Annotated in this window: 55 protein-coding genes and 2 tRNA genes (2 of these 57 running past the window's edge); 49 read left to right on the top strand and 8 right to left on the bottom strand. The window is 42.7% G+C overall.

Annotated elements, in window-relative coordinates; all coding sequences use genetic code 11:
- The 3 genes from pfkA to QY309_09295 all read right to left on the bottom strand — a co-directional run.
- Positions 1-68, bottom strand: partial view of a 6-phosphofructokinase gene (gene pfkA, locus QY309_09305; protein WKZ58065.1) — the 5' end (the start) only. 916 nt of this gene lie to the left of the window's left edge; 68 of the gene's 984 nt are visible here — the first part of the coding sequence; it begins with the start codon at positions 66-68; its stop codon lies beyond the left edge, outside the window.
- Between the two features lie 58 nt (positions 69-126).
- Positions 127-1,779, bottom strand: coding sequence for a glucose-6-phosphate isomerase (gene pgi, locus QY309_09300; protein WKZ58064.1), 1,653 nt, complete (start codon positions 1,777-1,779; stop codon positions 127-129).
- A gap of 62 nt (positions 1,780-1,841) precedes the next feature.
- A tRNA-Met gene (locus QY309_09295) sits at positions 1,842-1,915 on the bottom strand.
- 109 nt (positions 1,916-2,024) lie between these two features.
- On the opposite strand from QY309_09295, the gene QY309_09290 reads away from it, so the two are divergent.
- From QY309_09290 to bshB1, 7 genes are all read left to right on the top strand, one after another.
- A complete protein-coding gene (locus QY309_09290) occupies positions 2,025-2,426 on the top strand; it encodes an START-like domain-containing protein (GenBank protein ID WKZ58063.1) in 402 nt (133 codons plus the stop codon).
- Between the two features lie 172 nt (positions 2,427-2,598).
- Positions 2,599-4,443, top strand: coding sequence for an LptF/LptG family permease (locus QY309_09285; GenBank protein ID WKZ58062.1), 1,845 nt, complete (start codon positions 2,599-2,601; stop codon positions 4,441-4,443).
- A 70-nt stretch (positions 4,444-4,513) separates the two neighbouring features.
- Positions 4,514-4,789, top strand: a complete 276-nt coding sequence (gene rpsO, locus QY309_09280) for a 30S ribosomal protein S15 (GenBank protein WKZ58061.1) — start codon at positions 4,514-4,516, stop codon at positions 4,787-4,789.
- Positions 4,790-4,892: 103 nt separating this feature from the next.
- Positions 4,893-7,040 (top strand): polyribonucleotide nucleotidyltransferase, encoded by a 2,148-nt coding sequence (pnp, locus tag QY309_09275; GenBank protein ID WKZ58060.1) that lies wholly within the window; start codon positions 4,893-4,895, stop codon positions 7,038-7,040.
- 68 nt (positions 7,041-7,108) lie between these two features.
- On the top strand, positions 7,109-7,972 hold the full coding sequence (locus QY309_09270) for an RNA polymerase sigma factor RpoD/SigA (protein ID WKZ58059.1): 864 nt from the start codon (positions 7,109-7,111) through the stop codon (positions 7,970-7,972).
- 72 nt (positions 7,973-8,044) lie between these two features.
- On the top strand, positions 8,045-8,995 hold the full coding sequence (trxB, locus tag QY309_09265) for a thioredoxin-disulfide reductase (GenBank protein ID WKZ58058.1): 951 nt from the start codon (positions 8,045-8,047) through the stop codon (positions 8,993-8,995).
- Positions 8,996-9,017: 22 nt separating this feature from the next.
- Positions 9,018-9,734 (top strand): bacillithiol biosynthesis deacetylase BshB1, encoded by a 717-nt coding sequence (gene bshB1, locus QY309_09260; protein ID WKZ58057.1) that lies wholly within the window; start codon positions 9,018-9,020, stop codon positions 9,732-9,734.
- A 126-nt stretch (positions 9,735-9,860) separates the two neighbouring features.
- Here the strand turns inward: bshB1 and pdxH are convergent, their stop codons facing one another.
- Positions 9,861-10,502 carry a pyridoxamine 5'-phosphate oxidase gene (gene pdxH / locus QY309_09255; GenBank protein WKZ58056.1) on the bottom strand — a complete coding sequence of 214 codons (642 nt, stop codon included), beginning with the start codon at positions 10,500-10,502 and terminating at the stop codon, positions 9,861-9,863.
- Positions 10,503-10,596: 94 nt separating this feature from the next.
- Here pdxH and QY309_09250 point away from each other — a divergent pair, with 94 nt between their 5' ends.
- From QY309_09250 to QY309_09165, 18 genes are all read left to right on the top strand, one after another.
- Complete coding sequence (locus QY309_09250; GenBank protein WKZ58055.1) at positions 10,597-11,172, top strand: YqgE/AlgH family protein; 576 nt, start codon at positions 10,597-10,599, stop codon at positions 11,170-11,172.
- A 50-nt stretch (positions 11,173-11,222) separates the two neighbouring features.
- Positions 11,223-13,082 carry a DUF349 domain-containing protein gene (locus tag QY309_09245; GenBank protein ID WKZ58054.1) on the top strand — a complete coding sequence of 620 codons (1,860 nt, stop codon included), beginning with the start codon at positions 11,223-11,225 and terminating at the stop codon, positions 13,080-13,082.
- 155 nt (positions 13,083-13,237) lie between these two features.
- Positions 13,238-13,310 (top strand) — tRNA-Thr (locus tag QY309_09240).
- Between the two features lie 76 nt (positions 13,311-13,386).
- Positions 13,387-13,818 carry a hypothetical protein gene (locus QY309_09235; GenBank protein ID WKZ61664.1) on the top strand — a complete coding sequence of 144 codons (432 nt, stop codon included), beginning with the start codon at positions 13,387-13,389 and terminating at the stop codon, positions 13,816-13,818.
- Positions 13,819-13,866: 48 nt separating this feature from the next.
- Positions 13,867-14,148 (top strand): hypothetical protein, encoded by a 282-nt coding sequence (locus QY309_09230; GenBank protein ID WKZ61663.1) that lies wholly within the window; start codon positions 13,867-13,869, stop codon positions 14,146-14,148.
- 109 nt (positions 14,149-14,257) lie between these two features.
- Positions 14,258-15,250 (top strand): SDR family oxidoreductase, encoded by a 993-nt coding sequence (locus QY309_09225; protein ID WKZ61662.1) that lies wholly within the window; start codon positions 14,258-14,260, stop codon positions 15,248-15,250.
- A gap of 21 nt (positions 15,251-15,271) precedes the next feature.
- On the top strand, positions 15,272-15,772 hold the full coding sequence (locus QY309_09220) for a UpxY family transcription antiterminator (GenBank protein ID WKZ61661.1): 501 nt from the start codon (positions 15,272-15,274) through the stop codon (positions 15,770-15,772).
- A 57-nt stretch (positions 15,773-15,829) separates the two neighbouring features.
- The gene (locus tag QY309_09215; protein WKZ61660.1) at positions 15,830-16,375 is read left to right on the top strand and encodes a winged helix-turn-helix domain-containing protein; all 546 of its coding nucleotides are present in this window, start codon (positions 15,830-15,832) and stop codon (positions 16,373-16,375) included.
- Between the two features lie 108 nt (positions 16,376-16,483).
- Positions 16,484-17,305: a polysaccharide biosynthesis/export family protein gene (locus tag QY309_09210; protein WKZ61659.1), complete on the top strand. Its 822-nt coding sequence runs from the start codon at positions 16,484-16,486 to the stop codon at positions 17,303-17,305.
- Complete coding sequence (locus QY309_09205; protein ID WKZ61658.1) at positions 17,305-19,713, top strand: polysaccharide biosynthesis tyrosine autokinase; 2,409 nt, start codon at positions 17,305-17,307, stop codon at positions 19,711-19,713. Before QY309_09210 ends, QY309_09205 begins: the two co-directional genes overlap by 1 nt.
- Complete coding sequence (locus QY309_09200; protein WKZ61657.1) at positions 19,713-20,537, top strand: ABC transporter permease; 825 nt, start codon at positions 19,713-19,715, stop codon at positions 20,535-20,537. The genes QY309_09205 and QY309_09200 overlap by 1 nt, the downstream gene beginning before the upstream one ends.
- A gap of 5 nt (positions 20,538-20,542) precedes the next feature.
- Positions 20,543-21,808, top strand: a complete 1,266-nt coding sequence (locus tag QY309_09195) for an ABC transporter ATP-binding protein (protein WKZ61656.1) — start codon at positions 20,543-20,545, stop codon at positions 21,806-21,808.
- The gene (locus tag QY309_09190) at positions 21,805-23,181 is read left to right on the top strand and encodes an asparagine synthase-related protein (GenBank protein ID WKZ61655.1); all 1,377 of its coding nucleotides are present in this window, start codon (positions 21,805-21,807) and stop codon (positions 23,179-23,181) included. Before QY309_09195 ends, QY309_09190 begins: the two co-directional genes overlap by 4 nt.
- A 44-nt stretch (positions 23,182-23,225) precedes the next feature.
- Positions 23,226-23,951 (top strand): FkbM family methyltransferase, encoded by a 726-nt coding sequence (locus QY309_09185; GenBank protein ID WKZ61654.1) that lies wholly within the window; start codon positions 23,226-23,228, stop codon positions 23,949-23,951.
- Positions 23,938-24,783 (top strand): hypothetical protein, encoded by an 846-nt coding sequence (locus tag QY309_09180; protein WKZ61653.1) that lies wholly within the window; start codon positions 23,938-23,940, stop codon positions 24,781-24,783. Before QY309_09185 ends, QY309_09180 begins: the two co-directional genes overlap by 14 nt.
- Positions 24,784-24,811: 28 nt before the next feature.
- Complete coding sequence (locus tag QY309_09175) at positions 24,812-25,624, top strand: class I SAM-dependent methyltransferase (protein WKZ61652.1); 813 nt, start codon at positions 24,812-24,814, stop codon at positions 25,622-25,624.
- Positions 25,625-25,722: 98 nt separating this feature from the next.
- Positions 25,723-26,805, top strand: coding sequence for a glycosyltransferase family 4 protein (locus QY309_09170; protein WKZ61651.1), 1,083 nt, complete (start codon positions 25,723-25,725; stop codon positions 26,803-26,805).
- On the top strand, positions 26,781-27,968 hold the full coding sequence (locus QY309_09165) for a glycosyltransferase family 4 protein (protein ID WKZ61650.1): 1,188 nt from the start codon (positions 26,781-26,783) through the stop codon (positions 27,966-27,968). Before QY309_09170 ends, QY309_09165 begins: the two co-directional genes overlap by 25 nt.
- Here QY309_09165 and QY309_09160 read toward each other — a convergent pair.
- Complete coding sequence (locus tag QY309_09160; GenBank protein WKZ61649.1) at positions 27,952-28,779, bottom strand: FkbM family methyltransferase; 828 nt, start codon at positions 28,777-28,779, stop codon at positions 27,952-27,954. The genes QY309_09165 and QY309_09160 overlap by 17 nt on opposite strands.
- A 251-nt stretch (positions 28,780-29,030) precedes the next feature.
- Between QY309_09160 and QY309_09155 the strand changes: the two genes are divergently transcribed.
- From QY309_09155 to QY309_09050, 22 genes are all read left to right on the top strand, one after another.
- Positions 29,031-29,912, top strand: coding sequence for a class I SAM-dependent methyltransferase (locus tag QY309_09155; GenBank protein ID WKZ61648.1), 882 nt, complete (start codon positions 29,031-29,033; stop codon positions 29,910-29,912).
- Positions 29,909-31,048: a glycosyltransferase gene (locus tag QY309_09150; GenBank protein WKZ61647.1), complete on the top strand. Its 1,140-nt coding sequence runs from the start codon at positions 29,909-29,911 to the stop codon at positions 31,046-31,048. Before QY309_09155 ends, QY309_09150 begins: the two co-directional genes overlap by 4 nt.
- Complete coding sequence (locus tag QY309_09145) at positions 31,038-32,348, top strand: O-antigen ligase family protein (GenBank protein WKZ61646.1); 1,311 nt, start codon at positions 31,038-31,040, stop codon at positions 32,346-32,348. The genes QY309_09150 and QY309_09145 overlap by 11 nt, the downstream gene beginning before the upstream one ends.
- Positions 32,326-33,774 (top strand): glycosyltransferase family A protein, encoded by a 1,449-nt coding sequence (locus QY309_09140; protein ID WKZ61645.1) that lies wholly within the window; start codon positions 32,326-32,328, stop codon positions 33,772-33,774. The genes QY309_09145 and QY309_09140 overlap by 23 nt, the downstream gene beginning before the upstream one ends.
- A 4-nt stretch (positions 33,775-33,778) precedes the next feature.
- Entirely contained in the window at positions 33,779-34,885 is a 1,107-nt protein-coding gene (locus QY309_09135; protein ID WKZ61644.1) for a glycosyltransferase family 4 protein, read from the top strand.
- Positions 34,882-36,030, top strand: coding sequence for a glycosyltransferase (locus QY309_09130; GenBank protein WKZ61643.1), 1,149 nt, complete (start codon positions 34,882-34,884; stop codon positions 36,028-36,030). The genes QY309_09135 and QY309_09130 overlap by 4 nt, the downstream gene beginning before the upstream one ends.
- The gene (locus tag QY309_09125) at positions 36,005-37,018 is read left to right on the top strand and encodes a glycosyltransferase family 4 protein (GenBank protein WKZ61642.1); all 1,014 of its coding nucleotides are present in this window, start codon (positions 36,005-36,007) and stop codon (positions 37,016-37,018) included. Before QY309_09130 ends, QY309_09125 begins: the two co-directional genes overlap by 26 nt.
- Positions 37,005-38,327, top strand: coding sequence for a hypothetical protein (locus tag QY309_09120; protein ID WKZ61641.1), 1,323 nt, complete (start codon positions 37,005-37,007; stop codon positions 38,325-38,327). The genes QY309_09125 and QY309_09120 overlap by 14 nt, the downstream gene beginning before the upstream one ends.
- 8 nt (positions 38,328-38,335) lie before the next feature.
- Positions 38,336-39,298 carry a glycosyltransferase family 2 protein gene (locus QY309_09115; GenBank protein ID WKZ61640.1) on the top strand — a complete coding sequence of 321 codons (963 nt, stop codon included), beginning with the start codon at positions 38,336-38,338 and terminating at the stop codon, positions 39,296-39,298.
- Positions 39,291-39,944 (top strand): GNAT family N-acetyltransferase, encoded by a 654-nt coding sequence (locus QY309_09110; protein ID WKZ61639.1) that lies wholly within the window; start codon positions 39,291-39,293, stop codon positions 39,942-39,944. Before QY309_09115 ends, QY309_09110 begins: the two co-directional genes overlap by 8 nt.
- 5 nt (positions 39,945-39,949) lie before the next feature.
- Positions 39,950-40,933, top strand: a complete 984-nt coding sequence (locus QY309_09105) for a sulfotransferase (protein WKZ61638.1) — start codon at positions 39,950-39,952, stop codon at positions 40,931-40,933.
- Positions 40,934-40,945: 12 nt separating this feature from the next.
- Positions 40,946-42,172, top strand: a complete 1,227-nt coding sequence (locus QY309_09100; protein WKZ61637.1) for a DegT/DnrJ/EryC1/StrS family aminotransferase — start codon at positions 40,946-40,948, stop codon at positions 42,170-42,172.
- 111 nt (positions 42,173-42,283) lie between these two features.
- Positions 42,284-42,655, top strand: coding sequence for a GxxExxY protein (locus tag QY309_09095; GenBank protein WKZ61636.1), 372 nt, complete (start codon positions 42,284-42,286; stop codon positions 42,653-42,655).
- Positions 42,656-42,795: 140 nt separating this feature from the next.
- Positions 42,796-43,389: a sugar transferase gene (locus QY309_09090; protein WKZ61635.1), complete on the top strand. Its 594-nt coding sequence runs from the start codon at positions 42,796-42,798 to the stop codon at positions 43,387-43,389.
- A 32-nt stretch (positions 43,390-43,421) separates the two neighbouring features.
- Positions 43,422-43,970 carry a sugar transferase gene (locus tag QY309_09085; protein ID WKZ61691.1) on the top strand — a complete coding sequence of 183 codons (549 nt, stop codon included), beginning with the start codon at positions 43,422-43,424 and terminating at the stop codon, positions 43,968-43,970.
- Positions 43,967-44,617 carry an acetyltransferase gene (locus tag QY309_09080; protein ID WKZ61634.1) on the top strand — a complete coding sequence of 217 codons (651 nt, stop codon included), beginning with the start codon at positions 43,967-43,969 and terminating at the stop codon, positions 44,615-44,617. Before QY309_09085 ends, QY309_09080 begins: the two co-directional genes overlap by 4 nt.
- Positions 44,610-45,158 carry an exosortase family protein XrtF gene (gene xrtF / locus QY309_09075; GenBank protein WKZ61633.1) on the top strand — a complete coding sequence of 183 codons (549 nt, stop codon included), beginning with the start codon at positions 44,610-44,612 and terminating at the stop codon, positions 45,156-45,158. Before QY309_09080 ends, xrtF begins: the two co-directional genes overlap by 8 nt.
- Entirely contained in the window at positions 45,155-45,580 is a 426-nt protein-coding gene (locus QY309_09070) for an exosortase F system-associated protein (GenBank protein ID WKZ61632.1), read from the top strand. The genes xrtF and QY309_09070 overlap by 4 nt, the downstream gene beginning before the upstream one ends.
- Positions 45,581-45,603: 23 nt before the next feature.
- Positions 45,604-46,707: a DegT/DnrJ/EryC1/StrS family aminotransferase gene (locus tag QY309_09065; GenBank protein WKZ61631.1), complete on the top strand. Its 1,104-nt coding sequence runs from the start codon at positions 45,604-45,606 to the stop codon at positions 46,705-46,707.
- A gap of 1,247 nt (positions 46,708-47,954) precedes the next feature.
- Positions 47,955-51,554 (top strand): T9SS type A sorting domain-containing protein, encoded by a 3,600-nt coding sequence (locus QY309_09060; GenBank protein WKZ61630.1) that lies wholly within the window; start codon positions 47,955-47,957, stop codon positions 51,552-51,554.
- Positions 51,551-51,727 (top strand): hypothetical protein, encoded by a 177-nt coding sequence (locus QY309_09055; protein WKZ61629.1) that lies wholly within the window; start codon positions 51,551-51,553, stop codon positions 51,725-51,727. The genes QY309_09060 and QY309_09055 overlap by 4 nt, the downstream gene beginning before the upstream one ends.
- An 11-nt stretch (positions 51,728-51,738) precedes the next feature.
- Positions 51,739-53,643, top strand: coding sequence for a nucleoside-diphosphate sugar epimerase/dehydratase (locus tag QY309_09050; protein WKZ61628.1), 1,905 nt, complete (start codon positions 51,739-51,741; stop codon positions 53,641-53,643).
- A gap of 5 nt (positions 53,644-53,648) precedes the next feature.
- Here QY309_09050 and QY309_09045 read toward each other — a convergent pair whose 3' ends face one another.
- Together QY309_09045 and sucC are read right to left on the bottom strand one after the other, a co-directional pair.
- The gene (locus QY309_09045; protein WKZ61627.1) at positions 53,649-54,512 is read right to left on the bottom strand and encodes a DUF6089 family protein; all 864 of its coding nucleotides are present in this window, start codon (positions 54,510-54,512) and stop codon (positions 53,649-53,651) included.
- A gap of 58 nt (positions 54,513-54,570) precedes the next feature.
- The gene (gene sucC, locus QY309_09040) at positions 54,571-55,782 is read right to left on the bottom strand and encodes an ADP-forming succinate--CoA ligase subunit beta (protein WKZ61626.1); all 1,212 of its coding nucleotides are present in this window, start codon (positions 55,780-55,782) and stop codon (positions 54,571-54,573) included.
- Between the two features lie 58 nt (positions 55,783-55,840).
- Here sucC and QY309_09035 point away from each other — a divergent pair, with 58 nt between their 5' ends.
- Positions 55,841-56,509, top strand: coding sequence for an ABC transporter ATP-binding protein (locus tag QY309_09035; protein ID WKZ61625.1), 669 nt, complete (start codon positions 55,841-55,843; stop codon positions 56,507-56,509).
- A gap of 2 nt (positions 56,510-56,511) precedes the next feature.
- Here the strand turns inward: QY309_09035 and QY309_09030 are convergent, their stop codons facing one another.
- The gene (locus tag QY309_09030) at positions 56,512-57,135 is read right to left on the bottom strand and encodes an outer membrane beta-barrel protein (GenBank protein WKZ61624.1); all 624 of its coding nucleotides are present in this window, start codon (positions 57,133-57,135) and stop codon (positions 56,512-56,514) included.
- A gap of 362 nt (positions 57,136-57,497) precedes the next feature.
- Between QY309_09030 and QY309_09025 the strand changes: the two genes are divergently transcribed.
- Positions 57,498-57,671, top strand: partial view of a PorP/SprF family type IX secretion system membrane protein gene (locus QY309_09025; GenBank protein WKZ61623.1) — the 5' portion only. Its footprint extends 1,656 nt past the window's final position; 174 of the gene's 1,830 nt are visible here — the first part of the coding sequence; the start codon lies at positions 57,498-57,500; the stop codon falls past the right edge of the window.

Here is a 57,671-nt window from a genome sequence, read left to right as displayed (position 1 = left end):
GCGGCATTCATTCCGGGTGCATCTCCACCCGAAGTGAAGACACCTATACGTTGAATAGTTGATGACATTGAATCGCTAAATCATCCAAAAATAGCGGTTCAAATCGATTTTTTGTAACCTGAAAAGTTATTGAAATTTCAATCGTTTGAAATGATTGATGAGGCCATTTGTGGATGAATCGTGCGTGGTAATTTCTTCTGTTGTGTTCAATTCAGGCAGAATTCTTTTGGCCAATGCTTTGCCCAATTCCACACCCCATTGATCGAAACTGAAGATGTTCCAGATAATACCCTGCACAAAAATTTTATGTTCATACAAGGCTATTAAACTACCCAATGTGCGAGGGGTCACTTGCTCAACCAAAATGCTGTTGGTGGGTCTGTTTCCTTCAAACACACGATAGGGAAGGTGAAACTTAATTTGCTCAGGTGTCATACCGGCAGCGGTTAATTCCTGCTCAACTTCTTCTTCGGTTTTGCCTTTCATTAACGCTTCGGTTTGTGCAAAGAAATTAGCCAGCAACTTCTCGTGGTGATCGCTCACCGGGTTGTGGGTTTTCGCAGGTGCAATGAAATCACATGGGATAAGTTTGGTGCCTTGATGAATGAGTTGATAAAACGCGTGCTGACCGTTCGTGCCCGGTTCTCCCCAAATGATGGGCCCGGTTTGGAAATGAACAGGTTGTCCGTTGCGGTCTACCGATTTACCGTTGCTCTCCATGTTGCCTTGCTGAAAGTATGCCGCAAAGCGATGGAGGTATTGATCGTACGGAAGTATGGTTTCGGAGGCAGCACCAAAAAAGTTATTGTACCAGATGCCAAGCATGGCCAGTATCACCGGAATATTTTTTTCGAATGGTTCGTTACGAAAATGATTGTCCATGGCGTGTGCACCATCCAGCAACTTGCTGAAGTTTTCGAAGCCGATGGTACAGGCAATGGAAAGTCCGATGGAAGACCATAACGAATAACGTCCGCCAACCCAATCCCAAAACACAAACATATTGGCGGGATCGATGCCAAATGCTGTTACCGCTTTTTGATTGGTGGAGACTGCAACGAAATGTTTGGCTACTTCGCCTATGTTGTTTGTTTTTTCAAGGAACCAGCTTCGCGCTGTTTCCGCATTGGTCATGGTTTCCTGTGTGGTGAACGTTTTTGAGGCGATGATGAATAAGGTAGTTTCCGGATTAACACGCTTTAACGTTTCTGCGATGTGCGTTCCATCTACATTCGATACAAAATGCGGAGTGATATTTTTCCAATAGGGTCTCAGGGCTTCCGTTACCATCAGCGGCCCAAGGTCGGAGCCGCCAATGCCGATGTTCACAATGTCGGTAATTGGTTTGCCGGTGTAGCCTTTCCATTCGCCCTGAAGCAACGCATTCGAGAATTGCTCCATTTGCTTTAACACTCGGTTTACTTCGGGCATTACATCCTGACCATCTACCAGTACAGGTGTGTTTGAACGGTTGCGCAAGGCCACATGCAATACGGGTCTGTTTTCAGTTTGATTGATAGGTAAGCCTTTAAACATGGCTTCGATGGCAGCCGGAAGTTCACATTCGTGTGCAAGTTCAAGTAGGAGTTGAAGTGTTTCTTCCACCGCAATGTTTTTGGAGAAATCGACCAGAAAATTCTCAAAGTTTAGATGAAAGTTGCGGAAGCGGTCTGGGTCTTCCTGAAACAATTCGCGCATGTGTTGCGCCTGCATGGTTAAAAAGTGCATTTCAAGCTTGCGCCAGGCAAGCGTGTTGGTGGGGTCGATAGTGGGTAACATGAGCGTTTCCGTTAGCGTTTCTAAAACGAAAGCCCCGTCCCAAAACAGGAACAGGGCTTTTGTAGCGCGGGGGGGAGTTGAACCCCCGACCTTTGGGTTATGAATCCAACGCTCTAACCACCTGAGCTACCGCGCCATTTTCATTAAGGCCCGCAAACTTACAAAGAATGCGAGTATTCTGCCAAAACTGATTTTTATTTTGCCTTGCCGAAAAATTCTTCTAATTTCAAACACCTATGCACACCATGGCGAAAAAGAAATTATTCACGGCTGATTATGAGGTACATGCATCCATTAAGATGCTGTATCCATATATTCAATCAGCCAGTGGACTTTCTGAGTGGTTTGCGGATAATGTGACGATCAACAACATGGACAAGACCTTCACATTCATCTGGGATCATGAAGAACACAAGGCGCGCATGACGGCACACCGCACCAATCATTTTGTGCGCTTTGAGTTTGTTCCGGAGAATGAAGAAGATGAAAAGGACCCCTCTTATTTTGAACTTCGCCTGGAGTTCAATGAATTAACCCAATCGGTGTTTCTGAAAGTAACCGACTATTCTGATTTTGATGACCTGCGCGAACTCAACGACCTGTGGAATAGCCTGGTGGAGTCGCTGAGGAAGATTGTGGGAGGGTGAGGCTAAAGTAGCCGGCTTCTGTGATTACTCACTTCTTAAATCAAAAATCAACATTCCTTGTTCTTAACTCATGAAATCATGCAGATGAAAGAGTTTTAAGTGTCTGATTTTAAAATGCACTTTAGAAGTATCTTTGGCGTGTTATTTGTTGCTTTCGGGCACGGTTAACCGCATGAAAAAACTCGACAAACTTATTCTCAGCTCTTTCTTAGGACCGTTCATTCTCACGTTCCTGGTCGTGGTTTTTATTCTGCTCATGCAACACATGCTCAAGTATTTCGATGACATCATCGGGAAAGGTTTGGGCTTTGATGTGATCGGGCAGTTGCTGTTTTACTTTGCCGTGTTCATGACACCCGTGGCGTTGCCGCTGGCAGTGTTGTTGTCTTCGTTAATGACATTCGGAAGCCTGGGTGAACATTTTGAGTTAACGGCCGTGAAGAGCGCGGGTATTTCTCTTTTGCGAGCCATTCAACCCATTTTCTTTTTTGTGTTGATCTTGACAGGGTGTGCATTTTACATCAATAACAACCTGGTACCGAAAGCCGCGCTTGAAGCGTATAGTTTGTTGTGGGACATCAAACAGAAAAAGCCGGCATTGGATATTCGTGAAGGAACATTCTACAACGGCATACCCGACATCAGCATAAAAGTGAATGAAAAATTTCCGGACGGCATCACGTTAAAAGATGTGATCATTTATGACCACCGCAAACACGATGGCAATAAAGATGTGACCGTTGCGGACTCAGGAAAGATGTACACCATTTTAAATGAGCGTTACCTGAAGTTGGAGTTGTTTGAAGGATATAATTATACCGAAGGTACCAGTGCCGGCCAGGATTTAGTGGGGAAGAATCCATCCTATGGCACCGAAACCCTCAGTCGTAGCAAGTTTGCCAAAACCCAGGTGATATTTGATTTGTCTTCCTTTCAAATTCAACGCACAGACAAAAAGTGGTTTCAGGGTAACCGCATCATGCGCAACATGGGTGAACTGGATAAAGATATTGATTCGTTGCGCGATCAGGTAATGAATCAGAAGCTGAGTCAGTACAGTGCTTACCGTACGTACTTCACACACCTGATGCGGAATGACTCCATGTTGCTGCCCAAGGAGTTGCAGGCCTACCAGAAAAAACGAGATTCTCTTTCGTGGATTGAAACTGAAAAGGATATGGTAGAGGTTGATCAGCCTGTGCCACTTGAAACGCCATTAGCAACGGATAATCCTGAGACAAGCGTTCGACTGGCGGATACTGTTGAGTCCAAAGAAATCACCAGACCCGGCATCGTTCGCGAAAAGAAACGTGCCGTTGATTCGCTGAAAGTCCGCGAAGAAAAGAAATCAGTCAGCCCGGTGCGGGTGCAGAAAACTGAGCAGAAGAAACCAGCAGTGATATCAAAGGCTGCACAATTGCGTGATCAGAAAACGCAGCAACAGGTTTCTCCAATTCCAAAGAAGAAAACTGTAGTGCTGACAGACTCAGCCCGACAGGCAAAGATTGACAGCGTGCTGAATCTTCCCATTCAGAAATCCATGTATGCTGCTGCACTGAATAGGGCTCGTGTGGTAAAGTCGCAAATAAACAGCACCACCACCTCCCTTGATTTCTATGAAGTTGATCAACGGGTTTTCCGCATTCAGTGGCATAAGATTTTAGCCAGTTCGTTGGCGTGTATTGCCATGTTTTTGATTGGTGCACCCTTGGGAGCGATTATAAAAAAGGGAGGCCTTGGGGTGCCGTTCCTGGTGTCCATTCTATTCTTTATCATCTACTACCTGCTCACCATTACGGGGGAGAAATGGGCCAAGCAAGGCTTTGTGAGTGTGGAAATAGGGGTTTGGACTGCAGATGCCATACTGTTTGTTATTGGACTCATATTCCTTAGGCAGGCCCGTATAGATGCCCGCCTGTTTGAAGCAGATTTCTACCAGGTGGTGTTCGACAAAGTGGGCCGCTGGTACGAGCGCATGCGGGCTAAATGGTTTCCAGCAGACGGAATGAAAAATTGAGGCTTTTTTGGATAATTCAGCCTGTTTCGCGTATCTTTGCCGGCTGAAATAAGAGTATAATAGAAACAACATGTATTTAACCGCTGAAACAAAAAAAGAGCTGTTCAAGAAGCATGGCATAGCCAAATCGGATAAGGATACGGGCTCGCCAGAAGCTCAGATTGCCCTGTTTACACACCGAATCAACCACCTGACAGGTCATCTGAAGACGCACAAAAAGGACTTTGCAACCCAGCAGGGTTTGATGAAGATGGTTGGTAAGCGCAAGAAATTGCTGAATTACCTTCAGAATTCAGACATTAGCCGGTACCGGGCGATTCTGGCCGAGCTGGATCTTAGAAAGTAAGAAGAACTCAAATGTATACAGGGAACCTGATCAAGGTTCCCTTTTTGTATTTTATAAATAAGTCATTTGGGGCTTAACGGCCCGTGACTTTAACCCATTTTTTATGACGTTTAATGTAATATCAAAAAGCTGCAAACTCCCGGATGGAAGGGAGATCACCATCGAAACGGGTAAAATGGCCCGTCAGGCCGATGGTTCTGTTGTGTTACGCATGGGCAACACCATGCTGTTGGCTACGGTAGTGGCCAGAGAAGACGCCAATGAAGGCGTGGATTTCATGCCTCTTTCTGTTGATTACCAGGAGAAGTTCGCTTCTACCGGTAAAATCCCCGGTGGTTTCTTAAAGCGTGAAAGCAAGTTATCCGATTATGAAATTCTGATCAGCCGCCTGATTGACCGTGCCTTAAGACCCTTATTCCCAAGCGATTTCCATGCAGAAACTCAGGTGAATGTTTCCCTGATCTCCGGAGATCACAATGCGTTGCCGGATGCACTTGCAGCTTTTGCTGCTTCAACGGCTCTAACCATTTCGGATATTCCGTGGGGCGGTCCTATTTCGGAAGTGCGCGTTGCCCGTGTGGATGGTAAGTTTATTGTGAACCCAGTTTTGGCTGATAAGGAGCGCGCGGATATCGATTTGATCGTTGCTGCTTCCATCGAAAACATTCTGATGGTAGAAGGGGAGATGAAGGAAGTGAGCGAAGACGATATGTTGGAGGCGTTGAAAATTGCCCATGATGCCATTAAGGTGCAGTGTCAGCTTCAGCTTGACATGGCGAAGGAGTTGGGTAAAACGGTAAAGCGTACATACAGCCACGAAGTGAACGATGAAAACCTTCGCGAAGAGCTTTCTAAATTATTGTATCCAAAAGTATATGCTGTTGCCAAACAGCAAATCAAAAATAAGAAGGAGCGCGGCAAGGCGTTCAAGCAAGTGTTGGAAGACTACCTCGCTACGTTACCGGAAGATACAACGATCAATATCGACCTGGTTAAACGTTATTATCACGATATTGAAAAGAAAGCCGCACGCGATCTGGTATTGAATGAAGGCATTCGCTTGGATGGTCGTAACACCAAGGAAATCAGACCGATATTCTCTGAAGTTGATGTATTACCTTCAGCGCATGGTTCAGCTTTGTTTACGCGGGGTGAAACACAATCGCTGACTACCGTAACACTGGGAACCAAACTGGATGAACAGATGATCGATGGTGCCATGTTTGAAGGCTCCAATAAATTTATCCTGCACTACAATTTCCCCGGCTTTTCAACCGGTGAAGTAAAGCCAAATCGTGGACCTGGAAGACGTGAAGTTGGTCACGGTAATCTCGCCTTGCGCGGATTGAAATATGTGTTGCCGTCAGACACGGAGAATCCTTATACCGTTCGCGTGGTATCCGATATTCTGGAATCAAATGGTTCATCATCGATGGCTACGGTTTGTGCCGGTGCGTTGGCGTTGATGGATTCTGGACTTCCTGTTAAAGGACCTGTTTCAGGTATTGCCATGGGTATGATCTCCGATGCAAAGACCGGTAAGTATGCCATTCTTTCCGACATCCTTGGTGATGAAGACCACCTGGGAGATATGGACTTCAAAACTACCGGTACAGAGAATGGCTTAACTGCTTGTCAGATGGATTTGAAAGTGGATGGCCTGACGTATGAAGTATTGCGCGAAGCCTTGCTTCAGGCGAAAGAAGGTCGCCTGCATATCCTCAATGAAATGAAGAAGACCTTGTCGGCTTCTAAGGCTGACCTGAAGCCGCACACACCTCGCGCTGAGACCGTCATTATAGAGAAAGAGATGATTGGTGCGGTAATCGGTCCGGGTGGTAAAGTGGTTCAGGATATTCAGAACACAACCGGAGCTACCGTTGTGATTGAAGAGGTGAACAACAAAGGCGTGGTGAACGTTTTTGCTACCAATAAGGAAGTGATGGATGCCGCATTGAGACGCATCCGTGCAATCGTGGCTGTGCCTGAAATCGGGCAGGTATACGATGGCAAGGTGAAGTCGATTATGCCGTTCGGAGCGTTTGTGGAATTCATGCCAGGTAAAGATGGCTTGCTGCACATTTCCGAGATTAAGTGGGAGCGCCTGGAGACAATGGATGGCGTAATGGAAGTAGGGGAAGAAGTGAAAGTGAAGCTGGTTGAAATTGACAAAAAGACTGGTAAATTCAGGCTTTCCCGTAAGGTATTGTTGCCCAAACCACCTAAGAAGGAGGCCACCGCATCGGAATAGCGTTACGCAGGTTGACAGGAACTAACTTTAGACACTATATTGTTACACCACTGAACATTTAGTACTAGATGAGACAGCTCAAGATCAGCAAACAGATAACGAACCGCGAAAGCCAATCGCTGGATAAGTACCTTCAGGAAATTGGTAAGGTTGACCTGCTTACGCCTGATGAAGAAGTTGAATTGGCCAAGCGGATTAAGGAAGGCGACCAGATCGCTCTTGAGAAGTTGACGAAAGCCAACCTTCGTTTTGTGGTGTCTGTTGCCAAGCAATACCAGAACCAGGGCTTGTCACTGGGAGATTTAATCAATGAAGGAAACCTCGGACTTATTAAAGCGGCTCAACGCTTTGATGAAACCCGGGGTTTTAAGTTTATATCGTATGCCGTTTGGTGGATTCGTCAATCTATCCTGCAGGCGTTGGCAGAACAGTCGCGTATTGTTCGCTTACCCCTTAACCGTGTAGGTTCACTCAACAAAATTTCCAAAACGTTCTCCGAATTGGAGCAGAAGTATGAGCGTGAGCCATCACCGGAAGAATTGGCGGAAGTACTGGATGTAACTACGGCAGAGGTAGTGGACACTATGAAGATTTCCGGTCGCCATGTTTCCATGGATGCCCCATTTGTTCAAGGTGAGGAGAACAGCTTGCTGGATGTACTTGAAAACGACAGCGAGGAAACACCGGATTCCGGCTTGATGAATGATTCCCTGCGCAAGGAAGTCCAGCGGGCCTTGTCAACCCTTACGCAGCGTGAGGCTGACGTGATTACCCTTTACTTCGGACTGAATGGCGAGCATGCCATGACGTTGGAGGAAATCGGGGAGAAGTTCAACTTAACGCGGGAGCGCGTACGTCAGATTAAGGAAAAGGCGATCAGAAGGTTACGGCATACTTCAAGAAGTAAGGCTTTAAAACCTTACCTCGGTTAATAATTGTTTATTGCATTCGAATTTTGAAGGGTCTCAAAGCAATGCGGGGCCCTTTGTTTTAATTACAAGATTATGTCAGAGAAAGTAAAAGTGTTGATTATCGGATCCGGTCCTGCCGGATATACAGCGGCCATTTATGCGGCTCGCGCAGGTTTGAACCCGGTATTGTATACAGGCGGTCAGCCGGGTGGTCAGCTTACCACCACCAACGATGTGGAGAACTTCCCCGGTTATCCGGAAGGAATAAACGGTCCGCAAATGATGGTTGATCTGCAAAAGCAAGCTGAGCGTTTCGGGACGAAGATTCATTACGGACTGGTAACTTCAGTCGACTTTTCAGGTTACCCGCACAAGGTTACGGTAGACGAAAAGGATGTAGTGGAAGCCGAAACGGTAATCATTGCAACAGGAGCTTCGGCTAAGTACCTGGGCATTCCATCCGAAGAGAAGTTTAACAACAAAGGCGTATCGGCTTGTGCCGTTTGTGATGGCTATTTCTACCGTGGCAAGGAAGTGGCCGTTGTTGGTGCTGGGGATTCGGCTGCGGAAGAATCAACCTATTTATCTAAGCTATGTACAAAGGTTCACCTGATTGTAAGACGTGACGAAATGCGCGCTTCCAAAATCATGCAGTCGCGTGTGTTGAATACGCCAAACATTGAGATTCACTGGAACACCGAAACCGATGAGATATTGGGTGACGATACCGGTGTAACCGGGGTGCGTGTGGTGAACAATAAGACAGGGGAGAAGAAGGAAATTCCGATTCAGGGTTTCTTCCTCGCCATCGGGCATAAACCCAATACCGACATTTTTAAAGACTACCTTGAGATGGATGAAACGGGATACATCAAAGTACAACCCGGTTCAACCCGTACCAATGTGGAGGGTGTTTTTGCCGTAGGTGATGCAGCCGACAAAGTGTACCGTCAGGCAGTAACAGCTGCCGGAACAGGTTGTATGGGTGCACTGGATGCCGAGAAATTCTTAGCCGCAAAAGAAGCTGAATTGGTAGGGCATTAATTCCTGTAATTCAGTACGATACATGAAGTTAGATATTCTTGTTTTAGCAGCCCACCCCGATGATGCAGAGCTCTGCTGCGGGGGCACAATCGCCCGCCAGATTGCGCTCGGTAATAAGGTAGGCATTGTTGATTTTACGCGTGGCGAACTGGGTACACGGGGTACACCCGAATTGCGTTTACAGGAAGCGGCTAAAGCTGCTGATATATTAAAGCTTTCAACACGTGAAAACCTGGGCCTGCCAGATGGCTTTTTCCGGAACGATGAGGAGCACCAGCGTGAGGTAATCCGAGCCATCCGCAAATATCAACCGGAGATTGTGTTGGCCAACGCCATTCACGATCGCCATTCCGATCATGGTCGTGCTGCTGAACTCGGGACTGATGCTTGCTTTCTTTCCGGGTTGGCCAAGATTGAAACTACCTTGGATGGTAAACCTCAACAAGCGTGGCGACCGAAAGCGGTTTATCACTACATCCAAAGTCAGTTTATTGAACCTGATTTTATAGTCGACATATCTGATTTCTGGGAAGTGAAGGTGGCCTCTTACATGGCGTATAAAAGTCAGATGTACGATCCGCAAAGCAAGGAGCCAGAAACCTACATCTCAAAGCCTGAGTTCCTTAAACTTATTGAAGCGCGCGCTGTTGAGTTAGGACATGCTATTGGTGTAAAATACGGAGAAGGCTACACTCTGCGCAGATACCCTGGCGTGCGCAATCTGTTTGATTTGATTTAAGTGCGCGTCATTGCGAGGAGCACTGGTGTACCGTTTCGTTTGCAACAATCGATCAGGTGACGAAGCAATCTCAAACAATATCGGATTACCTGGCTTGTCAATTCAGCCTGTAATTACTCCATTTTCTTATGGTGCCAACCTGCTGATCTTCCAGTCGTTATCCGCTTTTGTATAAAGTATTCTGTCGTGTAACCGACTTGGTCTTCCTTGCCAGAATTCAATAAGCACCGGTTCCACTTCGTAGCCACCCCATTGGTGTGGTCGCGGTAGCGGATCCTGATGTTCAAAACGCTTTTCTATTTCCTGCATCCGCTGTTCCAGAATTTGCCGGTTTTTGATGGGTGTACTTTGCGGTGATGACCATGCGCCAATCTGTGATCCACGCGGGCGACTTTGAAAATAGGCATCGGAGCGTTCAGCATCAATTCTGGTTACGATCCCCTCAATGCGCACCTGCCGTTCCAGTTCCGGCCAGAAGAACGTGAGCGCACAAACGGGGTTTTCGTCCAGGTCCTTGCCTTTGCTGCTCTGGTAGTTGGTAAAGAATACAAACTTGGAATCCTCAATTCCTTTCAACAACACCATCCGGCCGGACGGTCGGCCTTGTGCATTTACCGTGGCCAGGTGCATGGCTGTTGGTTCCGGTAATTTGGCTGCCAAAGCCTCGTTGAACCATTGGGCAAACTGTTCAACGGGGTTGTGGTGCACGGAATCAATATCCAATGCGGCTTTGGTGTATTCGTTTCGGATGGAAGAAATGCTGGACATCGGGTAATATTTTGGCGAAAGTTCACCCAAAAGAATAAAATTTGCATCGTAGCATTACAAGTATTTTATTGAATCGCCATTACAACGGTTTACTGTGGAGTTTTTTAACTACAAGAATAAAATCAAACCCGAAAAGGGGCGGCTGCTGATCTCAGAACCGTTTCTACCCGATCCGAATTTCGAGCGAACGGTCGTGTTGTTGTGTGAGCACAGTGAGGAAGGATCGTTTGGTTTTGTGTTGAATAAACCGTCCATCATGAAAGCCGGAGAGGTCATGGATGACCTGGCTAACTTTGATCATGAGGTATTCGTGGGTGGACCAGTTCAACAAGACACGTTACATTTTATTCACCGATCGGCATCCATTGAAAACGGTGCAGAAATTCTGGAAGGCATATACTGGGGTGGTACGTTCGATCAGGTGTTGAACCTGGCAGATACGCATCAGCTTTACCCGGCTGATATCAAGTTCTTTTTGGGCTACAGCGGTTGGGATGCGGGGCAGTTGGAGGAGGAGTTAAGCCAAAATTCCTGGATCGTTTGTGATTTTGTGTCGGAAGACCTACTGTTCGAAACCGAACCATCTTTAATGTGGAAGAAAGCATTGGAAAACATGGGTGGGCGATTTTCCGTTTATTCCAACTACCCGGTTGATCCCCGAATGAATTAGGCCTAAATTCGTAACTTTACAGAGCATACTGTAGTCTATAATGAAACACCATGGAATTGGAGAACGAAAAAACAGCAGAGATGGAGGAGACGCGCGAAGCCGGGATGGAAGAAAACCATGGCGTGCAGACCGAATTGCAATCTGAAGCAGACCTCACCGATCACCACGAAGGCGATGATCATGACGAAGAGCATGACACGGTAGACTATTCCCAGCTTACCAAGACACAACTGGTGGTAGCGTTGAAGGAGCTCTCCAAAGAATCCGACTTTAAAAAAATTGATCGCCACCTGCGCAGCATCAAACCGTTGGTAGATGAGTACCGTGAACAGGAGCGCACACAAGCCCTGAACCGTTTCATTTTAGATGGAGGCAATGCCGATGATTTTCACTATCGCGGTGATGAGCACGATACGATTTTTGACGGCCTTGTTAAAACCATTCGTGATAGAAGAACCCAGCACATCAAAAACCAGGAAGATCAGAAAACTGAAAACCTGAACAAGAAACTGGAGCTGCTGGAGAAACTTCGTGCCCTTACCGACTCAGAAGAAGTGAAAGATCACTTCGATCAATTTAAAAGCTTACAAAGGGAGTGGCGAAACATTGGACCGGTACCAGGTGCCCAAGCCAAAACCGTGTGGGCAAACTATCACGCCCTGATTGATCGGTTCTACGATAATCAAAGCATTTACTTTGAGTTGAAAGAACTTGATCGCAAAAAAAATCTCGAAGCCAAACTTGAGCTTTGTGTGCGGGCTGAGAAACTAAGTGACGTAGAAAAGATACGCGATGCTGTGCGTGAGCTCAATGAATTACATCACGAGTTCAAACACATTGGTCCGGTGCCGATTGAAGACAAGGAAAATGTTTGGCAACGCTTCAAGGCTGCTTCCGATGCAGTGTATGCGCGCAGGGATGCGTTCATGAAAGAGTTGAACGAACAACTCAACGCCAACATGGAGCAGAAGAAAGTGTTGGGCGAAGAGGTGTTGACATTTGCTTCATTTCAATCGGACCGTATTAAAGAGTGGAATCAGAAGACAAAAGAAATTCTGGGACTCCAGAAAAAGTGGGAAGCACTTGGGGGCATGCCGCGCAATAAGGCAAAAGACCTGAACAAAAAATTCTGGTCGTCCTTCAAAGGATTCTTTGCCAATAAAAATGCTTTCTTTAAGAAGCTGGATAGTGAACGCGAACAAAACCTGGAAAAGAAAAACCAGTTGTTGCAACGCGCCATTGAATTGAAGGAGAGCACCGAGTGGGAGAAGACCACCAACGAATTGAAAGCCTTGCAAGAGCAGTGGAAAGAAGTTGGTCCTGTGCCGGAGAAGATGCGCGAAAAAATTTACCAGCAATTTAAGGAAGCTTGCGATGCCTTCTTTGAAAATCGCAGGGCGCAGCAAGGCAAGCGCGATGCCGATCAGGAGAATAACCTGAAGGCCAAGCAGGCGGTTTGTGCGTTATTGGAAAAGCATGCTGATGAAAAAACAGCAACGCCTGAGTTGTTGAAAGAACTTGAAGAGCAGTTTGGCAGCATTGGGTTTGTGCCGAAGAAGGATATGGGCACCATACGTTCGCGTTTCCATGAAGCGGTAGAGAAATTTGTTCAATCCATTGAAGGCGCTAGTGACGATGAAAAAAGCCGCATGGTGTTGGAAAGTCAGCTTCAGGATTTGAAGAATGACCCAATGGGTGAGCAGAAGATTTACCACAAGGAGCAATCCATCCGCAAAAAGATCCAGAAGGTTGAAAACGACATTGCCGTATGGCGCAACAACCTTGAGTTTTTTGCCCGGGCTAAAAACGGTGAAAAGGTACGGGAGGAATTTAATGAGAAAATAGAGGAAGCGAGCAGCCACCTGCACCAGTTAAAACAGCAATTGAAGCTTCTGCGCACAGTTTCCTGACGCAGGATTTGTAAAGATTAAACCTTCCGTTATTTTTGCACCTCGCTTTTCCAACACCAAAGGTCTAAAAGCCTCCTTAGCTCTCCCGATAGCTATCGGGAGGTAGAGCAACTGACTTTTAGTCAGAAGCATGGAGAAGCAAATAAGGGCATTAAGCCTCCTTAGCTCAGCTGGTAGAGCAACTGACTTGTAATCAGTAGGTCGCTGGTTCGATTCCGGCAGGGGGCTCTTGAAAGCCGAATCTCTAAAGAGGTTCGGCTTTTTCTTTATCCCTGCTGCAAATACCGTAAAAAACCAAGTTGTTATGAACAATTTTAAGATAGTGATTTCAGCCATTGTTTTGTTGGCTGCTATTTCTGCAAGATCGCAATCCATGCAACGCGATAGCCTCGTTGGCGTATGGATTTGTGTGGAGGCTACCATACCCGATGGTTTAAATATTTCTGCGGAAGAAATGGAGGCAATAAATGTATTTAAGTCAGCTCTTGTTAAGTCAAAATTTCTTTTCAAAACCAATGGTCTGTTCGAGTGGCAATTTCAAAAGGGTACGCCAGCCATGTTTCAGGAACTCAGCTTTCTCAACAATCAAAAGTGGTCTATTGATACAAAGGGGGATTTGATTCACATTGGTGATCCAAAAGAGAATTTGATGCAAGTAAGGATTCGTGAAAAGGCTGGAATAGTTTATTTTATACTCTCAGATACCCCTTTATTGTTGCGGATGAAAAAGGAGTAGGGTATGAGGAGCCTTGATAAACTGAACAAAATTATTTAGCGAATCACCATGTACTCCAAACACTGGTTAGTCATCCGCGATGATGCCAAACGAACCTTTGAGGTATGCGGGCGGGTATCGAATGAGAATGCTTTCTTTAACAAGGTGTATGCCATGCAAAAATCGGGTATGCCTGTTAGCGGCATGACACCCCCGGTTACCGGCAAGGCGCCCAGTAAAGAATCAATCAAAATCAGTGGCTATGCATACGAAGAAGGTTTGTACGAAAGGCTGGAAAAGGAGTACATGCGTTTGCGCATGCTGGATATAGACGAGACTGAAATTGAATAGCTAATTCCGGCTTTTGTAAAATCACCTGTGTTAGACATTCTTCCAAAAGCAGGTTTCCCATTCCTGTTTTGTCATAAAATACCCTAATTTAGGCCCTTCAAATTTTACTATGGCTGCTAAAAAACGTGTCCTCATTACCGGTGGTGCTGGTTTTCTCGGATCGCACCTCTGCGACCGCTTCATTAAAGAAGGCTTTCATGTGATTGCCATGGATAACCTGATTACAGGCGACCTGCGCAACATCGAGCACCTCTTCAAACTACCAGATTTTGAGTTCTATCACCACGATGTGTCTTCCTTTGTACACGTACCAGGTGAACTCCATTATATATTGCACTTCGCCTCACCGGCCAGCCCGATCGACTACCTGAAAATTCCCATTCAAACCCTAAAGGTGGGTTCATTGGGTATTCACAACTTACTGGGCCTGGCCCGGGTAAAGCAGGCGCGCATCCTCATTGCCTCAACATCTGAAGTCTATGGCGATCCGCTGGTGCACCCGCAAACTGAAGAATATTACGGCAACGTGAACCCGGTCGGACCGCGTGGCGTGTACGATGAAGCCAAGCGTTTTCAGGAGGCCATGACTATGGCGTATCATACTTTTCACGGATTGGATACCCGCATTGTGCGCATCTTCAACACGTATGGTCCCCGTATGCGCCTCAATGACGGTCGTGTGTTGCCGGCTTTTATTGGTCAGGCGTTGCGGGGTGAAGACTTAACCGTATTTGGTGATGGTTCCCAGACACGCTCGTTCTGTTATGTGGATGATCAGGTGGACGGTATATTCCGGTTACTGATGTCGGATTATCATTTACCGGTGAACATCGGTAACCCTGATGAAATCACTATCATGCAGTTTGCGGAAGAGATCATCAAACTCACCGGCACCACGCAAAAAATCATCACCCAACCGCTTCCGAAAGATGATCCAAAGCAGCGCCAGCCTAATATAACGAAGGCAAAAGAAATTTTAGGGTGGGAACCTAAAGTGTCGCGTGCTGAAGGATTGAAGATTACATACGAATACTTCAAAAGCTTGCCGCGTGAAATCCTGTTCGAGCGGGATAATAAGAATTTTGAGAAGTATATGCGGTAAGACCGCTATGTTCAGAAAATCATGAGTGCTGAACCAAAATGGTATGCGTTCTATACCAAGAGCCGTCATGAAAAAAAGGTAAAGGAACTGCTGCAACGTAGAGGTTTTGAAGTTTTTCTTCCCATGCAAAAAGTGGTTCGGCAGTGGAGTGATCGGAAGAAGAAAGTAGAGGCGCCTTTATTCAATTCATACATCTTTGTCTTTGTGCCTGAGCATCAAACAACTGAGGTGCTGCAAATACCCGGCATTGCCTGGGCTGTACGGCACAATGGCAAACCAGCGTTTCTTCATGAGCGTGAGTACAAATCCATTCTTCGGTTTTTGGAAACAGGATTAACCATTGAAATTATGGCCGGGGCTGATGTGGAGGAGGGTGATCAGGTACAGGTTTTGGATGGCCCGCTAAAAGGGGCAATTGGCTATGTAGCCCGTAAACAACCCGACCGGTTTATGGTGTTGCTCGAAGGCATCGGGCAGGCCATGCGGGTAGAAATTATGCCCGAATTGCTCAAAAAGACATGATTTGATTAATTTCGAGTAATTTTTTTACTCATTCAAAATTCCCATTATTTTTACCTCGTGCTCGATACGCTGATCACATCCAAGACCCGCCTGAAAATGTTGCTCCGGTTTTTCCTGAACAGCAATTCCTCGGCTTACCTGCGGGAGTTGGCGAAAGAGTTTGGCGAATCCACCAACTCCATCCGGCATGAATTAAATAACCTGTCCAGTGCCGGCTACTTGGTAGCCCGCGAGGAGGGCCGCTCTATATATTACAGTGCGAATACCAAACATCCCCTTTATCCGGAAATCAAAACACTGGTGCACAAGTACCTGGGTATTGACAAACTCCTCGATAACGTCATTCACAAAGTACTGGCCAGGCTGGGAACACTTCAATTGGCTATGATCACCGGTGATTATGCCGAGGGGCGTGATTCAGGTATTATCGACCTGGTGATGGTAGGGGATATTGATAAAGTTTACCTGCAGGAATGCGTAACCAAAGCCGAAAAACTGATCAACCGAAAGGTGCGCACACTGGTGCTTTCAGAGGTGGAGTTTGAGGGTAACAAAAAGAGCCTGAATCCTGACAAGGCCTTGGTGCTTTGGCAGGCGGAGTAATCCGACTTGCAGGATTTGGATAATCATTGAATGCCTGCTCTTCCCGGATGGGACTGAGGAGGCGAAGCTATGAAAAATTGGGGGTAAAGGGGTTTTTTAGTAGGTTTGATGCTTCGTTTTGAAACCATGACTGTCTTAAGAGTATTCTTGTTTCTCGCCTTGATTATTGGTGCTTCTTCCTGCGTTACCAATAAGAAATTTGTGTTGTTACAAAAGGAGGATATGCATAATCAGGAGGTGCTTTTAGATACTACAGTTCGAGCATATCAACCTGTTTCCTATGACTACCTGTTGCAGCCAGAGGATATTGTATATGTTCGCTTTGAAAGTCTAACTCCAACTGACTATGATTTTTTAAATCAGAATAAAAACGTTTCGGGGCAAAATTTTAATCTGCAACAGGGTTCAGGTTTATTGATTGGTGATTTATTGGATCAAAATGGTGAGATCCCTTTTCCATTTATAGGTAAAGTAAAACTTGGAGGCCTCACAGTCTTTCAAGCTCAGGATAAACTTCAGCAAATTGCAGAGCAATACCTCGATAAGCCTGTAGTAAAAGTGCGATTGATTAATTTTCGCTTTACCGTTTTGGGTGAAGTTAACAGCGAGGGCACGGTTACACTCAGCAACAATCGGGTGACTATGTTGGAAGCCTTAGGATTGGCTGGAGGTATGACCGATTTGGCAGATCGGTCAAAAGTTAAATTGATACGCCAACAAAATGGTGAACTCACTGTTCAATATATCAATTTACTAGATGAAAATTTCATCAATTCGCCATACTATTACGTTCATCAAAATGATGTTCTTCTTGTCCCATCTTTAAGGCAACGACCTTATCGTAAGTATTTCGGGCAAAATCTTTCCTTGGTGATATCCTCACTATCTTTGTTACTGATTACGTTTACCCTTATCAATTCCACAAAATAATGTCCGAATCTTTTTTTGATCAAGGTAATCAAGATGCCCCTCAGGGATTTGTGTTGGATTTCAAAAGAGTACTCGCACGTGCACTACGATTTTGGTACGTTGTTGTATTGTTCCTAAGTGCTGCATTCATTATTGCGTTTTACAAAAATCGGTATACCCAGCGGGTCTATCCCATTACAGCTTCTATTCTTATTCGTGAAATGCAGGATACGCGGGGGGCTGAAATTCTTTATAGTAATTCCATTATTGATCCCTATAGAAATTATTTGAATGAACCGTATATAATTAAGTCATATCCACTTATCGAAGATGTTGTACGTGAGTTGAATTTTCACATTTCTTTTTTACAGGAAGGATACATTGTAACGAGTGAGACGTATGTCAATGTTCCCGTCAGGGCATATTGGTGCGGAGCAGAACAAGTCACTACGGGTAAATTAATATTTAAGTTAATAGATGATAAACAGTTCTCCCTGGTTAAACTCTCAGAACGCGATAACGAAAGTGAAGTTCAGATTTTTAATTTGAACGATTCAATCGTCTATAAGGATTATGCGCTTTGTTTCAGGTTAAATCCAGACAGGAGAGGAGCATTACAGGTTGGTGTTCCGTTTATTCTTGATATTGATAATCCAACAGATGTAGCAAGGCAATACATTTCCAGGCTGAAGGTTGACTGGGCAGAGGTTGGAGCCGGAATTATTAACCTGAGTATTACCGGGAATAATCCTGAGAAAGAGATTGATTTCATGAATGCTCTAATCAGGAATTATGAAGCTCTTGATCTCGAAAAGAAGAATGAAACGGCATCACGTACTGTAAACTTTATCAGTCGTCAGCTTAGTGAAATACGTGATTCACTAAGAACAGTAGAGTACCAATTGGAACGGTTTGGGAATAGTTCTCGAATTAAGGACATGAGTGGAGATGCGCAACGGTTGTATGCAAAACTTGAAGCGTTTGAGATTCAGCGGGCAGAGCTAATGATCAGGCAGAATTATTACAAATACTTAAAAGAGTACATGACTCAGGCTGATGGCAAGATGGATCAGATCATCCTCCCATCTTCCATGGGTATTACTGATCCGATACTGAATTCTTTGCTTGAAAAAATTATTAACCTTCAGATTGAGATAAAACTCTATGCTGATCCTGAGCGTTCTCAAAATCCATTATTACAAGAGCGTATTGAGCGAATTAATAAGTTGAAAAAGGATGTTGAAGAAGCGGTTAGAACACTTCAATCAACAGATAAAATAAAGACGGATTTTCTTGCACAACAGTTGCGGGAAACTGAAAAACAACTTAGTCTGCTTCCTGCCTCTGAGCGACAGTTGATCGCCATTCAACGTAATTATTCTTTGCTCGAAAACCTGTATGTGTTCTTAATGCAAAAGCTTTCAGAAGCTAATATTTCAAAAGCTGCAAACACCTCAGATATTGTCCCGGTAAATCCGCCTATGCGTGGCGGTGCTATTTCACCCAAGCCTATGCAAAATTATTTTTTGGCCTTGGTTATTGGTTTAGCACTCCCTTTAGGTCTGTTCGTAATTTTTGAGGTGCTGAATAACCGCGTTCAATCTAAAGAAGATATTGAAAAAATGACCAATATGCCTTTTTTAGGAGGCGTTGGGCATAGTATATCGGGTAGCAACCTTACTGTGCGCGATAAACCTAAAAGTGGCGTAGCGGAGTCGTTCCGTGCACTTCGTTCAAATCTGAATTACTTTACTGCAAATCAAACCCGCCAGATATTTATGGTAAGTAGTTCTATCAGCGGGGAAGGGAAAACATTTACCACCATTAACCTGGCCACCGTATTCGCGCTTTCCGGAAAGAAAACGTTGATTGTTGGTGCAGATATGAGACGGCCTAAGATTTTTGAGGATTTCAATTGCAGCAACACTACCGGCCTGAGCACCTACTTATCCCGAATACACGAGTTTAATGAAGTAGTACAACAAACCGAAATCGAAAATCTGTATTTGGTAAGTGGTGGTCCGGTACCGCCTAATCCTTCGGAGTTATTACTGACGGATCGGTTTGATGAGTTTATTAAAAATACACTTGAGCAATTTGAGTATGTAATTATTGACACGCCTCCATTGGCGCTGGTTACCGATGCATTTGTGATTTCCAAGTTTGTAAACCATACTGTTTTTGTTTTGCGCCAGAACTATTCACCTAAGGAGTTTGTGCGCAGTATTGATGAATACTACCGCAGTGGTAAACTTAAAAACATGAGCATTATGCTCAACGACATATACAAGTCAGGCCTTGGGTATGGTTATGGACAAGGTTATGCGTATAACTATGGCTACTCATATGGGTATGGAGGTGGATATGGGTATTATGAGGACGAGAATTCAAAGAAAGACAAGAAGGGCTTTTTTAAGAAACGTAGTTGATGTCCAGACAAGAAATTGTTATAAGGGCTAACAGTAAGAGTAATTTAATTGACTTTGTCGAGCTCTGGAATTACAGAGATTTATTATTCTTTTTGGTACTAAGAAGCTTTAAGGTAAAATACGCACAATCCATATTAGGTGTCGGTTGGGCTGTTATTCAACCTTTGGTTGCCACGCTTATATTCACAATTATTTTTGGTCGCGTGGCAAAGGTTTCATCAGACGGGGTACCTTACTTTCTTTTTAGTCTTTGTGCCATGGTACCATGGAATTATTTTAGCAATACCCTTACTGACTCAACAAATAGCTTGGTTCAAAATACCAATATGCTTTCGAAGGTGTATTTTCCTCGAATAGTATTGCCTCTCGCAGCGGTTTTTTCAAAATTGCTTGATTTCCTTATCGGTCTGGTTTTGTTAATTATTATGATAGCCATTTATGAGTTTCCTTTTTCATGGAATGTGCTACTGTTGCCACTACTGATTATTGTTTTATTGTTGAATAGTTTGGGACTTGGGCTTTGGCTCTCAGCGATGGCTATTCAGTATAGAGACGTAAAGCATGCAATGACTTTTTTGGTTCAATTTCTCATGTACCTTGCGCCCGTAGTATACCCGACAAGTAATATACCTGAAGATTATAGATTGATCTATGCCATTAATCCTATGGTGGGTGTAATAGAAGGTTTTCGGTCAATCTTCTTGAACACAGGTCCGATGCCATGGACTTATCTTGGGATTGGTTTTGTTGTTTCTCTTGTTATTTTTCTTTTGGGGATTTTGTATTTCAAGAAAGCAGAGCGTCACTTTGCTGATGTTGCTTAGTATATATGGATTCAATTTCTGTTGAAGCTGTTAGTAAGAGATATCGTATAGGGGTTGCTGAAAATAGCTCCAGTACACTTACTGAAAAGGCTTTAAATTCGCTAAAAGCACCTTTTAGGAACTATAGGCGTTTACGCAATTTATCAAGATTTGGACAGGATGATGAAAGTGTTTTTTGGGCACTTAAGGAAATTTCCTTTACTGTTAAAAATGGCGAAGCGTTTGGTATAATTGGTCACAATGGCGCAGGGAAAAGCACCTTATTGAAAATTTTGGCAAGGATTACTCAACCCTCATCAGGAGAAATCAGAATCAGAGGTAAGGTGTCCTCTTTATTAGAGGTAGGCACAGGATTTCATCCGGACTTAACGGGTAGAGAGAATATTTATATGAATGGTACCATCCTTGGGATGCGTAAAAGTGAGATTGATCGTAAGCTAGATCAAATTGTTGCTTTCTCAGGAGTCACCAAATATATCGATACGCCTGTTAAGCGCTATAGTTCTGGTATGAAGGTCAGGCTTGCCTTTTCGGTTGCCGCTCATCTGGAACCAGACATTTTGATTATAGACGAGGTGTTGGCCGTTGGAGACGCAGAGTTTCAACGCAAATGCTTAGGAAAAATGGAAGATATTTCCGGTGCAGGAAGGACAGTACTCTTCGTAAGTCATGATATGACTGCGGTACAGAATTTATGTAGCCGCGCAATACTTCTCAATAAGGGAAGTATAGAACTAATGGGAAAAGCGAGTGATGTCGTAAATTATTATTTCAATAAGGCAACTACAGGAGTTAAATTAAGTGATAGAAGTGAGCGCAGAGGCAAAGGGGATTTCCGGTTTGTTGACTATGGCTTTTTTAATCATTCCAAGAATACTGAAGGGTTAGTTTATTCAGGTGATAGTATAAGCATAGAGTTGAGCTACCGTATTACGGTGTCTCCAGAGGAGTTAAAGTCTCCACACATAGCTATTTCAATACATCATCATAAGTATGGGCTCATTACTTCTCTAAGTAATATGTATGTAGGCTCAGACATAAGTTTCACAAGCTCTGAAGGAAAAATAGTTTGTGTTATTAGTGAGTTGACCCTGTTGCCGGGCACTTATTCAGCTACTATATTTTGTTCAGCAAGTGGAGAACGACAGGATGTTGTTTACAATGCAATCAGCTTTGAAGTGTTACCCCAGGATGTTTTCGGTTCAGGAAAATTGATGGATTTGTCTAAGCAAGGGGTTTTTTATATAAAGCAGAAGTGGGAGTTAAAATGATTATTGAAACCACTAAAGGACGAATCCATCGAACTTTTTTCAATGCAAATACCGGGAAAGTTGGCACCTCGTTAGTTGAGGTTCATCAAGGTGAACCTTTTTCTAAGGAAAGCCTGGCCTGGTATTTTTCAATTGGATACGTGCCCGGAGATAAAACATTATTTGAAAATATATATTGTTTACCGGGTGGTGCCACTTGTAAACTTAGCAAGGGCGGATACGAAGTAATTAACCGATTTTACTATGAAGATTTAATTGATCCGAATAGATTTTTATCCGTAGGTAGACCACAGCTAATTAGGGAGGCAAAAGAAGTTTTGTTGCGGGTTGTAGAGCGGGAGTTTAATGCCAATAAAAATATGGCATTAGGACTTACCGGTGGTTTGGATTCACGGTTGCTTCTTGGGGCATTACTCGATGTTACTGAAGCAAAAAATATTCAAACGTTTAGTTGGGGGTATAAGAATACCTATGACTATGAGATTGGGAGAGCTTTAGCAAAAAAAGTGGGGGTTGATCATATAAGCTATGATTTGAATGTTATTGACTTTTCACTTGAGAACCTGAAAGAATTTGGTGTACGATCTGACTTTAACACAAACTTGTTTGAGCAGCCGCCAATATTTGAATTGGAAAGAGATTTTAAGAATGCCAATATATGGTACGGGGTGCTAGGTGGTACAACCAGTGGTTCGAACTTGCCGATTTCTTCTTTTGAAAAACCTGAGAGTTACTTTCTTTCAACAGAAAGAAAACGAACAGGGGTGCTATCCGATGTTTCGTATTCAATTTTAAATAAATCAATTGCAATTGATGATGTTGCGCAACTTATGAGTGATTATAAGTATGTAGATTTTGATTTGATAGATATTTACAATCATCACGAAAGATTGATTGGTCATTCGGTTTTTTTTGGAACTAACAGTTACTCTGCACCTCTTGCTAGTGATGAATGGATTTCGTTTTCGTTATCTCTACCAAAAAATAGCCGCAGTCGGAAGAGGGCTTTTTTGAAGGATTTAATTAGATTTCATTATCCGGTTTTATCAAAGTTACCATTGGCAAACACAAAGGGTCTCCCACTTAAATATGGGTGGCTTGATTTAATCAAGCATAAATTAAAGAGTTTAGATAGAACTGATAATGGCGCTCTAAGAAAGAAATTTATTAAGCTTCAGGATTTATATAAACGTAAGAACTGGGGAAAGGAAGTTGAGATTCTTTTTGCGGAAAATAGCATTTGCGGGGTTGATTTAAAGGATAGATATGAAGGATTGATGAGCGAAGTGCATAAAGTGAATCACTGGAAAACCTTAGAGCTTATTTTCTCGGTCATGATAATTCATGATGTCTTTTTTAAGCAAAGTAAATAGGTTGTCTATACTTAATTAATTCTAAAAATTTCAATGCGGATATTTTGAAAGAAATAAAAGGGCTATTAAAGGGATTAGTCAAAAGTATTCTAAATAATATAAGATACTTTCGCGGTGCTGAAATTAGTTATTATGGTGTAAAGCTGAAACTATCAAGGACGATTGTTAGTAAAGCTATTGCGTTTAGAATTTATAAAAATAAGTATGAAGTTAATGAGATGAAGATTATAGACGCTAGTCTTACGAGTAGCGATATTGTCATGGAGTTGGGAACGGGTATAGGTTTTATAGCTTTATTTTGTGCTAAAAGGGTTGCGGCCAAACAGGTGTATACATTTGAAGCTAATCCTCTGCTAATTCCTCATATCAAAGAAAATTTTCGGATAAACAAGCAAGAGATCAATCTATTTAATTCCATTTTGAAGCACAAACCGGTAGAACGTGCTTGTAATTTTTATATTTCTAAAGATTTTTATTCGTCAGGTTTAACGCGGCCAAAATATTTCGACCGCACCGTACAAGTTTCTGTAATTGACTTTGAGGCTGAGCTTAATCGGATAGAGCCAACTTTCTTAATTGTTGATATTGAAGGGTATGAATATGAATTATTTAAGGAGTTGGTTTTGCCTTCTGTTGTGAAAAAGATATTAATTGAGCTTCATCCTGAGAAAACTAGCTCGTTTGTAGATATTGTTGGAAATTTCAAAAACATGGGCTTTACAATTAACGAGAGCTATCTTGAATTAAACCAGCTTTATGGTGAACGTTAATGCGAGCGCTACGGAGTATTCGGTCATCATACGTCATTCTGGCGAGCAAACATTTAAAGCGCTACACAAACAGATTTTGAGATATATTCCAGAAGCACGTGTTGCCACCGTTTCTTCTAACTCTTTTGAATCAACCCTTCGTCAGTCATACGAGCAGGCTCTCCAGTTGGGCTACCCTTGGTCTTTACTAATTGATGCAGATATTCTTTTGATTGATCGGTTTTTTTCATTTTATGCACCAAGAGCAATCGAAGCGAATACTAATGCTTTAGGTTTCGCTTTTCGTGTCTGGGACAGATTTTATCAGTCTCCAAAGTTTCGTGGAATTCATTTTTATAATACCCAATATATTGAGCAGGCTTTGAAACATATACCGGTAGAAGGACAGACTTTAAGGCCAGAGTCTTATGTAAAAGAGAGATTGGCAGGAGAAGGCTTGTCTTGGATAAAATACGGTAATATTGTTGGTGTTCATGATTTCTTTCAAAACCCTCGGGATGTTTTTGCAAAAATGGCTATTCGGGCTCATCGAAGTAGTGGTGATTTTGAAGAGTTATTAAGTAGATTATCAAGAAGTAGTGCTAACCAGATTGACTTTATTGTTGCGTGTGAAGGGCTAAGGCATGGCATGACTATGGATAGAGCAGATGTTAAAAATTCCAGGATTCACTATGATGAAGCGTTTCGTAGATGGGTATTAGCATCCCATGCATCTATATCGGATGAAATAAATGTACCGGAATCAGTTAATTTCTTACTTCAAACTTTGATTTTTAGATCATCAATTAAACTGGCCATTAAAAATTATAATTCTTTAATTAAGTGGGGTTGAGTTGATATAGAGATTTTTGTGTGCTAAGATGATTGAACCAGTGCGTACTACCTTAATGAATCCCGGCTCAGCTGGAAAGGTTCGAATTCCAACCGTTCGTACGTGGTTAAAGAAAACCCTTATTTATGTTAGCAAAGGAAGGCTACGTATGTCTTTCTTTTTCTTTGTAGCTGAAGGTTTGAATATTTGTCGAAGCTTTCGGAAATCTGCGGGGAGACTGGAGTGTAGTGTATGTATTAACCGGGTACCTTTTTTTCTACACCATGCCAGTGACTTACGCATAAGTTGGAATGCCGTATGTCCAAATTGTAACTCTCGCAGCCGTCATCGTGGACTTTGGTATTTATATGGTAAGGTCTTGGATGAGATCAGTACTCAACTTAAGATTTTGCATGTTGCCCCCGAACCAATATTTTATCCTTTATTCAAGGCAAATGAGCGCGTATCTTACATTACCGCTGATTATTTGCTGGAGGATGTTGATTATAAAGAGGACTTACAAAAACTAAGTTTTGGAGATGCCTCTTTTGATCTCATTTTGTGCAATCATGTAATTGAGCATGTACCTGATGATGACGCGGCCTTTTCAGAAATTAGCCGTGTGTTAAATGCTGGTGGAAGGGCCATTATTACAATACCAGGAGACTATAGCCGAAATAAGACAGTATATTTTAACCACCTTCGATTCAACGGACATTATCGTGACTATGGTATGGATGTCGTAGATAAAATGAATAAGTACTTCAGTGAAGTTATATATATTGATCTGTCCACATTTAATTCCAAAGCGTTGAACTACGGTATTAAAGCAAATGAGCTAGCATTTGTGTGCACGAAGTGATTCGGGTTTTATACATATTAGGATCCGAAAAGCCCCCAACCTTTATTGCAAGTCAGATAACAGGTTTGCGGCAGCGTGGGGTAATTGAACCGGCTGTTTTGGCAAAGCCCGGTAGCTTCAGGTATTTTCCTGGTGTAAAAATTATTAAAAGCGATTTCGATTTTTTTAGTGCAGCACACATTGTAGCGCGTTTGATGCTGGCTATGTTGTTGGCTCCCCATGTTTTTAAACGAGCCAGGCAACTGGCTACACCTCATAACAGCCGAAAGGCGTGGCTAAAGCGGCTCTACCGTGCATTGATGATCGTTCGGTATAAGCCAGATGTGATTCATTTTCAATGGGCAGCACATATTTCTGACTATGCCAACCTGATTGAATCGGGCCGATATATTACGGTTATAAGTTTGCGTGGCACACAAATTAACGTTGATCCGTTTTTGGATAATCAACTGGCCAAAGCCTATCGTAAACTATTTCCACACTGCTTTTTTCATGCTGTGTCGCATACCATTGGCATGCGGGCGCAACAGTTTGGGGCAAAGGCTGATCGTATACGCGTGATTTATTCGCCTGTACCTGCTCATTTTACTGATTCGTACAAGCCCTTAACTGGATTACCTGATACCAAACTTAAAATTGTTTCCGTTGGACGGTTTCACTGGATAAAAGGATATACGTATGCGTTTGAGGCCATACGGATGTTAAAAGCACGGGGAATACAAGTTGTGTACACCTTGATTGCATCAGGACAAATTCCCGGAGAGATTTTGTACCAGTTGAAGGACCGGGGTTTAGAGCAGGAAGTGGTGATTGTTCCCCATGTTAATTACCGCACCATGCCCAGCGAATTGCAGCAGCATGACGTACTATTGTTGCCAAGTGTTGAGGAAGGAATAGCCAATGTGGTGCTTGAAGCGATGGCTGTTGGCTTGCCGGTAGTGAGTACAATGTGTGGGGGCATGGATGAGGTGATCCGGTCAGGTGAAAACGGGTGGCTTGTGCCCATACGAAATTCGGTTGGTATGGCTGATGCCTTACAGAAATTTACGTCAACTACACCAGAAAAGCTGAACGCTATAACAGAAGCTGCATACCAGACTATACGAACAAAGTTTGATTATCAAACGGGGATGACTGCTTTTGAAGAATTGTACCCATGGGTGCTGAAGCAAAAACAATAGGGCTTGTGCTGGCGCAAACACCTGCGTATACCGAAACATTTTTGGTAAACAAGATAAAAGGGTTGATGGAAAATGGGTTTTCGGTGATGGTGTTTACCGGAAAGCGAGGAGATCGTAAATTTTCCTTGTGCCGGGAGGTCACGGCTTATTCAGTCCCAACAATTTCCTGGTTAAAGCCAGCTAAAATCATGGCGGTGCTGTTGTTAACAGTAGTCCGATGTCCGGTGCGAACCTGGAATTTTGTGAGACAAGAATATTCATTAAGTAGCCGACTAACAGAAACTATCCAACACTTGTTTATTTCGGCTCATATTTTACCCTATAAACTTCATAATCTGCATTTCGGGTTTGCCACATTAGGCGTTGGCAGAGAAAGCTTAGGAAAGGCAATGAAAGTAACCTTATCAACAAGTTTTCGTGGTTTTGATGTGAGCATCTACCCGTTACGTAATCCAACTGTTTACGCCAGGCTTTGGAAGGTGTTGGACAAAGTTCACACCATTTCGGATGATTTGTATGAAACTGCTTTGTCACTTGGATTGAAATCTACCGTTCCGGTGCATAAGATTACACCTGCTATTGAAGTCAGGGATTTTCTTTATCCCAATCGTACCTTTAATGCGGATGAGCCCGTCAGGATTTTAACAGTAGCGCGATTGCAATGGAAAAAGGGATTGGAAGTGGCGCTTGATGCGATGGCTATTTTAAAAGAAAGGGGAGTTTATTTTCGATACACCATAGTAGGAAAAGGAGCGGAGTGGGAGCGACTTGAGTTTGCCAGGCATCAACTTGGTTTAACTGATGAAGTTGAATTTACAGGCGCATTGCCTCATGACCAGGTGAAACGTTTGATGCGTGAGCATGATCTATATATTCAGCCGAGTCTTCAGGAAGGTTTTTGTAATTCCGTACTGGAGGCCCAGGCCAGTGGTATGCTGTGCATTGTTTCAAATGCTGAAGGCCTTGACGAGAATGTGTTGCATGAGCAAACCGGTTGGGTGGTGCCGAAGTGGGATGCCAGATTATTGGCAGATAAAATTCATGAAGTGAGTCAGCTTTCCGGAAAGGAAAAAAACAGCTATTCTCAGTCTGCGTCATCCAGAGTTAGTGAAAAGTTTACACTGGAAAAACAGACCAAGGCATTCACTAGATTTTTTTGGTAGGCAGGGCAAAAATATTAGGTGGAAGAAAATTATTGTTGGACAACGGCTCTAAATTCATATCCAATAGTGAATATTCTAAGTCTATCAAAAGGGGTACAAGGGCATGCTGTTGGTTTGTCTCAATTACAATAATGGGTTTGAATTTTTTGATAAGTTCTTTTGCTCCAAGTAAAACGGAAAGCTCGTTGCCGTCAGTATCAATTTTTATTAAATCACATGATGACAGATTTTTCTGTACCATGAAAGAATCAAGCGTAATCATATTTACCTCTGTTTTTTGTCCGTGTAAATTGGTACGTTCATTAAGGTTGCTTGTTGTTCCGTACAGGTATAAATCTAATTTACCCATTTGATCGCCTACAGCAGCTGATGTCACATGTAGAACATTTTGAAGGTTGTTTTTTTTTACCGAATAGGTTAGTGCTTGGGCAATATCAGGGTGAGCTTCAAAAGCAAATACGCCACCGGATTTGCAGCATGTCGTTGCCCAAACAAGTGATAAAAATCCATAGTTAGCCCCAACATCAAGTATGGTACGATTATTAACTGTAGATCCCAATAAGGTTAAAGAGTTTCGGAGTAATGTATTTTCAATTCCCCGATTTTTTGCTTTTTCTGCAATTTTAATTGGAGCAAAAAAATTAAAGTATGAGTCCTTCTCCCAGTTAACCATTACATTTACCATTCTTGGTTTGCCAGGGTGCGTACGCAAAAGTTTTCCTGCTAGTTGTTTTAGTTTACTTTGTTTGATGAATTTTATTACGGAAATGGGTAGTATCTCGTAAAGTGAGAAGAGTAATCTATTTAACATATTGTAAGAAAAGATAGTGCACGAAGATGAGTTTTAGTGGAATAAGAATTTTGGTTGTTATAGTACATTCTTTTTAATGGTGGTTAAAAGTAGATATAAATATTGAAACACTTGTAATTAGCGGCAGTTAGTTCTGAAATAGATGTTGCAAATTTTATATTCTAAAGATTTTCTAAATTCTAAGTGGTTCTTGAAAAGTCTGAGACAGTTGGTAAGTTCAGCATTATTGTTAAGTCGAATAAAATAGGTGTATGGAAACTTTTGAGAATGTATCATGTTCACTGTGCGGAAGTTCAACGTCCATTCCATTTTCGGCAGGGTCAATTCATTTGAATATTGTCACTCCACTTTCGGTGTCTCGCTGTGCACAATGCGGATTGTTATTTATGAATCCAAGACCATCTCTAGCTTCCAGAGAACTCATTTTTGCTGGGGGTAAACCAATTGGTTTAGAACCTTATTTGCAAAGTCACGCGCGGTACGGTTCTGTTACTCAGTCAAGGTTGCCATTTTTCCGCGAGCGTGTGAAAATGCTAAAAAGACTTAAACCGGGTAGCAATATTAGTGTGTTGGATATAGGGGCCTCATCAGGAGAATTTTTGACAGCTTCAATTGAAATGGGCTGGAAGGCATCAGGTATCGAGCCGTCAACAGCTGGTGTAGAAGCGGCACAATCAAAAGGTTTGAACGTTGTTCAGTCAACAGCTGAGAGGCTGCCATTTGCGGACGAACAATTTGATATTATCCACTCCAATCATGTCTTCGAGCATTTGGCTGATCCCCAGTTGGCGGCCAATGAAGCATTTCGTGTATTGAAGAAGGGCGGCTTGATTCTTATAGAGGTTCCTAATCAATTCGATAATATTCAGTTTTTTCGCGACAGGGTATTTAACAGGATTGCCGTACGTGAACGTAACATTCGATCAATTCATCACCTATATTTTTTTTCCAGGCGCACCTTGGCTAAACTTTTGGTTAATGCTGGTTTCGAAAACGTTCAAATTAGTGATCGTTATGGTAGAAACAGATCAGGTTTTGCAAAATTAGGTTCACTGCTTACCCGACTAGCAGGAAAACTCTATCTAGGGGGACCGATTATTCAAGGATTTGGGCGGAAACCGGGTAATTCGTGAAGGTTATTTACTTAGTCGGAACCCTTGGCGCGGGTGGTTTGGAACGGTTTGTTACCCGCATGGCACTCATGGCAAAACGTACCGGTGCGTTTACACCTGCTATCATTTGCTTAACAAGCAAGACAGGATTGTTTCTTGCGCAACTTGAACAGGCAGGTGTAGAGGTTGTTCAGGGTCCATCAGGATGGTATCGGTCACTAATTGGAGTGTATAGACTTAAAAATACAATAGCCAAATTGAACGGTGATATTGTTCATTCTCAGGTTAATTATTCTTTGCTTCAACAATTTTTGGCATCGGTTTGGGCGGGTTCCAAATATGCTGTAACAGAAAGGAGTAAGTATAGCCGATCAGGCATGGATCTGGTCCGGAGAAGAATTCAGTTTAGGATTTTGAAGTTTTTTGAGGTCAGGTATAGTGCGAATGCTGTGGCTGTTGCGCAACATCTTTCAAAGATGGTCGGTGTTCCGGTGGAGTATTTCACGGTCATTCCAAATGGAGTTGAGATAACGTCACCAAACCTTGAAAAGATCGCCACTATTAAGAGAAGATTGAATATTGGTGTTGAAGATTTTACGATTGGTTACGTAGCTAGAATGGATCCTCCAAAGGGGCACTTGTTTCTTTTGAATGTCTTACGGATTCTGATTATTGAGAAAAAATTACCTTGTAAAGTTTTATTAGTAGGAGATGGGTCAATGCGAAAATTGATTGAGGAAAGAATTCATGAGTTTGGTTTGTCAGATTATATTATTCTAACCGGTGTAGTTGCGGATGTTGAAGATTGGATGCCGGTTTTTGATATGGTCATGCTTTTAAGTAATCGGGAAGGAATGCCTAATGCAATACTTGAGGCAATGGCAGCTTCTCGACCTATTGTTGCCACGGCCGTTGGAAATATACCTGAACTATTAGGAAATGAGGCTGGTATAGTGGTGGCCCACGATGCTGATTCTGCTAACGTAGCAGATTTGGTTGAATCTTTAATGAATGATAAAGCCAAGAGGCAGTTTATTGGAGAAAAGGCATGTGAAAAAATTCGTGATTTATATTCGATTGAGAAGACGTGGAGTAAATTACTGGCCTACTATGAAGCAATTTTAGGATTGAAACGTGAATCGGGTTATGGCTCGTGAAGTTATTTGGTTAAGTATCTTAATAACAAGCTACTTTTATTGCCTTCCACTGGGGAGATTTTCACTTGGCAACTTCCTCACGGATTTCAGGATTTTTGATTTTGCCATCATTGCTTTTTGGCTTTTTAATTGGAAGTATTTAAGCGGTAGGGTTGGGTTTATTTACAGACAAAAAAAATTCAGTCCATCTGTTCTAAAAATTCTGATCATTATAGTTTTGGTTAGTATTATTTTCAATATCACGTACCGGGGATTGGGGTATTTGGGGCCAACGCTAATCCGTGCTTTCCGATTTGTTGCTTACCTGTCCACGTTGGTAGCCGTGATTGCAATTGTTTCTGATAGAAAGCGATTCAAGTTTATTTTTTACGTTTTCTTTTTCAATATCCTTTTACAGGCAACTCTAGCCTTTTTTCAAAGTATTGGTGCACTGGAGCATTTCTGGCCACTGTATTGGCGTGAGATGTATGCTTTTAATGATGCACCGGTGGCCACGCTGTCGCCCCACCACAAACATATTGGTGTTGTTATGTTAATGGGGCTCGCGCTGTCATTGGCCATGGTTCAATTTTCCAGGAATGTGTTCAATCGTATCTTTTATTCAATAGCAGCACTTTTGACATTATTAATTCCCCTTTTTTCGGGTACTCGTACCTTTCTGCTAGGCGTTGCGGGTTTGGTGTTGGGATTACTATACATGACGAAAACCCGCTTTATACCGCTTATTATTTTCTTGTCGATTGGTTTTTTTATTGCATTCGTGAATTTATCTGATGAAATCAAAGATGCAGCCGTTGGACGAATCACTGAAAAGTATGAGGACCGGATTGTACGCGAGTATGAGGTTGGGGGAATCGCTGAATTGGCTTCTGAAAGGACGATTATTTACGAGTCAATTTTTCGGGCCATAAGTGACTTTCCGTTGCTTTTGGTCACTGGTGCAGGTTTCCAGGCGGGTACCGTATTTGTATTTGGTAATGGAGCACACAATAACTTTCTTCAATTCTTGCTGGAAACTGGCCTGATAGGACTTTTCTTCTTCCTAAGTTTCCTGTACCGAACATCTGGCAATCTGATGGAGGCCAGAAGTAAATTGCCTTACCGCTTTGAACGGACAATTGCTGAATTTAGTTGGATTGGTTTTGTTGGGCTTTTCTTTACCATGTTTGTGGGAGAAACATTATATGCACAACCTTCCATGTTTACACTTGCTGGTCAGATCATGATTTTCCTGGGATTAGGTTTAGCTCCTTATTTTTGGCAAACGATTAGAGTTAATGGAGTACCGGTATATAGGTGATGCATTTGATTGGCAGGAGGCCAGCGACATTAATGCGATCGATGATCTTTGTATACTGCAAAAGCCTGTTCCTCAACTTGAAAACGTGTTGTTCACTGTCTCATTCGAACATGCAGATGTTATTCACGCTGGTTTATTCTTTTATGCACATTCAGCATTTGAAAATACAGCATCGGCAACATTGAGTTGGTTATTTTTGAATCCTGCCCCAACTGCCCGTGTCGTCTCATGGAAAGCCACCGCTCACATCGTGTGGTTTAAAAGGGGAACTTTGTCAAAACTTGACATTACGAGGAAGTATGCAAACGTGCATATAAAAATGGCTGATCTGGCTTACCAGGTAATGCAACAAGGAGGGAGGGTTTTTAATGAGCCCTCATTGGCCGTGGTTAAAAGCGATGAACAGCGTATAGCGATTAGCCGCAAGGATGAGATTGAATTTTTGAAACACAATCACCTTCGGCAGGCACTTACTTTTGTGGCACCTTTCAGGGCATTATTTTCCCTATCCGATAAGCGCTTGACCAGAGCGACAGGTAAATTTGAAAATGCTTTTATCGGATCATTAAAACTTAAACACATCCCGGCTTACTCCGTTATTCTGCCAACGATTAACCGATATGATTATTTAGATAAGGCAATAAAGTCGCTTTTAGAAAATAAATTTCCGCCCGCTGAGATAATAGTTGTTGATCAGACCTCCTCGGAAAACCGAATTGTAAATTATTATGATCAGTTTCCACACGATATTGTTAAGGTTTTCTTTCTGGAAAAGCCAGGGCAATGTTCAGCCAGAAATAGAGCAGTAAAAGAAGCAACGCATGATTGGTTACTTTTCTTTGATGATGATTCGGTTGCCTGGCCGGAAATGATAACGGAGCACATTAAACTACTGGAATATTCAGTGGCAACTGTATCAACGGGTTTATCATTAGCTCCGTGGAAGGACTTATCCTACATTTCTCCTGAAATTAATTTTTATCACATAAGCCCGGTAATGGACACGGGTAACTGTATGATGCATAAAGAATCAATCCGAAAAGTAGGTGGATTTGATCTGGCTTTTGATCGTGGTTCGGGCGCTGATGATAATCTGGGGAAGCGTTTGTATTTAAATGGCGAGATTATTGTGCTTAACCCATTTTCTATTCGTACTCATTATAAAGCCTCAACCGGTGGCTTACGCCAGCACGGTGCCTGGTGGAAGAATAAAGGCACTTTATTTGGGCCGCTGCCACTTCCAACGGAATCTTACAATTTACTTACGTTCTATCCGCGAAAATTTTATTTAAAGATGTGTATGTTGAAGTTATTTACTTCCTATCGAAGAACATCCTGGATGCACCGTATCGTAAACACCTTACTTTTTCCGGTTAAGCTAGTTAAGTCTTACCGCCAAGCCCAGGTACTCATTCGTGAAAGATAGTATTATGAAGATTTTGATACTCACGTCTGAGTTTCCACCTGATCCTGGTGGGATAGGTAGTCATGCCTTTTCACTATCAAGTGCTTTAAGTAGGCAAAACTGTCAGGTAAGCGTTATAACAGATGGTGATGCCAGCGATATAAAAATTGCTGCATTTGATTCTCAACTTTCCTTTGAGGTTATTCGAATAAAGAGGCGATTTCCTTTTTTTTACTTTGTGCGAGTACTCTCTGCCTGGCGTACTGCAATCAAGTTTAAGCCTGAGGCTGTTCTTGTAAGTGGGAGATTCTCGTTATGGACTGGAGCATGTCTTAAACTCTTCTTGCCTTTACGTGTAATTGGTATTCTTCACGGATCAGAGATACAGCCACGGAATTCTTTTATCCGCTGGTTAAACCATTGGGCAATAAACCATTTAAATGCTTTAATTCCTGTTTCAATTTTTACGAGTAGTTTGATTCCAGAGCGTATTACAATCCGTAAACCGTATAAGGTAATCCCCAATGCGATCCAGGTTTCGGAGTTTGATGGTTTAGAGAAAGTAGATGTTAAAGTTTTGCAAGGGAATCCTGTTTTCGTCACAGTTGGAAATGTAACTTATCGAAAAGGTCAGCATAGGATGATTCAAGCGTTGCCTGTTATAAGAAAAACTTTTCCGGATGCACATTACTATTGTATTGGTATTCCTACAAAGCAGGCGGAGTTTGAATATTTGTCGATAGGACTGAATGTAGCCGACCATATTACGTTTTTGGGAAAAATAGCCTCACGTAAGAGCATGTTTGCAACTGTTTCAAGTGCACACATTTTTATTATGTTAAGTGAAAATCAAACGGATGGGAATGTTGAAGGCTATGGAATAGCCATTCTGGAGGCGAATGCGCTAGGTATTCCCGCCATAGGTGCTTATGGTAGTGGAGTGGAAGATGCAATCAAGCATGGCTATAATGGGTTGTTGGTTGATGGTAATAATGCTGTTGAGATAACGCAAGCAATCGCAACCATTTTAGGTGATTGGCAAAATTTTTCTCAGCGGGCTAAGCAATGGGCAAGGCAGCATGATTGGGATGTTGTGGTTAAGGAATACCTTGAGGTAATTGATAGTCTATGAAGCTTGTAGTCATTTCACACACGGCACATGGATACAAGAAGGATGGATCCGTGGTGGGTTGGGCCCCAACGGTGCGGGAAATAGATTTGTTGTCCGTCCATTTTGAGCAGGTATGGCATCTTGCCTATTTAACTGATGAGGTGCCTGTTACCTATACATCTTACCGGCACGGCAAGGTTATTTTTATACCACTAAAACCGGCAGGAGGGAAATCGTTGCGAGATAAGCTTAAAGTTATTTCACTAATGCTGTCTAATCTTAAAATTATTAAGCAGGTGATACAACAGGCTGATGCCGTTCAACTTCGGTTACCAACAGGAATAGGGGTTTACCTGTTGCCATGGATTAGTTGGTTCAAGAAACGAACATTTGTGTTGTGGGTTAAGTACGCAGGCAATTGGGCGCATTCCAATCCTCCCATTACCTATAAATTTCAACGATGGTTTTTAAGTAAGAATTTTCAACGTAGTTATGTTACCATCAATGGAGTATGGGATAATCAGCCGAAACATTGTCTGACGTTTGAAAATCCTTGTCTTACTGAGGATGAGGTTGCGCAAGGAGTACAAGCAGCAAGTAATAAAAGTTTTGGCGGGCCAATGATACTACTGTTTGTTGGGAGAATTGAGCCGGCTAAGGGGGTTGATCGAATTTTGGAGACGCTGGGACTTGTGAAAATGTCTAATCGAATCCAGGAAATGATTTTTGTGGGTTCTGGTAACGTGCAGGCATACCAAGGCAAGTCAGTTCATTTGGAATTCAAGGTTACCTTTACAGGAGGGATTGAACGGAATTTATTGAATGAGTATTACGCTAAGAGTCATTTGCTTTTACTTCCATCCGATTCTGAAGGGTTTCCTAAGGTAGTTGCAGAAGCAGCAGCATTCGGATGCATTCCTTGTGTTTCAGACGTTTCATCGCTAAGTCAGTATATCAACTGTGACAATGGTCATTTATTCAGTTCAATGAATCCTGAGGTAATGGCAAAGGAACTGGATATGTTATTGTCTGAACCGATGGACCTTGAAAAACGTGCGTTGAATGCCCTGAACCTGGCAAATCGCTTTACATACAGGTACTACAACGAGAGAATTTTAAATGAAATTGTTCAAAGGCCCGATGAAGTTGGTATATATCGGAAATAAGTTGGCCGCCTATGGGTATACACCAACTGGTGTGGAGTATCTGGGAGAGTTGTTGCGGGAAGGTGGACATGAAGTTGTACAAGCCAGTGATGTTCGCAATACATTGGCTCGATTGTTTCACATGGTATTAACGATTATTCGTAATCGTGATGCTAAGGTGATTTTAATTGACACCTATAGTTCTTCTGCTTTCTATTTTGCACTTATTTGCGGGTATACTGCCTTTTTATTAGGACAACCTTTCATTCTGATTTTGCGAGGGGGCGATCTACCAACTCGTACATCGAGGAATCCGAGGCTCGTCAAAGGCCTCTTTCGAAAAGCCGCTAGTGTAGTGTCGGTTAGTCTGTTTCTTCAAAAATCATTTGATAATTTTTATTCAACAAGGTATATACCCAATACGATTCCCTTGAGTCAGTATGTATTTAAAAAGCGCAAACTTGTTCGTCCCAGACTTTTGTGGGTGCGCTCTTTACATTCGGTATATAATCCTTCGCTAGCGTTGAAAGTTTTAAAATTCCTGTCACTTAAGTATGAGGATGCTTTCTTAACAATGGTAGGTCCGGACAAAGAAGGACTTTTGGATGACCTTAAGGAGGAAGCACATTCACTTGGGATATTAGAGCGTGTTTCATTTACCGGAAAACTAAGTAAAAGTGAGTGGATCATGTTGTCAGAGAAATCAGATGTGTTTATCAACACTACCCACTTTGACAATATGCCTGTAAGTGTGACAGAAGCAATGGCTTTGGGACTTCCGGTGGTGAGCACATCGGTTGGTGGAATTCCTTTTCTGATCAGTCATGAGATAAATGGTTTGTTGGTTCCCGATGCAAATCCTGAATCGATGATGGCAGCTATCGACAGACTAATTCAAAATCCGGATCTGGTGGTGGCTATTGCAGCTGCAGCCAGGCAAAAAGTAGAATTATTTGATAACTCAATTGTTTTGTCACAATGGAACAAGTTGCTTAATGAAGTTGTATAATTTTTTCCTGGAGCGTTTTCTTCTTCCGCTTGGCGATTTATGCCTGGGAACCCGTTTTATGTCTTCTCTAAGAATGTGGCGGAGCTTTCAATATTTATCTGCTTCGGAATTGGAATTGATCCAGAAGCAGAAATTGGATAAGGTACTAAAGCATGCACGACAAAATATTCCATATTATAGAGATTTAGGAATTCCGGATGAATCAGATATTACCAAGTTTCCAATTTTGACAAAGGCAATTATTCGGGATCAAGGTGATCGGATGCTCTGGCGCCCGGTTAAGAAACAGGCATTGATATGTGAAAAGAGCAGTGGTTCTTCTGGTATTCAAGGACAGGTTTATATGTCAAAGCAAGAGCAGTCTGCCATTCAAGCAGTGCAAACACTTTTTTGGGAATGGTCTGGTTATGCGTTTGGTCGTCCATTGATTCAAACTGGAATGACACTTAAACGTGGAGTTGTTAAACGCCTGAAGGATATTTTTCTAAGGACATCGTACTATTCAGCGTTTGGACTAGATGAAACGTCAATAGAATCAGCATTAAAGACATTACCGAACAGGTCTGATGCCATATTGGGTGGATATGCATCTTCATTGTATGTTTTTGCTCAGGTTGCCAGGGAAAAGAAATTGAATTCAATTCAGTTCTCCTCTGTAATAAGTTGGGGAGATAAGATGTTTGGCCACTATAGAAAACTTATTGAAGAGCAATTCAATACAAAAGTATATGATACATATGGAGCAACAGAGGGTTTAATGATTGCCGCACAGCGAGATTTGGACTATTACTATATTTTTACTCCGCATGTATTTGTCGAAATTGTGGATGAAAATGGAGTAGAGGTGCCTGATGGTCAGTTCGGTAGGGTGTTGGTAACCAGTCTTGATGCCTTTGAGATGCCATTAATCAGATATAACATTGGAGATCTTGCTGTAAAGCTTTCAAAAGATAAATACCCTCAGAAACGCTTGATGCAATTCCCATTGCTTGAGAGGATTATTGGAAGAGATACTGATATTGTGGAGACACCTTCTGGAAAGAAAATGATCGTTCATTTTTTTACAGCTATTTTTGAACATTATCCTCAAATTATTCAATTCAGGGTAATTCAGCGATCAATTCACAGTATGATTATTGAGTTTATTCCGTCAGAAGATTTTAATCAAAAAGTTTTGAATGATATCAGTAGAAAAATTCAGGAGCATCTGGGTGAAGAATTCCCAATTCAATTCATAGCCGTTGATTTTATTCCGGCCTCGCCATCGGGCAAACCTCAAATTATTGTTTCGGACCTGCATCAAAACTGAAAGGTAACGTGCTGATTAGCGTTATATGCCCAATATTAAATGAGGCTGAACATATACAAAGTCTTATTGATTTTTTTATAAATTCTTTACCTGATGAGAAGGAATTATTTCTTGTTGATGGAGGGTCAACTGATGGGACACTGGAAATTATAGGTAAAAATCAAGAGCACCATCCTGAGATTCATTTGCTACATAACGCTAAAAAGGTTGTCCCTTACGCCTTAAATCTGGCTATTCCGAATTGCGTGGGAAAATTTATAGTACGTTTGGATGGTCACTCAGTTTATTCGGATGATTATTTCGTGAAAATTTTAGAGACATTCGCTCGTTCCGGTGCAGACATTGTTGGTGGTCCGACACGAACCCGTTATAAGACTTCACTTCAGGAGGCCATTGCTTTTTCAGTTACCCATCCGCTTGGAATAGGCGGTAGTCGGGTTCATGATGAAAAATATGAGGGATTTACAGACTCAGTTACCTTTGGTGCATGGAAAAGGGAAGTATTTGAAGCTGTTGGTTTATTTGATACCCAACTGGTTCGCAACCAAGATGATGAATTTCACTACCGCACAAAAAGTTTGGGTTTTAAAATTTATCAATCCCCGTCTATAAAACTTTATTATTTTCCGCGCAGCAGCATAACAAGCCTGTTTAAACAATATTTTCAATACGGATATTATAAGCCACTTGTATTAAGGAAAGTAAAATCTGAGACTAAGATGCGGCATTTGGTACCTTCAATTTTTGTTCTGTACTTACTTAGCCTAATTGGTATTCATAGTTTTCTTTATTTCATTCCCTTAATCCTATATCTATTATTGATCTTATCAGTTTCATTCGCAAGTAAGAAAAAATGGTTAGTAAAGCTGAAGATATTGATTGCTATTCCTTGTGTGCATGTGGCGTACGGATCAGGCTTTTTATTGGGTATAAGTAAATTGTTTTCAAAACCAAGTAAGCAAGATGTTTGAAATAGTGGAATCTCATCATGCGCATCTGCCTGAACTTGCTCGCTGTTATATAAGTGCATTCCCGCGCAGCCTAACATCTGCAATGGGCAAGCAGTATGTAATAAAGGTTCTTTCATGGTTTTTAGATGTTCCTGGTAATTTTTTATTTCATATTCGGAAGGTACCCGAAAATAGGATCGTGGGATTTTGTGGGGGATTAATTAATGACGGAGTAACAAAGAGAGGATCCGCTTCAGAAATGATTCAGTTTGCATTTTGGGTTGGTGTTCGTGCATTGATATTTCGCCCCTGGCTTCTATTTCATACGGAAATGCGAAATAAATATGGCTTGGCAATTAAAAATGTAAGGAGAAAATTGTTGGGGCATAAAGGCAAAAGAACGTATTCACCCGGTAGAATAAAACAGCCTTACACAGGATTAGTTGTGATAGGAATTCACAGATCATTTCAAAATTTGGGTCTTGGTAGATTGTTGCTTAATGGGTTTGAGGAATGGACGCTGAAGACGGGGTATACCAGTATGCGACTTTCTGTAAAGCGTGATAATATACAAGCCATTAAAGCTTACCAAAAAGCTGGATGGATGGTTATGGAAGAGCGGAATGATTCAGTTTCCATGGTTAAGATGATAAATAATAAGGGGTAGCGATTATGAGATCTGTTTTTATAGGAGGGTATATGCATTCAGGTACAAGTATGCTGATTAACATTTTGAAAAGGCATCCTGCTATTTTCGCGATAAGATCCGAGCTACGTTTATTTGAAAATATCCCCTCTATTGATGCGCCTCATAAAAATAATCCTCACCTTATTCGTAAATTTTGTGAACGTATTCGTCTTTCAGATGATGATACGTCAGTAATAAGTGCTGAAAAGGATCATTTTTTCGCCACTACAAAGACCTATGGTGAACTTGTTATTAGAATTATTGAGAAGCTGGCTACCCGCCAGAATAACTTGATATGGGCAGAGAAGACACCATCAAATGTTTTTTTTATTGATAAGATTTTTGAAAAATTCCCTGACTCAAAAGTAATACTAATTCATCGCGATGTTAGAAATATCATCGCATCCAAAAAAGTCCGGACTCTTGGATTAAAAACAGGACGTTATAATAGCGAGAAAATTCATATTAAAAGATTGGAGAAGGACTGGAACATTCTCGCGGATAGTTTTTCGTGGCAAGGAACCATTAAGTCAGAGAATCGTGCTTTGCTTAAGTATAGCGATAAAATTGTTATAGTTCGCTATGAAGATTTTGTGGCTAATCCCGTCCTTGAATGGAAGCGAATTTGCGAATTTCTGAATATTATATTCATCGAAGAATGTCTGGATATTAAGTTTAGAAATGCGGCCATTAGAGGAGATATAAATGCAGGTGGCATTGTAGCATCTTCAACTGATTGGCGCGATATCCTTTCACAGCGGGAAGCCAAGCTTGCGACAACTATAAATAGGAAAAAACTTAGAAAGTTGGGTTATGCTGTTCAGGAAGAATATACTTCGGTATTTATGCTGCCCTTTTACTTTCTAATGGAAATTCCTGGGGTATTTAAAAGAGTTTTTAAGCGATATAGAATGTTTACGTTTGATTATTTTTTGATTTACATGAAAAGCATGTTTCGAAGATTTTGATTTTCTTTTTAAATGGACACTAATTACATTATTCCCTTTTCCCCACCTTACATCGATGATGATATCAAACGTGAAGTAATGGAAACGCTTGATTCTGGTTGGATTACTTCAGGCCCCAGGGTGTTGGCACTTGAAAAATTGGTAGCAGAACAAACCGGCCTTACGCATGTGGCGTGTTGTAACTCGGCCACTTCCGGTCTGATGCTGTTGTTGCATTGGTTCGGTGTAACCCGGGGAGACGAGGTTATCATTCCGGCATATACGTATGCGGCCACCGCGTTGGTGGTCATGCATATTGGAGCAACGCCCGTGATGGTGGATAGCGGGGAAGATTTTAATATCGATGTTGCTAAAATAAAAGAAAAGATTACCTCAAAGACAAAGGCAATCATTCCGGTGGATATAGCGGGATGGCCGTGTGATTATCAGCAACTTTTTGAGTTGGTAAATGCACCCGATATCAAAGCAAGGTTCAAGCCTGTGACAGCGAACCAGGAAAAACTGGGTCGTATACTGGTGTTGAGTGATGCGGCACACTCATTAGGTGCAACATATGCCAATAAACCAATTGGTACGTGGGGTGATTTTTCCGTGTTTTCGTTTCATGCCGTAAAGAACGTCACCACAGCTGAAGGTGGAGCCATGTGTATTAACCTGCCGCAACAAGCTTTTGATCATGCAGAAGTTTATCGAACACTAAAGTTGTGGTCGTTAAACGGCCAGACCAAAGATGCGTTGGCCAAAACCAATGGTGCCGGTTGGCGGTACGACATTGTTTATCCGGGTTTTAAAATGAACATGCCGGATATTTGTGCAGCTATTGGATTGGCACAACTGCGAAAGTATCCAACATTCATGTTGCCCGAACGCAAACGTGTGGCGGAGGCTTACGCAAAGGGGTTTGCAAATTATTCGTGGGCAATAGCACCACCCATGAAAGATGACGTGCGGGAATCTTCGTACCATGTATTTGCCTTGCGCATCAAAGGCATTACAGAAGCACAGCGCGATACGATGATTGAACGGATTACAGAGGCAGGTGTTTCGGTTAATGTACACTTTCAGCCACTACCCATACTCACTGTTTTTCGGGAAAGAGGTTATCAGATTGAAGATTATCCCGTAGCATTCTCCAGTTATGCTATTGAGATTTCGCTTCCAATCTATCCGCAACTTGATCAGGAGAAGATTGAGTATATCGTAAAGGCAGTGGTTCAGGCGTATGAAACTGAAGTATAACAGTTATTACACAAAGTTCCACGGAGGATCACAGGGTTGCACGGAGTCCTTTGTGCTCTTTGTGGATCTCTGTGAGACTTTGTGGAATAATCCTTGTAACCTTAATCTTAAATGACGGAGAACGAACTGGCCACTGTAGTAATCGGTCATGCCATTGAAGTTCATCGAACGCTCGGTCCGGGGTTGTTGGAGTCAGCCTATCGGGAGTGTTTATATTTTGATCTGATCCAAAGTGGTTTGTATGTAGAAAAAGAAAAACCAATGCCAATAGTATACAAGGATGTAAAACTTGACCATGGCTATCGGATTGATTTATTGGTCGAAAATAAGTTAGTACTTGAACTTAAAACCGTTGAGTTTTTCACAGACGTTCATACAGCTCAGGTTTTGACCTACTTGCGTTTGGGAAATTATAAGTTGGGTCTGCTGATTAATTTTCATACCGGGTTGCTGAAGGAGGGAATAAAGAGAATAATTAATTAAAGGCAACTATTGCACAAAGCACACAAAGTATGCACAAAGGTTCACAAAGTTCTTTGTGCCCCTTTTTGGGTATTCGCTTTGTGTTTCTTTGTGAATCTTCAAGCAACTTTGTGAAATGGCTTTTGCGAAAAATACGTAACATGCTAAAGCGTTTATTCGATTTTGTGGCCTCATCAGTTGGACTGCTTATACTTTTTCCTTTTTTTATACTGATTGCTGTACTGATTAAGTTTGATTCTGCAGGGCCTGTGTTTTACTTACAAGAGCGTGTTGGAAAGAATGGCGCACTTTTTAAGCTTTTCAAGTTCCGAACCATGCGTGTCGGATCCGACAAAGCTGCGGCCATTACCATTGGTGCCCGTGATTCACGGATAACAGGTATAGGATTCTGGTTGCGTAAATTTAAACTGGATGAGTTACCGCAATTAATTAATGTGTGGAAAGGCGAGATGAGTTTGGTAGGTCCCCGCCCGGAACTAAAAAAGTTTGTTGATTTGTACACACCCACTCAACTGCAAGTGATTTCTGTGAAACCGGGTCTAACGGATTATGCTTCAATCCAATTCAGAAATGAGAATGCGTTATTGGAAGGAAGGGAGGACCCAATCGATTATTACATCCGGGAAATTATGCCCGTTAAACTTGAACTGAATTTGAAGTACATCAATGGTCAATCGTTTTGGCTGGATATCAAAATTATTTTTCAAACCATCTTCTCCATTTTCCGGAATTGACAACGATGTACAATCGATCTGGTAAAGTTATTATGGATCGGGTGGGGAGCGTGTTTTTGTTCTTGTTGATGAGCTGGGTATTCGTATTGATTTTCTTTCTATACATTTTCTCATTTGAATTTCCCTGCTTATACAAATCGGTGAGGATTGGCAAATCAGGTAGACATTTTACCATGATGAAGTTTCGTACATTAAAGACCAACGAACAACTTCCATTAAAACAGCGACAGTTCTGGTTAGGAAAATTTCTTCGCGCCACGAACCTGGATGAATTGCCCCAACTGTGGAACGTGTTGAAAGGAGAGATGTCGTTGGTGGGACCACGTCCCTTACCAATAGCATACGAACCCCTGCTTTCGCATGAGCAAAAAAAGCGGCATTTGGTTTTACCCGGTATCACCGGACTGGCGCAGGTGAATGGGAAAAACACGGTGTCGTGGGAAAAGAAGTTTGAGTTTGATTTACAGTATGTTCGTGAGATTTCCATGGGGCTTGATCTTAAGATTTTGTTGAAAACAGTAGCTTTGGTCTTACAGATGAACAAGGATGTTTCACTGGATGAAAAACGATTCTCAGGGTGAGTGAATTAAAAGACATAGCTATTGTTGGCGCAGGCGGCTTCGGAAAGGAAACGCTGGTGATGATTAATCAGATCAACGCCATCAATCCGCAATGGCTTGTTACCGGATTCTACGATGATGGAATTGCGGAAGGCAGCATAGTAGCTGGTCTTCCGGTGTTGGGTAACCTGGATGCGTTGAAGGCTGTTGACGAAGAATTAGCTGTAGTGGTGGCAGTAGGCGATCCGAAAGTAAAGCGAAGTGTGGTTGAACGGATTCAACATAAGCAGCTCTATTTTCCAACGTTAATTCATCCTGTAGCCACCATTGGCGAAAACATCAAGGCGGGTGCGGGTTGCATCATCACAGCCGGATGTCGGCTTACCATTGGTATTGTACTGGGCGACTTCGTATTACTAAATCTGAATACAACGGTTGGACACGATGTTCAGATTGGCTCATATAGTTCCGTCATGCCGGGCGTGCACCTTTCAGGCTATGTGCAGATAGGTGAGGAGGTGCTTATTGGGACAGGAACCTCCGTGTTGCAACACGTTACCATTGGTAATCGATCTGTTGTTGGGGCGGGAGCCGTTGTAAACAGAGATGTAGAAAGTAAAAGAACCGTTGCCGGTGTTCCGGCACGACCCATCAAGCGAAATGATTAAGGAATTTAAACCGGCTTTGCGTTTCCTCGGAATTTTTGTCGGGCTTTACCTCGTATTAAACCTCCTATATGGCTGGTGGATTGAACGATATGATCAGGCCGATCCGGCAACCGTTGCGGTTACCAATCAATCGTCCGCATTGTTAAATGTATTGGGTGAAGACACCTACACCAAACCCAAATTAAATACGCGCACGATTTCCATTTACAAAGGATCACGCATCGTAGTGAATGTATTTGAAGGCTGCAACGGCATCAACGTGGCGATTGTTTTTATTTCGTTCATGGCGGCCTTTGGTGGCGATCGAAAAAAAGTCATGTGGTTTATTCCGCTTGGGTTGGTGTTGATTCACCTGGCCAACCTGCTTCGCGTAAGCGGACTCTTTTTGGTAGCCGAATATTTCGAGCAGTATTTTTATTACGTGCACAAGTACGCCTTCACCGCCTCCATTTATGTAATGGTGTTCTTGCTTTGGTGGATCTGGATTGAAAAGATCAACGGCATCTCCGTTCGCAAAGCCATTTCAGCCAATAAATCATGAAGCCATACATCCTGATCGGTTCAGCTTTGTTGGTGTTGGTACTGGTGTTTGTCTTTCAACGATTCAACTATGCCGTAGCGCTTACATCTTTTTTACCGGAAGGGCTTCAGATCACTCAACCCAATACTGTTTTCATTGTAAACAAAACCATACGACTTGTGCTGAATGACGTAGCCTGCATGGTATTGATTTATGCCTGGTTTAAAGAACGCAAGTACCTCACCCTTTCATTTTATCTTTTTTTGGTGGAAGTGTGCCTGCTGCTTCCCATCTACTTTATCGTAAAACTCTCCCTGGAAGGCGATTCAGAAATTTCTTCCCCACTGCTTTCGCAGATTCATCGCCTCATTGTAAACCCCCTGCTCATGTTTTTGCTGATGGCGGGTTTTATCTATCAGCGTGTGCGCATGAAAAATGCGTAACTTGTGCCTTCTTCTGTTAAGGCATGCGCTACACCATCCCGCTCTCGTATAATCCCATTGAGGTTGATCACCTGGCTGATACGTTAAAACGCTATCAGGGGGTACACCATAATCAGTTGATTGCTGATTTTGAAGATGCCATGTGCCGGATTACCGGTTCACCCTATGCGGTAGCGCTTAACTCGGGTACTGCAGCCATTCATTTGGCGCTTAAGGTATTGGGGATAACCAAAGGCGACTATGTATTGGCACCAACCTTTACCTATGTGGCTACCATCAATCCCATTCTTTATCAAGGTGCTAACCCGGTGCTGATCGATTCTGAAAATACTACGTGGAACATGGATCCCGACCTGGTGGAAGAAGCCATCGGAAAGCTAAAGGCTGAAGGAAAAAAGCCAAAGGCGATGGTGGTGGTGCATACCTACGGCATGCCCAGCCAGATGGATCGGTTATTGGAGATTGCCAGAAGGGAAGGGATTTTGGTGCTGGAAGACGCGGCTGAGTCATTGGGGTCATCCTACTACAACCAGATGGTGGGTACATTGGGGGATGTTGGCGTTTATTCCTTCAACAACAACAAGGTTGTGACCACTTACGGAGGCGGCATTTTGGTAACTAAAAATCCCGAATGGGCTTCAAAAGTGAGGTTTTGGGCCAATCAGTCGCGGGAGGATTTACCTTATTACGACCACCACGAAACCGGGTACAATTACGCCATGGGGCCGCTAAACGCAGCGGCAGGATTAAGTCAACTGCCTGATTTACAGGATAAAGTTAATACCAGGAGGGGGCATGCCCATGCTTATCGGTCGGTATTGGAGAAAACGGGAGTGACCTTTCAAACCGAGATGCCGGGCATGCAGGCCAATCGGTGGTTTTCCACCTGTTTATTTCAAGATGAGGCAACCCACAATCGGGTAAGCTCCGTACTGGAAGCTAACGGCATAGAAACCAGGCCGTTATGGCGCCCGATGCACCAACAGCCTGTTTTCTCACAATTTGAAAGTATTAACCGGGGCGTTGCCGAGGATTATTTCAGGCGTGGCATTTGCTTGCCCAGCGGCAATGCGCTTACACCAGCCGATAGGGATAAAGTGATCGGTTTGGTGAAGGAAACATTGTAGGGTTACAATTGTTCGGTTTGTGGGCATTTAGTATATTAAATGCCGTAAAAACCGGTGTTTTTGATTACTTTTGTGAGTTATTACCTGAAGAGAACCGTATGCTAAGAATCTTTTTAATTGCCTTTTGTCTAACCTCTCTTAGTACGATTTCCGTTGCTCAAATAAACTCCGTTCAGGATGGGGATTGGGATGACCCCGATACATGGGATTGTGCGTGTGTGCCGGATGTTAACTCTTTTGATTTCATACTTGTTAACCACGATGTAACCATTACGAATGACATCAATCTAAATCTGGTAACAATCACCAATGGTGCAAGTGTTACGATTAATACTGGCGTTACCGTAACAATAGAAGAGGATTTCGCAAATACACCATTAATAGTTGATGCTGGTGGGTTGTTGGTCAACAACGGAACGCTTGATTTAGCTTCATTACTTTTTTTTACTCCATGTGAAATATACGGTACTATTCAAAGCTCTTCTGATATAATCATTGGCGACCCTTCAATATTACTTTTTCAATCAGGATCGACTTATAGACATAACTTTGCTACCGGAGGGGATATACCATTCGCAATTTGGGATCCCAGTTCCACAGTAGAAATTTCTGGATTAACTAACGCTTCGCCAGCAGCCCCTAATAATTTGAATCAAACTTTTGGGAACTTTGTTTGGAATACTCCCGGGATGGGGACGACTACAACTTTCTCTCTGGGGGGTCAACTTCAAAATATTCTGGGTAATTTAAGGTTTGTATCAACTGGTTCCCCGACTCCCCGTGTAGTAAGATTAGCAAGCTCTACCTCTGGTTACACGCTAACGGTTGGTGGTGATTTTATTGTTGAAGGTGGGACCTACTTTCTTTCGAATTCCTTGAGTTCATCCTCATTAATTTCTGTTGCTGGTAACTTTAGTATGTCTGCCGGTAATCTTGGATTAACTCAAACTAATGCAAGTGACATAACTTTAAGTATTAATGGAAATTTTGAAAAAACTGGCGGCACTCTAAATTCGGGTGCAGGAGTGGGAGCAAAAAACATTTTATTTTCCGGGAATGGTTCTGACCAAAATTATTCGGTTAACACACTGACAGCTGCATTTAATTTTATAGTTCAAAGTGGTTCGGTGTTAAACCTAGGAACAAATCCTTTAATAACATCTGGAACGAATGGAACATTCACCTTGAATGGTACAGTTAGAGTAGGTTCATTAAATTCCTCAGGCGCAATACAGGGTAACATACCTATGTCAACTCGACTTTTTAATTCGGGTAGTCGGATAATCTACAATGGGTCAGCGCCTCAGTTTATGGGAAGCGCCCATCCAAATGATGTTGCTGGTGTTACAACTGAAATTGACAATGCGTCAGGGGTTACGTTGGCAGCAGACGTGACACTTGGAGGTAATCTAATATTGACGAATGGTAATCTCTCTGTCTCAAATAGAACCCTTACATTAAATGGTGGATTTACCCCGAACTCAAATTTCTTGAATGTTTTAAGTACTTCCAGTATTTCCATTGGTGGTACGGGTGCTTTTGGAACTTTGCGAACCACTGGCAGCACTACTATAAATAATTTTACGTTAAACCGGCCGGCAAGTGGTTCGGTGACGCTTGGTACAGATTTGACCATAGCCGGAACACTCACCCAAACTGTGGGTGATATTATTCTGAATGGTAGAACGCTTACCATAAGTGGCCCGTACTCAAGAACAGATGGAAGCTTCGCTATTGATGCAAGTTCTAATTTCATTGTGAATGGTTCAGGATCATTACCGGCCGGAATTCAATTCATTACACCACAAGCATTGAACAGTTTAACATTGGATAGGGCATCCGCAACCCTGGCAACAAGTTCGAGCTTTACAGTGACTAACCTTAATTTGCGTTCCGGTACGTTCAATAATACTGGCACCATTACCATCGCCACGGGAGGCGTAATAACCAGAACTGAAGGTAGTTTGATCAGCAACACGCCAACTGCGCAAACTTCGTATGACCTGGTTTATGACATTTCAACAAATATTTCATCCGGAGCCGAAGTACCGAATTTAACAACGGAGCTCCGTCATGTTACCAAACTGGGTGGGGCAACCCTTACACTTACTGAGCCTTTTACAATCAATGGCGATCTTACATTATCCAATGGTATTTTCGATGCGGGATCAAATGCCATAGATTTAAAAGGAAATCTGCTTGCAAATTCCACATCGATACTTACCAGCAGTCCGTTTACGTTTAGCGGAACAACCAATATCAGTGGTGGTGCCCTGATTCAATTTGGTGAAGTAACCATAACCGGTACGGTAACACCAACAGTAAATATAAGAATTGACGGAGACCTTGTTAATGATGGAACATTAAACGCAGGTACTGGTTCTCAGACGGTAACCTTTGGTGGGAATACAACCATTTCAGGAGCAAGCGCGCATAACTTTAATAATGTTACCATTACGGGAACGTTGGTGGCACCCTCTGTCATGAGTGTGGCCGGCAATTTTGCCTTGAGTGGGGGAACGTTTACGAATTCAACCGGTACGGTGGTGTTTGCGGGAACAACAACGATCACAGGCTCGCCACAGTTTCATAATATAACTGTTAATACAGGGTCAACGTTAAATGGTCCATCCAATTTGACATTGGCGGGGAACTTTATTGTAAATGGAACATTTAATCCAGGTACGGGAAGAGTTACGTTTAACGGAACAATAAATCAGGATGTGAACCGAACAGCCGGTACTGCCGGTATAGTTAATCTTTTTAATATAACTGTAAATAAGTCTAGTGGCTCATTGAATTTTAGAGGTGCAATAGCAAATACTATTTTCAGAATTCAAAATGAATTTACCTTGGCTCAGGCAGGTTCTTCTACACCTGATGTTGATTTTGATGGACCTGGTGGAACAGGAAATGTCGTGTTGGCTTCGACCGCTACGCGGACGGCTAAAGTAACTTCTGTACCTGCAGGTGCTCAAATCGTTGGAAATTTGACTGCCGAGCGTTTTGTGCAAAATGATGATGGACTGAGGGCATGGCGTTACCTGGCATCTCCATTGGAAGGTGCTACAGTGGCGGACTGGCAAGGTGAAATTCAGATTACTGGTCAATTTTCAAATCCGTCAACCGGAGGATCAATTACAAATCCAAATGCTCCATCGATGTATAGATGGACAGAAACAAATGGTGGAGATGCCAATAACCGGTATGAAGTATGGCCAAACAACATTTCTCTTCCGGCAAGCTCTTTTGCTTTAACAAACGGTAGGGGCTATGCAACTTATATTCGCAATGTTGGTAACCCGGTATTAACAACACGCGGTACGCTAAGATTTGGAGATGTTGGAATTGGTCTGACGATAACCGGTTCAGAACCCGATGCGGCAGGGTTTAACCTGGTAGGTAATCCGTATCCAGCTCCAGTTGACTGGGATTTGGTTTCGCTACCTGGAGGTGTCAGCACAATTATATCCATGCTGGATAATGTAGGTAATGGCGGATTGGGTAATGGTCAGTATGTCTATTATACACAGGGTGGCCCTCAGGTTGGTACGTTTAACGGTATTATAGGCAGTGGGCAAGCCTTTTGGGTAGAGACCTCGACCAGCACTACGCTAACATTCAGTGAGTCGCATAAAGCTTCTGATATTAACCCGGTGGTTATTCGGGAGAGACAACTTGCTAACATACTTCGGATAGGTGTTGAGGGAAATGGGTGGAAAGATGAGACTGTTGTTTATTTCCGCGATGAAGCCTCCGATGAGTATGATATGAGTTTTGATGCCCGCAAGCGCGAAAATGAGTATATCAACCTATTCACCTACCAGCAAAGAGAAGCCGGCATGGAGAAGTTTGCGATAAATGCATTAAAGGATATCAATTGCTCACGTGAGATTTCACTTGGTATGGAGAAGTTTAGTCAGGGAACTTATAGTTTCTACTTCACCGAATTGGAGAGTTTTGACAAGACTTACATCTTCACATTGATTGATAATTTTACAGGTATTTCAACTTCATTGGAAGAGGGTGCTTACACGTTCCAGGTTACCGAGAATCCTTTATCCAATGGAAATGAACGTTTTAAAATAATGATCAGTGAGGTCGGCATTAACGCAGCATTGTCTGTTCAGGGTGATGAAGAATGTGATGTTGTTTCAGCATCCATAAATATAGAACAGACCGAGCCGGAAGTATTTTATCAGGCTTATTTTGATGGTGTGGCACTTGGTGAAGCCGTTTCGGGGAATGGATCATCCATTTCTTTGAGCCTCACAGGTGGAACATTTGAACCAGGTGTATATGAAATTCCTGTCAAGGCTTTCAATTCTTGCAGCGAATTATTCCTGGATCAAAAAGCCAGTCTGGTAATAATAGATGTGCTTGAGGCAGAGATAACCAGTGAAGGGAATACTCTTTATTCTAATTACACATCGGGTAACCAATGGTACTTGGATGGAACACCAATTGAAGGTGCAACGGGACAGGCATATGAGGCTTCAGCTTCAGGCTTATATAAATTGGTTGTAACAACAACTGAAGGATGTACAACGGAGGCGGATCGCCAATTTGTGATAACCTCCAATGAAACCGGAATAGATCAGGAAATTCGCGTCTATCCAAATCCGGTACAATCAATTGTTAAAGTGGAGGTTCGGTCAGCTGGACCGGTTGAAGTGAAGTTAATGACCACCCTCGGAGTCGAATTGACTTCGAAAGCATTAACAGGTTCAGGATTTGAGAAGTATGCTGAGTTCGATCTATCCAATCAATCCAATGGAATGTATATATTGCACGTTCAGAAAGGTGGACGCGTACATCAGGTAAAAATTATTAAGACCAACGAATGAAGACCCGCGCTTTAATCTGTTTATTTCTGCTTTTGTCTGTGATGGTTTGGGCTCAGCCTGGCGATCCGGGGGGAGACCCGGATGTTCCCCTTACAGGTATTGAATGGTTACTGCTAGCGGGTGGTGCATTGGGTATTAAGCGATTTCTGTCACGAAAGAAGGAAGGGAATTAAAATTTCCGGTTTTGTTTTCACGTCTTATTCATAATCTTAAAATCCTGCCCCGGTGGGTCATTGTTTGTATTGACCTGTCTATTCTGGCGTTTTCAGCGCTCCTTGCATACCTGCTTCGCTTCAACTTTTCCATAGGGGATATTACGGCAAGTGATTTCAAAACAGGTATCCTCGTGTATACCGCGAGCGGAGCACTAGCTATTTTTATTACTGGGAGTTACAGGGGCATCATTCGGTATACCGGTATTCAGGATGGTGTTCGGATATTTTATATGTTGTTGCTGAGCGTTGCCCTGGTTGTTTTTGCAAATCTGGTATTGCATTACAACACTTCGAGAAATCTTATCCCGTATTCTGTAATATTCATTGCCCTACTATCCTCATTTCTTTTTCTTTTCAATTACCGACTGTTGGTTAAATATTTCTTTGCGTACTACCGTAATGCATTAACCAAGCGTAGTAACATCCTCATCTATGGTGCTGGTCAGTCAGGAATGATTACGAAGCAAGTTATTGAGGCGTCTTCAACCATGCGCGTAGTTGGATTTTTGGAAGATGATACCAATAAAGCAGGGAAGGCCTTATCGGGTGCACCTATCTACTTTAATCGTTCACGATCCAATATTGAAGATCTACTGATTTCATTGAATGTAGATGAATTGATTATTACGGTTAAGGATTTACCCTTTGATAGAAAGTCTGAAATTGTTGATTGTTGTTTGAAGCATCAGGTTAAGATCAGAACCATTCCGCCCATTGAACGGTGGGTAAAGGGAGAACTCAGCCTGAATCAAATTAAAGACGTAAACATCGAGGATCTGCTCGGTCGGGAGGCGATACAATTATCAAACGAACATGTAAGCCGCGAGTTGGCCGGAAAGGTAATCTGCGTTACCGGTGCTGCCGGATCAATTGGTAAGGAGATTGTGCTACAGGTGATCAATTACAGACCCATTAAAGTGGTTCTTATTGATCAGAATGAATCAGCCCTTTATGATCTTGAACTTGAACTAAAACGCTTTTCAAATTCCGTTGCGATCTTTCCTTACCTGGCTGATATAACGAATCACGAGCGCATTGAATCTGTTTTCAAGGAGCACAAACCACAGATTGTATTTCATGCCGCAGCCTATAAGCACGTACCCATGATGGAGGGGAATCCCTCCGAGGCTGTACTTTGCAATATTCTGGGAACCAAACACCTGGCGGATATGGCTGTAAAGCACGCGGTTGACAAGTTTGTGATGATCTCAACGGATAAGGCCGTAAACCCAACCAATGTAATGGGGTGTTCAAAGCGTATCTCGGAGATTTACGTTCAGTCACTCAACAATCAGTTGGAGAAACAAGGCGTACGTCATACGCTATTTGTGACCACTCGTTTTGGTAATGTTTTAGGTTCGAATGGATCCGTAATTCCATTATTTAAGAAGCAAATACAGGAAGGGGGACCGGTTACCGTTACTCATCCCGAAATTACGCGTTACTTCATGACCATTGCAGAAGCTTGTCAGCTTGTGCTAGAGGCTGGGGCAATGGGTAAAGGCGGGGAAATATTCCTGTTCGATATGGGGCAATCCATTAAGATTCTTGACCTCGCTAAAAAGATGGTACAACTTTCGGGCTTGGAGCCGGGTAGGGATATTGAAATTGTATTTACTGGTTTGCGGGAAGGGGAGAAGCTCTTCGAAGAATTACTTGGTGATAAAGAAAACACCATTCCAACCCACCACCCAAAAATCATGAAGGCAAGGGTGCTGGAGTACGAATACGCTGACATCAATAACTATATCGAGTTATTCTGGGATTTGCTCAACGACCGAAATGAATTGAAAATGGTTGCGCTGATGAAAGAACTGGTGCCCGAATTCAAGAGCAATTACTCACGTTACGAAGTGCTCGATAGAAAGAAATAAATAAATTACCTTCTTCTTTTGTAATAAGCTTTACGCTTAGACCGGTAGAGTTTACTGTTTGAATTCCAGAATACTTCATCGGGTATGTAATACTCAACCTTCAATTGTAAAAAGAAGTAGCCATCATTCTTTTCAGGATTTCCACGTTGTAAGCCTGGAGGCGCTGGAGCTAATCCTAATTCAGGTCTGCGGTCAGCCAACGCTGCAGCAATTGGATCTGAAAAAGAAGCTGGATCTTTATGCACAGTGCTAACGTCATCCAGGTAATCTGTAAAGGTTGCCCGATAAGCCCCTTCAAGGGCTACGTTTACGAATGGGTTGAGCATCACGCGTGCGCCAAGTCCGTAAGGGATAACTAAATTAAACCTACTATACTTAACCCCTTCAGTTTGTAAGGGCTGGAGTGCGTATTTCTCCCCCTGATATTCAGCTTTAGGATTGGAATAGAGTACGCCAACCCCCGCAAAACCATAAACGTTGAATCTTGGGCGTTGATAGAACCGTTGACCTAATGGAAACAAACTCACAGCTCCTGTAGCATTAAGTTCAAAATTACTAGACGTAAAAGACAGGTTTCTTCTTACCCTACTGCCATCATTTGCCTTGGCATCGTCCCCTTGAATCTGAAACCAGGTAAGTTCAGAGCGAACGCTGATTCTGTTGGTAAAGAAATATTGTAGTCCTAAGTTTATTGAGGGTTTAGCATCAAAATTGTCACCGGGATTAGCTAATTCCCCAAAATACGTGGCATTTCCAATTCCAATCGAACCAATAATCGAACGCTCCCGTCTTACCGCGTAAAAGCTTTGGGCATCAGCCCATTCGGGTAAAAACAGCAATACAACCAACAGCAGACGTAAAAATCTCATAGCAAGTGCGTTATATCCCACTAAGGTAGGGGATTTTGGTCTTTTTTTAAAATCAATCTCAGGCCAGTACTTCTTTCACCTTGGCAGCGGCATCCTTCAGCAAAATGGCCGAAAATACCTTTAAACCAGATTGTTCAATGATTTTGGCACCTTCTTCGGCATTGGTGCCTTGTAACCGTACGATAATCGGTACGTGTATGTTGCCTATTTTCTTGTAGGCCTCCACCACGCCATTGGCCACCCGGTCGCAGCGAACAATACCACCAAAAATGTTGATCAGGATGGCTTTTACGTTCGGATCTTTTAAGATAATCCGGAACCCGGCCTCAACGGTTTCGGCATTGGCACCACCACCAACGTCAAGGAAGTTGGCGGGCTCCCCACCGGATAACTTGATGATGTCCATCGTGGCCATCGCTAATCCGGCTCCGTTCACCATACAGCCTACATTTCCATCAAGCTTCACATAGTTCAGTCCTGCTTTTCCGGCTTCCACTTCCAACGGATCTTCTTCCGAAAGGTCGCGTAGCTCGGCCAGGTCTTTATGGCGGTACAGTGCGTTGTCATCAAGATTTACCTTCGAGTCAACGGCAAGTATCTTATTATCAGAGGTTTTGAGCAGGGGGTTGATTTCAAACATGGAGGCATCCAGTCCGATGTAGGCGTTGTATAATGATTGAATGAATTTCACGCCCTCCTTGAAGGCATTTCCTTCCCAACCCATCGCGAAAGCTATTTTACGCGCCTGAAATCCCTGTAGTCCAATGGTCGGGTCAATCCACTCTTTCACAATCTTTTCAGGATGCGTTTCAGCCACTTCTTCGATGTTCATTCCACCCTCAGTAGAGGCCATGATAACAGGAATGCCTTTGGAGCGGTCCAGCAAAATGCTCATGTAATATTCTTTCGGCTCCGATTCGCCCGGGTAGTACACATCCTCGGCAATTAAAACCTTGTTTACCACTTTTCCATCGGGTCCTGTTTGGTGTGTTACCAATGTTCCGCCTAGTATACCTTTTACCTTTTCCGGAACTTCCGCCAGGCTTTTGGCCAATACAACGCCTTTCGATCCGGTCTCCTTAACAACCCCTTTTCCGCGGCCTCCGGCATGAATCTGGGATTTTATAACAAACCATTTAGTGCCGGTTTCGGCCTGCAATTCCTTGGCGGCTTGTATAGCGGCATCCGGGTTGTCGGCAACGATGCCGCGTTGAATGGCTACACCATATTTCTTCAGTATTTCCTTTCCCTGGTATTCGTGGATGTTCATGTATTTTTATTTTGAGGCTAAACTACTTTATTTAACCTTTTAATTCAAAGAAATCTGTGTGAATACGCCTCTTGTAAAAGCTGTTGATATCCGGAAATCATATGGTGCATTGAATGTACTGAAAGGGATAGACCTGGAAGTGGCAGCCGGTGAAGTGGTGGCCATTGTGGGCGCTTCCGGTGCGGGTAAGAGTACGCTACTTCATATTTTAGGTACATTGGATGTGCCGGATCAGGGCACACTTTTTTTACGCGATCAGGATGTGTTCCGGTTTTCATCAACCAAGCTGGCGGCTTTCCGAAACAAGTCGGTTGGGTTTGTTTTTCAGTTCCACAATTTGCTGCCGGAGTTCTCGGCTTTGGAAAATGTGATGATTCCCGGTTGGATTGCGGGACGAAGCAAACAAGAAATTACGCAGCGCGCTAAAGAATTACTTACCATGCTCGGCCTGGCATCCCGTATGGAGCATAAACCATCTGAGATGTCGGGAGGGGAGCAGCAACGCACAGCCGTAGCGCGGGCATTGATTAACGATCCGGTGTTGGTGCTGGCCGATGAACCCAGTGGAAACCTGGATTCAAAAAATGCACAAGAATTGCATCAGTTGTTTTTCGATCTGCGCAAGCAACTGAACCAAACGTTTATCATTGTTACGCACAACCAGGAGTTTGCCGGAATGGCTGACCGAACCATTGAAATCAAAGATGGGCAGGTGGCCAAACGCTGATGTCAGCGTCTTCTTTTTTTAACCGGCTTTCGTTTTACTTCCTTGTCTTTTGTACTTCTGCCTTGCTTACGGTCTTTCAAATCAACGTTGATTACATATGCAGCAGTAAGCGAAAGAATTTTTTCATTCGCCCGTAAATTGTCTTCAAAGTTTTGCCAACTGTATGAGGCGCTGTTGCGTGTACCGTAATAGGTGTGGCCCGAAACAAACCGTAGCTCCAGATTTAGTTTTCTGGCTCCGCCCAACGGGGCTTGCATCCCCAAGCCAAAGTTTAAACCGAATAACCAGCGGTTGACATCATTGAGGTACATCTTATTGTCGATCAGGCCGGTGAATTCTTCATCAAACACTATGGTGTAGGCTTGTCCTTCATTATCGACAGAGCCAACCACACCATCACCATTCAACCAGTAACTGATTTGCGGCCCGATAGAGAAGTACCAATCGGCAACTACATTTTTGGAAAGATTGAAACTGAATGAACGTTGTAGCAATAATGAAAAGTCGGTGAAGCGATAGGTTGCATTGTTTTGCGAAAACCCATTATTGAAAATCACTTTTCTACCCCGTTGCGAATAACCACCCTCAAAAATGCAGGCGTATTTTTTTTTTGAGGGGGAAGCCAATAATTCCTGAAACGCTATATCCTAACTTTGGTTTGCTATCAAATTCCTGACGATCATCTTTATCACCATAGGCTGACCACAATACCAGCGGGCCGCCCTTAACCCCAAGAGATAGTTTTTGCGCATGCAAGAAGGTCGATTGCGAAAAGGATCAGAATGCTGACACCAAGCAGTTGTTTAAAAAACTTGCTAAAGAATCTGGAGTCCATTCGTCTGAATTTTGGGGTATAGTTCGCTAATTTTCGCTAAATTTAGGATATTATTGGATACCTTTGCCTGATTGATTAACGCTAATTTTTTAATCGTATTGGTTTTTGAATCATGATCTTGTTTGATCATGAACAACAGAATAGACTTCATTGATGTACAGAATTAGTCGGTTCTATTTTTTATGTGTATGGCTAGCGTTATTAACCGGAGAAGTATTCTCCCAGGATGCCGCGAACTTTACGCAATTCTTCATCAACCCGTTTAGTTACAATCCTTCATATGCGGGTACTGATGGAAGAGCCGCTTTGTTTGTGGGCTATCGAAAA

The organism is Cyclobacteriaceae bacterium (genome assembly GCA_030584025.1).
Classification (GTDB): domain Bacteria; phylum Bacteroidota; class Bacteroidia; order Cytophagales; family Cyclobacteriaceae; genus UBA2336.
The sequence above is the reverse complement of the archived record's forward strand: the minus strand, read 5'-3'. Positions and strand labels throughout refer to the sequence as shown.

Excerpts from the sequence above, each read along its gene's own strand:
- pgi (WKZ58064.1), bottom strand. The coding sequence starts at position 1,779 with ATGTTACCCACTATCGACCCCACCAACACGCTTGCCTGGCGCAAGCTT.
- QY309_09290 (WKZ58063.1), top strand. The coding sequence starts at position 2,025 with ATGGCGAAAAAGAAATTATTCACGGCTGATTATGAGGTACATGCATCC.
- QY309_09285 (WKZ58062.1), top strand. The coding sequence starts at position 2,599 with ATGAAAAAACTCGACAAACTTATTCTCAGCTCTTTCTTAGGACCGTTC.
- rpsO (WKZ58061.1), top strand. The coding sequence starts at position 4,514 with ATGTATTTAACCGCTGAAACAAAAAAAGAGCTGTTCAAGAAGCATGGC.
- pnp (WKZ58060.1), top strand. The coding sequence starts at position 4,893 with ATGACGTTTAATGTAATATCAAAAAGCTGCAAACTCCCGGATGGAAGG.
- QY309_09270 (WKZ58059.1), top strand. The coding sequence starts at position 7,109 with ATGAGACAGCTCAAGATCAGCAAACAGATAACGAACCGCGAAAGCCAA.
- trxB (WKZ58058.1), top strand. The coding sequence starts at position 8,045 with ATGTCAGAGAAAGTAAAAGTGTTGATTATCGGATCCGGTCCTGCCGGA.
- bshB1 (WKZ58057.1), top strand. The coding sequence starts at position 9,018 with ATGAAGTTAGATATTCTTGTTTTAGCAGCCCACCCCGATGATGCAGAG.
- pdxH (WKZ58056.1), bottom strand. The coding sequence starts at position 10,502 with ATGTCCAGCATTTCTTCCATCCGAAACGAATACACCAAAGCCGCATTG.
- QY309_09245 (WKZ58054.1), top strand. The coding sequence starts at position 11,223 with ATGGAATTGGAGAACGAAAAAACAGCAGAGATGGAGGAGACGCGCGAA.
- QY309_09235 (WKZ61664.1), top strand. The coding sequence starts at position 13,387 with ATGAACAATTTTAAGATAGTGATTTCAGCCATTGTTTTGTTGGCTGCT.
- QY309_09230 (WKZ61663.1), top strand. The coding sequence starts at position 13,867 with ATGTACTCCAAACACTGGTTAGTCATCCGCGATGATGCCAAACGAACC.
- QY309_09225 (WKZ61662.1), top strand. The coding sequence starts at position 14,258 with ATGGCTGCTAAAAAACGTGTCCTCATTACCGGTGGTGCTGGTTTTCTC.
- QY309_09220 (WKZ61661.1), top strand. The coding sequence starts at position 15,272 with ATGAGTGCTGAACCAAAATGGTATGCGTTCTATACCAAGAGCCGTCAT.
- QY309_09210 (WKZ61659.1), top strand. The coding sequence starts at position 16,484 with ATGCTTCGTTTTGAAACCATGACTGTCTTAAGAGTATTCTTGTTTCTC.
- QY309_09205 (WKZ61658.1), top strand. The coding sequence starts at position 17,305 with ATGTCCGAATCTTTTTTTGATCAAGGTAATCAAGATGCCCCTCAGGGA.
- QY309_09200 (WKZ61657.1), top strand. The coding sequence starts at position 19,713 with ATGTCCAGACAAGAAATTGTTATAAGGGCTAACAGTAAGAGTAATTTA.
- QY309_09195 (WKZ61656.1), top strand. The coding sequence starts at position 20,543 with ATGGATTCAATTTCTGTTGAAGCTGTTAGTAAGAGATATCGTATAGGG.
- QY309_09190 (WKZ61655.1), top strand. The coding sequence starts at position 21,805 with ATGATTATTGAAACCACTAAAGGACGAATCCATCGAACTTTTTTCAAT.
- QY309_09180 (WKZ61653.1), top strand. The coding sequence starts at position 23,938 with ATGGTGAACGTTAATGCGAGCGCTACGGAGTATTCGGTCATCATACGT.
- QY309_09175 (WKZ61652.1), top strand. The coding sequence starts at position 24,812 with ATGATTGAACCAGTGCGTACTACCTTAATGAATCCCGGCTCAGCTGGA.
- QY309_09165 (WKZ61650.1), top strand. The coding sequence starts at position 26,781 with ATGGGTGCTGAAGCAAAAACAATAGGGCTTGTGCTGGCGCAAACACCT.
- QY309_09160 (WKZ61649.1), bottom strand. The coding sequence starts at position 28,779 with ATGTTAAATAGATTACTCTTCTCACTTTACGAGATACTACCCATTTCC.
- QY309_09155 (WKZ61648.1), top strand. The coding sequence starts at position 29,031 with ATGGAAACTTTTGAGAATGTATCATGTTCACTGTGCGGAAGTTCAACG.
- QY309_09145 (WKZ61646.1), top strand. The coding sequence starts at position 31,038 with ATGGCTCGTGAAGTTATTTGGTTAAGTATCTTAATAACAAGCTACTTT.
- QY309_09140 (WKZ61645.1), top strand. The coding sequence starts at position 32,326 with ATGGAGTACCGGTATATAGGTGATGCATTTGATTGGCAGGAGGCCAGC.
- QY309_09135 (WKZ61644.1), top strand. The coding sequence starts at position 33,779 with ATGAAGATTTTGATACTCACGTCTGAGTTTCCACCTGATCCTGGTGGG.
- QY309_09130 (WKZ61643.1), top strand. The coding sequence starts at position 34,882 with ATGAAGCTTGTAGTCATTTCACACACGGCACATGGATACAAGAAGGAT.
- QY309_09125 (WKZ61642.1), top strand. The coding sequence starts at position 36,005 with ATGAAGTTGGTATATATCGGAAATAAGTTGGCCGCCTATGGGTATACA.
- QY309_09120 (WKZ61641.1), top strand. The coding sequence starts at position 37,005 with ATGAAGTTGTATAATTTTTTCCTGGAGCGTTTTCTTCTTCCGCTTGGC.
- QY309_09110 (WKZ61639.1), top strand. The coding sequence starts at position 39,291 with ATGTTTGAAATAGTGGAATCTCATCATGCGCATCTGCCTGAACTTGCT.
- QY309_09105 (WKZ61638.1), top strand. The coding sequence starts at position 39,950 with ATGAGATCTGTTTTTATAGGAGGGTATATGCATTCAGGTACAAGTATG.
- QY309_09100 (WKZ61637.1), top strand. The coding sequence starts at position 40,946 with ATGGACACTAATTACATTATTCCCTTTTCCCCACCTTACATCGATGAT.
- QY309_09095 (WKZ61636.1), top strand. The coding sequence starts at position 42,284 with ATGACGGAGAACGAACTGGCCACTGTAGTAATCGGTCATGCCATTGAA.
- QY309_09090 (WKZ61635.1), top strand. The coding sequence starts at position 42,796 with ATGCTAAAGCGTTTATTCGATTTTGTGGCCTCATCAGTTGGACTGCTT.
- QY309_09085 (WKZ61691.1), top strand. The coding sequence starts at position 43,422 with ATGGATCGGGTGGGGAGCGTGTTTTTGTTCTTGTTGATGAGCTGGGTA.
- xrtF (WKZ61633.1), top strand. The coding sequence starts at position 44,610 with ATGATTAAGGAATTTAAACCGGCTTTGCGTTTCCTCGGAATTTTTGTC.
- QY309_09070 (WKZ61632.1), top strand. The coding sequence starts at position 45,155 with ATGAAGCCATACATCCTGATCGGTTCAGCTTTGTTGGTGTTGGTACTG.
- QY309_09065 (WKZ61631.1), top strand. The coding sequence starts at position 45,604 with ATGCGCTACACCATCCCGCTCTCGTATAATCCCATTGAGGTTGATCAC.
- QY309_09060 (WKZ61630.1), top strand. The coding sequence starts at position 47,955 with ATGTCAACTCGACTTTTTAATTCGGGTAGTCGGATAATCTACAATGGG.
- QY309_09055 (WKZ61629.1), top strand. The coding sequence starts at position 51,551 with ATGAAGACCCGCGCTTTAATCTGTTTATTTCTGCTTTTGTCTGTGATG.
- QY309_09045 (WKZ61627.1), bottom strand. The coding sequence starts at position 54,512 with ATGAGATTTTTACGTCTGCTGTTGGTTGTATTGCTGTTTTTACCCGAA.
- sucC (WKZ61626.1), bottom strand. The coding sequence starts at position 55,782 with ATGAACATCCACGAATACCAGGGAAAGGAAATACTGAAGAAATATGGT.